We start from the raw sequence: 56,042 nt of genomic DNA, 5'->3' as shown, positions 1-56,042 counted from the left end.
AACTGTGATGCCGTGCTTGAGTGGGGCATCCGCGGCTCGCTGCTGTCGTATATGGAGCGTGACCCTGCGTTTGAGATTGAAACGGCGGGCGCGGCGAGGTTCTCGCTGGGGGACGGCGTGCTCATGGACGGTCGCGTGGATGCTGACGGCGTGGTGTTCCTCGACGGGTCGGTTGTGCTGCGTGCCCACGCCGGCGCCCTGGGCGCGCGCCTGATCGGCGTTCAGGTGACCGGCGAGTCGCTCACGATCGGTGACCCGGGGGAGGACCGGGTCGAGCATGGGTTTCGCCGACGAGGAAGGGTTCGTGTACACCTCGGATCGGCTCAAAGACATGATTATCTCCGGCGGGGAGAACATCTACCCGGCCGGTGGAGCGGATCGTCGTCGAGCTCGAAAGCGTGGGAAGGGTGGCCATCATCGGCGTCCCGGACGAGAAGTGGGGCGAGGTACCAAAGGCTGTCATCACGGTGCGCTGCGGGTGCACCATCACCGAGGAGGACGTCAGGTCCCACATGGACGGCCGCCTGGCGCGCTACAAAGTCCCCAAGTCCGTGGTGACAGTGGGCGACCTGCCGCGGACTGCCAGCGGGAAAATCCGCAAAGCGGACCTGCGCCACAGGTATCCGGAAGTTAGGGCACCAACAGGGCGGGGCCAAAAAGATCTGACACAGTCAGGCCGCTGCGGTCAGGCACCCTTCTCAAGTGAATCGATAAGCTCCAGGCCACGGCGGGCCCATGCTATTTCTGTTTTCGCGCGGGCAATGAGGCCCTCGTAGGTGAAGATCTTGTACTCCGTGGTCCGCCGTCTGTCCGCCTCCGGTGTCACGGCCAGGCGTTTGCCCAGCATGACGTTGGTGCCGGTCCGCAGCTCATCGATCATGCCTTCCCACTGTTCCCGTCGGAGGGTGTGGTACTCGATGTGGGCGTGCATTTGCGCTCGTGCAGACTCCGGGTCGGCCCATTCCAGGTAAGCCGCCTTCAGGTGCACGGGATCGCGCTCCCGGGAGTACTCCAGCGGGGTATTCATCCACTCCCGGAACGCAGCTGTGCCCTCTGAGGTGATCCGGTACTGCGTCTTTTTCCCGCGCGGGCCCCAAGGGACCTCTTCCCCGGCCAGGAGTCCGTCCTTCTCCATCCGCCGCAGCTCCGGATAGATCTGGGAGTCCGGCGCGTGCCAGACGTAGGCCACAGAGGACTCAAATCGCTTGGAGAGGTCATAACCCGTCATTGGTTCAACGGACAGCAGTGCCAGCAGTGCATAGCGAAGACTCACAGAAAGACATCCTTATCTCGGCTCTTGCCAATAACTATATCCATAGATAGTCTGTGATTCAGCGCACTATCTATGGACATAGCTATTCGTCCGAGGATCATTCCGCATCAGATTTTCATAAGCATTAATCGGGCGGCGTCACAGTTGATGCCGGCTGGCGTAAGGAAGGAAGAACCGTGACTGATGTCCGGCCGCAAAGCTCCACCACCAATAAGGTCCTGGGTTACCCGCTGAACGTCTGGTACGTCGCTGCCTGGGACAAGGAAGTGACCCGCAAGCCAATATCGCGCAAGGTTGCCGGGCGCCCGCTGGCCCTGTACCGCACCGAGGAGGGCAAGGCCGTGGCCCTGGCCGACGCGTGCTGGCACCGGCTGGCCCCGCTGTCCATGGGCAAGACCCTCGGCAAAGACCAGCTCCAGTGCCCGTACCACGGAATCGTTTACAACGCTGCGGGCCGTTGCGTCTCCATGCCGGCACAGGAGACCATCAACCCCTCCGCCACGGTGCCGTCTTTCCCCATTGTGGAACGCCACCGCTACCTATGGGTCTGGCTCGGGGACCCTACCAAGGCTGATCCGGCGCTGGTGCCGGACATGCATCAGCTGGATTCACCGGAATGGGCGGGCGACGGCGAAACCATCTACGCCCCCTGTAACTTCCAGCTGGTCCTGGACAACCTGATGGACCTCACCCATGAGGAATTCATCCACTCTTCCTCGATCGGCCAGGACGAGCTGAGCGAGTCCGACTTTGTGGTCACGCACGACGACGGCACTGTCACGGTGACGCGGTGGATGTTCAACATTGATGCTCCGCCGTTCTGGCTCAAAAACATGCGGGACAAATTTCCGGGCTTTGAGGGCAAGGTGGACCGCTGGCAGATCATCACCTTCCGCTCTCCGTCGGTCATCAACATCGACGTCGGAGTTGCCAAGGTGGGTACCGGCGCTTTTGAGGGCGACCGCAGCCAGGGCGTCAACGGTTTTGTGATGAACGCGATCACTCCCGAAAGCGACAAGTCCTGCCACTACTTCTGGGCCTTCATGCGCAATTACCGGCTGGACAGCCAGCTCATCACCACCCAGTTGCGCGACGGCGTGCACGGGGTCTTCGGGGAGGACGAGGCCATGCTCACGGCTCAGCAGGCCGCCATCGATGCCAACCCGGACTACGAGTTCTACAACCTGAACATCGATGCAGGCGGCATGTGGGTCCGCCGCCTGATCGAACGCCAACTCGAATCCGAAGGCCGCCTGGTCCCGGTCGTCTAGCGCGGGAACAGACAGCAACGAGAACAGGGTCTTAAACAGCTATGGCAGCAACAAACACTGAGGTCTGGCAGCTGGGAACAGTTGTCGAAGTCCGGAACATCGCCACGGACATCCAGCGCATCGTGCTCAAACCATCCCTGCCAACAAAGGCGGAACCGGGTTCACACATCGACGTGATGGTCCACATCGACGGCCACGAGGACCGCCGCTCCTACTCGGTCGTCGAGTCCAGCGAAGACGGCACCCGACTGGTAATCAGCGTGCTCAAGGCTCCGCTGTCCCGCGGCGGGTCTCTCTTCATCCATGCCCTGCAGCCCGGGGATGAAATGGAGATCACGCAGCCGCTGCAGAACTTCCCCCTCCGGGTGGGAGCGGAACGCTACATCCTGCTGGCGGGAGGCATCGGCATCACGGCCATGATCAACATGGCCCGTGTCCTGAAAAACCTGCGGCTGGAATACACCTTCGTTTATGCAGGCCGCAGCCGCGCAGCCATGGCGTACCTGACGGAATTGCAAGAGCTGCACGGCGAGAATCTCGTGGTCCATGTCGATGATGAGGGAACATCCCTGGATGTGAAACAGCTGGTCGCCGGCGCAGCGGAGGACACCGAACTGTACATGTGCGGGCCCATCCGGCTCATGGACGCCGTGCGCCGCACCTGGACCGAGCGCGAGCTCAGCTACCCCAACCTGCGGTTCGAAACGTTCGGCAACAGCGGCTGGTATGACCCCGAAAAATTTGTCGTAAAAGTGCCCAGCCTGAACATGGAAGTGGAAGTGCCTCAGCACCGGTCCATGCTCGAAGCCCTTGAGGATGCCGGAGCTGAGATGATGTTCGACTGCCGCAAGGGTGAATGCGGGCTCTGCGAGGTCAAGATCCTCAAACTCGAGGGCGACATCGACCACCGCGATGTCTTCTACAGTGCCAGGCAGAAAAATGCCACCGAGAAGATGGCATGCTGCGTCTCCCGGGCGGTCACCTCAAAAACAGACCTGACGGCCGGGGCGTCCGCCGCCGGAACGGCAGTCGTGACCATCGAAGTCTCATGAGCGCAAACAGTGGTGCGCCAGGGCAATCAACGCGAGGGCTAATTCGCCCGCGGACGCTCCCGGCGGCAGTTCTGACTTCCGGATTCTAGGGAAAAACGCCAAGGAAAGACGGCAGGAAACAACCCCTTCGATAGCGACTTCCCCGCCCATTTTCAACGCCGATAATGAAGATTTCGTCATGTAGTTGTTTGGCGTTTGTCCCAGGAGCAGAAGCCAGGCCTTCGAGCTGACGTCAGAGTTGTGCGAAATTCCGTTTCATTGACACTGGCTCATGATGTTCTCAGATCCCACCCTGACATTCGGAGGGACGAAATCGGGTTGAGGAAGCTGGGAATAGAGGAAATTGTCGAGTGAAAATCGACTTGCTAGGGTCCGAGCGGGGGACTGACTTGCCATGTCACATGTGTAACCGGATTGAGACGTCCGGAACGAGTGGGAGCTCGACCCTCAGGCCCAGTCCTCCCTGTCAGGTGGTTTTGGACGTCAGGTTGGGGGTGTGTCCTAGCCGGACGTGGTTGTGAGTAGCGGCGTTGATTTTGTCGCCGAAGGACCGGGACTGTCCGATAAACGGTGTGTGGGGTCCGGCCGGTTTTCATTATTGAGTGGCTCTTTCGAACCGGCCCGCGAAGGTAATCGCAAACGCGTTCAGCGCCGGCTTCCACCTCATCACCCAGCGTGCCCGACCACCGCCGGTTGGATCAAGGGACCTGGTGACGAGGTACAGGCATTTCAGGGCGGCGGTTTCGTTCGGAAAGTGCCCGCGGGCCCTCACCGCCCTTCGGTAGCGTGCGTTGATCGACTCGATTGCGTTCGTTGTGCAGATCACCCGCCGGATCTCCACGCCGTACTCCAGAAAGGGCACGAATTCAGCCCATGAGGCTTCCCAGAGCCGTACGATGGCCGGATATCGCTGCCCCCACTCGGCGGTGAACTCGGCGAACCGGTCCTTTGCCGCTTGCTCGGACGGGGCCGTGTAAACCGGCTTGAGCGACTTGACGATACCGTCGCGGTGCTGGCGTCCGGCGTAGCGGAAGCTGTTGCGGATCAGGTGAACGATGCACTGCTGCACGACCGTTCGCTCCCACGTGGTCGTGATCGCCTCCGGCAGGCCCTTGAGCCCGTCGCAGACCGCGATCAACACATCTTCCACGCCCCGGTTCTTCAGCTCGGAGAATACCTGCAGCCAGAAGCGGGCGCCCTCGCCACCGTCGCCGGCCCAGATGCCCAGAATCTCCCGCTCCCCGTTCACGGTGACGCCCATGACGACGTAGAACGGGGTGTTGCGCACCTGCCCGTCACGGACCTTGACCACGATCGCGTCAACGAAGAGCACCGGATAGATCGGATCCAAAGGCCGGGCCGACCATTCGGCCAGTTCCCCGGCGACCTTCTCCGTGATGCGGCTGATGGTGTCTTTGGAGACTCTGGCCCCATAGACCTCCTCGAAGTGCGCGGCGATTTCCCCCGTGGTCAACCCCCGGGCGGACAGCGAGAGGACGATCTGGTCGATCCCGTCCAGACGCCGTTTCCGCTTGGGCACGATCACCGGCTCGAATGATCCCTCACGATCCCGGGGCACCTCAATCTCGACCGGGCCGATCTCGGTCAGCACGGTCTTGCACCTGGTGCCGTTGCGCATGTTGGCGCCGATCGGCGTCTAGCCATGCTCGTGGCCCAGGTGCTCGGTCAGCTCCGCTTCCAGCGCGGCCTCAAGCACGTTCTTCGTCAGCTGGTTCAGTAACCCGCCCGGGCCTACCAGACTCACACCCTGTTCCCTGGCCTGCGCGAGCAACCGCTCCGCAAGCTCCTTCTGATCGATAATCTCTCCCGTCACAGGATCGATCATCACCCCTGCCATCTCGGTCGTGGACTCTGACACGGTCGTCTCCTTTCGGATCAGGCCGGACCCCACACACCGTTATTCAGACAGTCCCGCAGCATTACATAACGGTCATCGGTGTCCGAGTCGGACCTGTTCATTGTTTTGAGGCTGAGTCCTTCGGACGCGCGTCGATCGCTGCGTATTCAATAGTTTTCCCTGCTTGCTGGGCTGTGGTCTTTACGATGGCGGGAAGTTCCATCATCCGCGTTTCGGACGCTTTGTTGTTCCGATATCGGATCGCCAGATACCAGCCATAATCACAATCGTCAGACGTTAGGTAGCTAGGCAACTGTGTTTGAAGACCGTGCCAGAACTTGCCATTGTGTGCCTTCTTGATCTCGATCAGTAGTCGCAGCTTCGATCCACTGGCAATCTTGAAGTCCACTGGTCCTCGTCCAAGTTCAACTTCGCGGTCCACCTCCACGTTGAAGAGACGAAGATAGTGTTGGGCCATTCCCAAAAATAGTAGCTGTGCTGCCTCTTCCGGCTTCTCCCCGCCATCCGAATTCCACAGCAGCGACCATCCGCGCTGATCTTCTATGAAGTGTCGGAATTGTTCGAGCATTTGCCCCACCAAAGCTCGCAGTTCTGCCTTATTTGTTGGCTCGGAGAGCACATTTAGGGGATGAGTCTCTGCGTAAGCAAGCGGCAATTTATCCCATTGCACGACACCGCGGGGGTCATCCGAGAAGTCGTATCCGTGAAGATCTTTACGGCTGGTTTGCTGTCGAGCCCAAGTGCGCACGCGATCCGGGTGCTCGCGCGCGATCCGAACAATGTCAGCTTTTGGAACGCGTTCTCCGACCTTCAGATTGAACTGGTTGCGGATGTCTTCATTGAGATTTGATTCGAACCATTCATCCGCGTTCAAGGTGGGCAGATCATTGAGGAGGATTTCTGGAAACAGAATGATTGGCTTGCCGTTATACGAGTTTGTGGGCAAAAGGACTGACTCGGTAAGCCAGCGTCCCTCGGCTGGGAAGACCCTGGCGTTCCGGACCCGGTGGCCGACTGTTTCGATCCCATGGCGGGCACAGACTCCCTGCGTATAGGAGATGAAATCCGCCTTAAGCACATTGCCAACCGCATCAGAGATGCGGTCGGCTCCGATACCTTCGTTCAAGATGCCGATCTCTTCGATATGCTCGGGTCGGGCCAGGCCACGCGCAATCGCGACAGCGATGCCGTCGGACATCCGCTGGGCAAAGGCAGACCCAGACCCGGAGCCACTACTGCCGACAGCTGTATATCCAAGGCACAGCTCTGCTGGCTCGGGAAAGGTTAGCAGTCTCCGGGCCATCATTGCGGACGTGGACGTGCTCCCGGTTGCTTTTGCTACGAGCTCATAGCAGCGAACGAAGTGGGCTATCAGACGATCGTGGCGAGACGCCCATGGATTACCGGCCAGCAGCAGCAGTAGGGGATCGATGAATAGCTTTGTATCAACCGTCAAGTGCGGATCGAACCAGTCGTCTGCGTCTGACCTCTTAATGCCAAACTGCTCGGAAAATCTCAAACGCCGGCTCCCCATTCCTATTGGCAGCGGTCCAGCGGCCGCATAGTTCAAAGCATAGGCCGCCCGGGCTACGTTCCGGGGTGACGCATCCAAGGCGCCTCCGGCTGGCTGGAGCCGTATGCAAGGGGAAATCGCAGCACTTCACACGCGCCAGTTCAGCAAGATCAGAGCGAGCATCCTCTGCAATCAAGATTGGTCGTATTCATTCATGAGTGAGATGCGTGACTCGGCAACGCTCGCTGTCACGGCAGATCCAGCTCCCGGGTGAAGCCGAACGGGATATCAGGGCTAAGGGCGATCGTGAACGTCGTGAATCCGCCCTGGTCACCAGAATGCCCCAGCCTGTAGCGCTGTCGCGGAGTACTGAGTGGCATGTTCCAGCTCCAGGTCTCTTAACGTGTGTCTTTGACTTTGACTTTGACGGTGATCGCGCATATCAAAAGGCTAGAAAAGTTGCCTCAGGCAACTAACCTTACATAATCTTCATTATCGGCGTTTGAACCACGGGAGTGGAAGTAGCTGCGAGAACTCCCTGGCTTTGGCGAATTGCACGTTTCCCAAGTCAGAATCCGGTTTATCTGCCCCGTCGAATCGCGGCGATGCCGTCCAAATTTTGCTACGTTTCAGCGCTCAAGCACCTTCCTGGTGGTTACGGAGACTTCTAAACCCCTAGAACTGGGCCGGTCTCAGTGCCATGCTTTTATGGGTTGCCTGAGCGAACATGTCTCCGGCTGCCGGTGCGACCGTAACAGCGGTGACGGCGAATGTGACGGGAACATTCTCCGCGGCGATGAACGCGTCGAACGGTCACCCGGCCACGTTCACGCTGACGGCGGGGACCACGACGTTGCCGGCCGCTGTGGCGTGCAACAGCACGAACAGGGTTGCGACGCTGAACCCCACTGCCGACCTCACGGCGGGTACGACCTACACGGCGACGATCAAGGGCGGCACCAACGGGGTGAAGGATGCTGCCGGTAACGCGTTGGCGTCGGACAAGACGTGGGCCTTTACCGCTGCAAGTCCAGCCGTCACCCAGCCGTCCACTCGCCAAGCCGTCCATTCACAGTGCGGCGGACGTCGTCGCTTTCGCGCATGATGGTGTGCTGTGGAACTACCCGGCAATCGGCCGGGGCGGGTTCCAGCGGCCGGCAAAAGATCGGCATCGGCTGGTCCGGGCTGAACAAAGGGTTCGTGACGGACTGGAACAGCATCAACGGCATCTCTGCCGTGGCCGGATTCACCACGGGAAGCTCCGGTCTCATGGCCCGGCTCAGCGACAGCAGACTCGCCCACTGTCTCTTCAGCAAAGGCACATGGGGCGCCCGGACCTTCGTAGACAGAGGATGGAGCACCTACAACATCTTCTGCTAGAACCAGCCCGGTCGGGACACCACCGCCCGGGGCGCAAAACCAGTTGGTCGTTTAAGCCGCCGCATGTATTCAGGTGATAACCCTCGGGGCTACTATGACGACATCACGTCTGTCCATGCATCTTGGGGAGAAATGTATACTTCTCGGGTCGTCGTCGGAATCGCGCTCTTGGCGCTAATGCTCACTGGATGCTCTGGCCCGCAACCCCCGGCAGCACCGACAGTCTCAGTTGCACCCGGATCGGCGCCGAGCGCAAGACTTACCCCCAATGAGGGCGCTGCCGGCAATGAAAACGAACGCGGCCAGGTGGTCCAGGAGATCGGTGAAACGGCCGTACTCGTTACCGACGGATATGACGCCCCTCCTACGATGACCTTCAAGGTGACGTCCGTTGAGCCGGTCAAATGCGACGCACCTAACGCACCCCGGCCACATGGAATTGCCATCGCGGTAGCCCTTGAGATCGTCACCTTCCCAATGTTTTCGGGACCCCTGGTAGTTAATGGCCAGCCAGGGATGATCAGTTTCCGCCCGCACTACTGGAAGGGCTATGCCTCCAACGGCACGCAGATGAACACCGTTGAGTCCTCCATCGAGCACGGCTGCCTTGCCGACAGAACAAAGGTTCTGCCCGATTATTTTGGTAAAGACCGAAAGCTGAACGGGTTGGTCATCCTTGATGTGACGACGCCGACCGGCGAGGTTGCCTTCGTTCCGAACGGCATTGGGGGCTGGGTCTGGGAGTACCCCGGGGATGATTCGGGAACCAGAATCGGACCAGCTTGACGAAATCTTTATTCCGTCAACCTGAACTAGGGGGGAGAGGCTCCCAGTAGGCACATCTTTCCTTGAAGTTCGGCTAACGCGGCTTGTAGACGTCGGATCGGTGTTCGATGCGGTGGACATATAGGATGCGCTCTTCGACGTCGAGGGTGAACAGCACCCTGTAGTCACCGCGGCGGGCGGTGCGCAAGCCGAGGAGTTCGTTCGTCAACGGTTTACTCAGTCGGTAAAGGTTATCGGCCAGGACGCCGGTGACGAATTCGACGATCGCTGCCGCTGCCTTCTCAGGGAGCTGCCGAAAATTCTTCAACGCCGGGCTGGTAACTTCGACCTTCCATGGCTTACGACCGGCAGTTTGTGCATCGGTCACCGCGGCGGCAGCCCGAATTCACGGCGGAGATCGTCACCGCTGGTCGTGTAGCCGCCGGCAATGTCGCGCCGGGACTGGTCCATATCTTCGCGAATGCCAGGCTGAGAAAGCCAATGAATTGTTTCCTGCAGCGACTCAAGGTCCGCGGCAGACATCAGCACGGCCGACGGGTGCCCGTGGCGGGTGATCTGGATGATTTCGTGGGTCTTGTCAGCTTCCTCCACCAAGGCGGAAAGCTTGTCCTTTGCTTCGCTGAGCGGTACCGTTCTCATGGCATCAATCTAGCCGAAACTCTGGCTAGTCACTAGCCCGACTTTTAGCCGAGTCAACATTCCGTCAAGCAGTACCACTGGCGTTAGATTGAGGCAGGACGAAGTGCGTTCTCGGCCTTGAGGTTCAAGGCCCGGGAGGTTTGTGAGGCCTTGACGGGGATGAAACTGATGGCGGATGCCACAGCATTTAGGACGTGCGCGGCGCCTTGTTCCTGGATCATTGTTGCTCCTACGCTGAAGCCATGCCCATTTTGACGGTGAACGGGGCCGGCCTATATTAGGAGGTCCACGGCGAGGGGGTGCCTGTCCTGAGCATCCACGGCACGCCCAGTTCGGCGCTGATGTGGGAAGATGCCGCCGGGCGACTAGCCCGTAACCGCAGGTGCATTATCTACGACCGCAGGGGCTTCTATCGCAGCGGACGGCCCGATCTGTTGGACGCCGCCACCCTGAGATGGTAACGACACTCGTGCTGCTGGAGCCAGCTGTGTTGACACTACATCCGGGCGCTGCGGCGTGGGCGCAGCAGCTGCGCCGGGCGGTGCTGGACGCAGCAGAGGAAGATCCCTCTTCAGTCTCCCAAGTCGTGTTCCGGGAGGTGCTAGGTGGTGAGGCGTGGGAATCGTTCCCCGCCCCGCTACGCGAGCACTTCGCTGCAGCAAGCCCTGCCGTGCTGGCCGAGATCAGGGGCCTGGGCCTGGACCTGAGCCAGACGCCGCTGGAGTTGAGCGAAGCGGAAGCCGGTCACTTACGGCAACCGACCCTGGTCGTTTCCGCTGGGGACTCCCCGGAAGCCCTTCACGCCGTCAACCGGCGCCTGGCCGATCTGCTGCCCAACGCGGAGACGGCACTCGTGGCGGGCGGACACATCATCGACCCGGCCGGGCCCGCCGTGTTGGACTTTCTCGGCAGGCATCTGCCGGCCGGGTCACCCGGGCAGGCCTGAACTGACTTGCCGGCTGACCGGCCCGGTTGCCTTCACTGTGCACGGAGTTCGCTGCAAAATAATCGCGCTGAAAACTGCTGCCGCGAGCAACTCTTCCCGCCCAGGATCGTAAAGGTCCGCCTGCCTCCGCGCGCCCTTTAGGGCGCTGAGTTCGTTGACAATCGCCGTCACCCCCGTGGTGCTGCGCGACGCCGCCGGCCCGGAAGAGGACAGCTTTCTCGTTATCGACCTCCGGTTCGGTGCTGCTGATCAAGCGAGCCCGTTGTGACTGCTGGCATCGACAGGAGTGTCGGTGCCCGATGATGTCGAGCTCATTGGGCGCGGCAGGCTGTCATCGCCGCCTCCCGGCATCGGGGCGATGCCGGATGGAGGTGCCAAAGTATGCCGCGGTTTCCCTCGGTTCTACCAGTGCATCTAGGTCAGGCCGAGTTGCTCTTGCTGGCTCGCCAAATCGTAGTAGCGGCGTTCCTCGATGATCTTGCCGGACTCGTCCAGGCGGCTGAAGAATGCCATGGGGAATTCCAGCCGCCGGCCAGTTGCCGGAATCTCTTCTGCGCCAGGCAGCTGGATGGGCCCGATGTGGGTTCCGCTGATCTTTCCCTCGACAGCGACCATGCGTTTGTCGACAAGCATGCTGGTTAGAGTGAATTCAAGGTCAGGAAAGGCCCTGAGGAACGTCCCCACATCCTGTTCTATCGCGGCGCGGCCACGCAGTGGCTCGGGATACTGGGGATCGACGACGACAGCGTCATCTGCATAGTAGCTGGCAAAGGTAGGGCCGTCATGGGCGTTGATCGCCCGTGCCTGCGCCTCGAGTGTCTGCCGCCCATCCACCGCCATCGCCTGGTTTCGGCCCTCTTCGGCATGGCTCTGGGTTATTAGGAGAGTCGTGATGAATCTACGGATAAACATGTGCTTGCTTCTTTGGTTGATAAGACGGTTAGGGTGCCAGCCCCAGCCCATGGCGTTGAATGCGGGGCGGCCTTGAAAGCCCCTAGCAGCGTTTCCCGGCAATCCGTGAGCAGAGCCGCACATCAGGCGGCCAACCCCATTTTAAGACCAGGAGCAGATCCCCGTGAAGGGTGTGGGCTCTACTACGAGGTCAACGCTTCGAGGGATGCGGGCTTCCGGGGCATCTGCTGCACAGCCAGCCGGAAGCCGATGTGGGCGCAAGTTCGCACAGACGAGAAAAATCCGCGTGGACAACGTCAGCGGATCGGGGTGGTGTCTTCCGAACTTGGTGCAGGCATGTCCCAAACCGGCGGCGGAGGTTCACTCCGGCTCGTCGTGGCGCAGGTACTGGTAGACCGTCTCCCTGCTGATCCCGTAGTCACGGCTAAGAACCGCCTTTGGAACACCGCCGCCTGCGCGCTGGACCAGCTCGGCCGCCCGCTCCGGTGTGAGGGTCTTTTTCCGCCCTTTATAAGCTCCGCTCTTTGGCCAAGGCGATGCCTTCCCGCTGACGTTCCCTGATGAGGGAACGTTCGAATTCGGCGAAGGCACCCATGACGGAGAGCCTGAGGTTTGCCATGGGGGAGTCCTCGCCAGTAAACACCAGACGTTTCTTGACGAACTCCACCCGTACGCCTCTACGGGCGAGGCTCTGGACAAGCGCGCGCAGGTCGTCGAGGTAGCGGGCGAGCCGGTCCATGCTGTGAACAATCGGTGTCTCCGTCGCGGGCGAACCGCAGCAGTTCCGTGAGCTCTGGCCTGGCCGTTTCCCTACCGGAGGCCTTGTCCGTGAAGACCCGGTACAGAACCTGGCCTTCGAGCTGGCGTTTCTTGTTCTGGTCCACCGTGCTCACCCGCACGTACCTGATCCGCTACCCAGTCACCCGTGCCTCCCACTCTCGCTAAGATAGTGCGAATCTGGGGTTACCCGCAAATCGTGGACAGTTGTTCAGGCGGCTTGTGCCGGCTGAGGTTTATTCGTACTGAGGAGTCGTTCGTGTTCCACGGGTGTGGCGTAGCCCAGGGCTGAGTGGAGCCGGGCGCGGTTGTAGAACTCCTCGATCCAGCGTCCCGTTGCCCGGATCGCGTCGTGCCTGGTTGCCCAGCGGCGCCGGTCGTAGAACTCGCTTTTCAAGGTCGACCAGAAAGACTCCTGCATCGCGTTGATGCTCCTATTGTTGTCAACCCGCGATTACGCCGGTCGCCAGGGTGGGCTTGAGCAGGTGGTAGACCTCGCGGATGATGTAGCGCTTGAGGCAGCGGATGATGTCGCGCTTGGATTTCCCTTCGGCGGTTCTGCGGGCGACGTAGGCAATGGTGGGTTCGTGGAATTTCATCCTCACGATCGCTGTGCGGTAAATGGCGGCGTTGAGTTGCCGGTGTCCGCCGCGGTTAAGACGGTGGCGGCCAGAGGTCATGCCGGAGCCGGTGGGGATGGGGCTGATGCCGGCGAGTTTGGCGAAGGCTGCCTCGGAGTGGATGCGCTCGGGGTTGTCTCCTGCGACGATCAGGATCTCGGCAGCGGTGTCGGGCCCGATTCCGTAGGCGTCCAGCAGTTGGGGCGCGGTTCGGGTGACTAGGTTCTCGATCATGCCGGCCAGTTCCTTGGCCTCGGCATCCAGGTTCTGCCAACGCCGGGCGATCGAGCGCAGGGCGTGACGGATGGAGTCCTCGGGGGTGTCCAGGGCCCGGGGACGCAGGGCGCCCAGATAGCGGGCGAGCATGATCTGTGTTTTCTCTGCCGTGTCCTTTCGCATCGGTTCCGGGGCATGGATGAGCATAGCTTTGAGTGTGACCATGGCCGCGGAGCGGTCCTTCACGGCGGTGTCGTGGGCGATCTTGAGTTCACGGATCATTTCCACGGTCCCGTCAGCGGTTTTCGGGACAGCGGTCGCGAATCCGGCGAGCACTGCGCGGGCGGCGTTCTCCGCGTCGAGGGTGTCGGATTTCCCGGCGAGCCTGCGCATGCGCCGGTCGGGGCGGTTCACTTCGACCACCTTGTGTCCTTGCCTGCGGATGAACGAAGTCAGGCCGGCCCCGTAGGAGCCGGTTCCTTCGACGCCGAACGCGATGATCTTGCCGAACGAAACAGCCCAGCCGAGCAGCTGGCCGAAGCCGGCCGAATCGGTGGTCACTGTCAGGGTGTCGAGGATGCCGCCGATCGGATCCATGACGGCGGCGACGTGCACGTGTTTGTGCGTGTCGACGCCAATGACTATGTGTCCTGAGCGGGCGGGTACGAGGATGTGTGGTGCCATGGTGCGTGTTGCCTCCTGCCGGATAACGTGGATATCACGCTGTCGCCGGCGGGTGGACAGGACTGTCATGGGGACGCTGTCGAATGCTGGCTCCAGGCTCCTATCAGGTCACGCCCTGCCCGGCGACAGTGTTTGTTGCTGCCCGGTCGCCGGGCTGACAGATCAACGCAAAGACACCCGAGGGTCTATCCCAACAAGGGTCAAGCCGTGACGACCAGGACTTCCGAATCTACGGCTGATGATTCGACAAAAACAGTCTGACAATCCCAGCACACGCCTGTCCGCCCAACTGACTGCCTGATGCCTAATCCAGCGCAGACGTCGTTGAGCTGGGTAGAGGTGTGCTGGGTGCCGCGGTCGGCGTGGAACACGACCCCGGCCGGGCCGCCGCCGCGCAGGATATGAGCCATACGCAGTGCGCGCTCGACCAGAGCAGCTGTCTGGACCGAGTCCATCGCCCACCCGATCACCCGCCGGGAGCAGGCGTCCCGGACAGCACACAAATACACCCAGCCTTCATCGGTGCGCAGATACGTGATGTCCGAGATCCAGACCGCATCCAGCTTGCCGGTGTCCCACTTTGTGGCCACCAGATCCGGGATTGAATGGACCCGCGCCTCCCCGATCGGCGCTACCGGCCGGAAACGCCGTGGGGAGATCCCTTCCAGCCCCTGCCGGCGCATCGAGGATGCGACGGTCTTCCGGTCAACACCGGTCCCGTTCCGGGCCAGCGCAGCCTGGACCCGCGGCGCCCCGTAAATCCCATTGGAGTCTGCATGGGCCAGCCTGACCTTCGCATCCAGCTCCGCACGCACGACGGCCCGCTCCGACGCCTCGGAGCTTCGTCGGCGCCAAGCGTAGAACCCGGACCGGGACACCCCCAAAAGCCGGGCCATCCGCTGGACCGGGTAGTTAGCCTTCTCCGCCTCCATCAGCTCGAAGCACTCCGATTCTGCTGCTTGGAAGCGAAGAAGGCTGCGGCTTTTCCCAGGAACTCGTTATCCATCCGCAACTGAGCGTTTTCCCGCCGCAAACGCTCCAGCTCAGAGTTCCCCGCCTCAACTGTCGCTGACTCCTCAGGAGCCGCCAGCCGCGCCCGTTCCTGGGCCACCCACCGGCCCAGCAACTGCTCGCCCAAGCCCAGTTCACGGGCCACCGGCGCGACCGCCCTGCCCGTATCAATCACAAGGCGCGCAGCCTCCCGCCGATACTCCGGAGTGAATTTACGTCGTATCGTGCTCACAAGAACACCTTCCCGCAGAATCCAAGGATCCCGCTACTTCAGGTGTCCACCAACAGAGGTTAACCCCAAATCGAGTATGTTCCGGAGTTATTCAAGCGGGGTCAACCGGATTTAGGCGGGGTCCGTTGGGCGGCATCACCATCGTTCGCCCCGGCTGAATCCGACAAGTGCCGCTTCGCCCAGGTTCTGCCACATGCTGCGTGCGACAGGATCAGTCCGGTCCGCAAGCCAATCGCCATGGTGGGTGATGTCTTCTCCGCGTGCCGCCGCAACCGCGTCGCAGGCGAAACCCACGGCGGTGGAACCGTCTGCCAGTTCAATGGACCCAAGCAGCATTGGTTCAGGAAGGGACGCCAGGAACGAGCCGAGTCCTGCCGGCGACAGCAGCCATCGCTCGCCAACGAGTTCCGCGCCGTCGTCGGACCGGTACACGCCGGGCTTCGGCGGCACGGTGTTGAGGGACACCATCCGGTAGCGGGCGGCTGTGCGGACAGGGCCGTCCCACGCGGCCCCGAGCTCTTCCAGCTGTGGGGCCAACGGCTGGCCCTTGCGGTGTGCGCCCACCACCACCAGCGGCAGGGCCACCGCGCCCGCAGTCACCGGCCAGGGAACGGATGTCCACGGCTGGCTGGTCGCCGCCACTGCCGGTACTGCGCCAGCTGCGAAGAGTTCCGGCGTCGCCGGGGTTGCTTCGAGCCTGCGGGCGATGTCGGCCGCTACTGCGTCGTCGAAGGTCCGGGCCACTACTGTCAGCCCGAATTGTGAATTTTCCACCTGCCCTGCCGGGACGGCCACAGCACACATGTCAAACAGGTTGCAGAAGTTCGTGTAGGTGCCCATCAGGGAGTTCACTCCCACCGGATCTGCCGCCAATTCCGCAAGCGTCGGGTGGAAGGGCGCGGTGGGCACCAGCAGGGCATCGAACCCCACCAGCCGCACCATGGCCTTGTGCTTCAGCTCTTTCAGCCTGGCTGTGTCGGCAACATACCGGTGGGCGGGAAGCTTGCCGGCAGCCCGGATGATTCCACCCACCGTCGGATCGATGCCCTCTTGGCCGGGCGTTCCGCCGTCACACGTTTCAATGTAGTTGCCGACAGCGGCGTAGCGCTCCGCCACCAGTGCGCCGTCATACAGCAGCCGTGCCGCGTGGAGGAAGTCATCGAATTCGATGGTCTGGACGTCCACCCCTGAGTTCCGGAGCCGTTCCACCTGGCGGGCAAATTCTGCTGCCCAAGCGTCCGGAAGGGCGGGCAGGCCGGCAGGGTAGGCCACCCGGGGTTTCGACGGTGCTGCCAGCCGGATGTCCGTGGGCCAGGTGCGTGCGTTGCCGGCCATGATGCCCATCGCGAGTTCCGCCGTGGACAGCTGGCGGGCAAAAATGGTGACGGCATCCCATGACCGGCAGGCAGGCACGACGCCGGCGGTGGACACGACGTCCAGCGTTGGTTTGATGCCCACTATTCCCTGCAGCCCGGCGGGGACCCGGCCTGATCCAGCGGTGTCCGTTCCGATCGCGATGTCCACCAGGCCCAGTGCCACTGCCACCGCCGAGCCGGAACTGGAGCCGCCGGAGATGAATTCCGGGCGGCGGGAGTCTCGGACAGCACCGTAAGGGCTGCGCGTACCTACGAGTCCGGTGGCGAACTGGTCCAGGTTGGTGGCGCCCAGGACAAGAGCCCCGGCGGCGCGGAGCCGGGCCACCGCTTCGGCGTCTTTGTCCGGGAGGTAGGCGAAGCCGGGGCACGCCGCGGTCGTGGGGATGCCTGCCACGTCCACGTTGTTCTTGACAGCCAGCAGGAGTCCTGCGAGGGGCAGGTGGGCGCCGCCGGCCACTGAGGTGTCAATGGTGGCGGCTTCGGCCAGCAGTTCGTCCTCGCCGCGGAGCGTGATCCAGATTTCGGGCCGGTCTACTGCGTCGATGGCTGCGAGGGCGGCCCGGACCCGCAGGGTTGCAGGGCCGTTGGTTGCGTCGTTCATACTACTGCCTCTTCCCGCTCCGGAGTTCCCGCTCCGGCAGGTTCCAGGTCATCGTTGCCTAGGACTACCACTGCCTCGCCCGCCACCACTTGGGAACCTGCGGCCGGCAGGACGCGGAACACCACGCCGTCGCAGGGTGCTTGCAGCACAGTTTCCATTTTCATGGCCTCAAGGGAAACCAGGGGCTGTCCCTTGACCACCCTGTCCCCGGCCGCCACGTCAACCTTCCAGACGCTCGCCGCAAAAGGTGCTGCCACGAGTGATCCGCCGTCCGGCACCACTACTTCGTCTGCAGCGGGGGCTATGACGGCGGCCAGCGCATCGGCGCGGTCAAACTCGCCGGCGTCGGCCCATGCCTGCCGTTCCACGGCGAAAGCCGCGCCCTGCTTCTCCCGGAAAGTTGTGATGGACTCGCGGTTTTCCTCGAGGAACAGTTCATGCTCGGCCAGGGAAAATTCGCCGTCCTCGATCTCGACTCCGCGGCCTCTTCCGGCGGCCATGTCGGCGCGCAGGTCCAGGAGTTCCTCGGGGCTGACCGGGTACCAGGAGATCCGGTCGAAAAAGCGCAGCAGCCAGGGTGAGCCGGACTCGAACGGAGCGGAATCCGCGTAGCGCGACCACACCTGGGTGGTGCGGCCCACGAACTGGTACCCGCCGGGTCCTTCCATGCCGTAAATGCACATGTAGGCCCCGCCGATGCCAACCGCGTTCTCCGGTGTCCAGGTGCGGGCGGGGTTGTATTTGGTGGTGACGAGCCGGTGCCGAGGATCCAGCGGCGTTGCCACCGGTGCGCCGAGGTACACATCCCCGAGTCCCAGGACCAAATATTCGGCGTTGAAGACGGTGTCGAAGACGTCGTTGACCGAGTCCAATCCGTTGATCCGGCGGATGAATTCGATGTTCCAGGGGCACCACGGGGCGTCGTCGCGGACACCTGCCATGTAGCGTTCGATCGCTTCCCGGGTGGCGGGGTCGTCCCAGGACAGCGGTAGCCGGACGGTGCGGCTGGGGACCACCAGTTCGGAGCTTGCCGGCAGAGCGGCTTCGATGTCCTGAACGAGTCCCAGCAGCCGCTTGGTGGACAGGACAGACGGGTCCACCTTGATCTGGAGGGAGCGGATTCCCGGCGTGAGGTCCACGATCCCTGGAACGCGGAGCTTTTCGATGTGCTGGTGCAGGGCGTGGACCCTGGCACGGAGGCCGAGGTCCAGCACCATCTCGCCGTACTCCACCAGCAGGTTGTCATCGCCGGAGCGGCGGTAGGTGACTGCGGGCCGGCCCGGGGTTTCTGGCACCCGGCCCAGCACGCCGTCGTCGCCGTCCCCGCGTGCTGTGCGCTCACCGGTGAGCGCCCCTGCTGTGCCTTCTGGTGTCCTTCCGGACTGCTTGGCTGTCAGTTCCGTAGGCCAGCTTGCATCGCCCGGCAGCAGCAGCTGGCGGCCAGGGCCGAGATCCTTGGCCGACGGCGCCTGACCGACCTGGATGGGCACGAACCGGACCTTGTCGCCGGGCCGCAGCTGGCCGAGCTTCCAGCGGTCGGCGGTCACCACGGTGACCGGGCAGACGAACCCGCCCAGGCTGGGTCCGTCCGGGCCGAGCAAGATGGGCGTGTCGCCGGTGAAGTCGAGTGCGCCCACGGAGTAGGCGGTGTCGTGAATGTTGGACGGGTGGAGGCCGGCTTCGCCGCCGTCGGTACGGGCCCAGCGAGGTTTGGGGCCGGTCAGCCGGATTCCAGTGCGTGCGGAGTTGAAGTGCACTTCGTACTCTGCGGCGTACAGTTCCTCGATGTCTTCGCGCTGAAAGAATTCCGGGGCCCCATGCGGGCCTTCCGCCACCGCCAGTTCCCAGGTGGAGGTCAGGGCGGGCCGGCTGTCGAGCGGCACTGCGGACGCGGCTGCTCCTGCAGTGCCGGCCGCCGGAGTCGCGGTGCGGAGCACGTCACCGGCGCGCAGGACGCGTCCGGCGTGTCCGCCGAACTGGCCAAGCGTGAAGGTCGAGGCGCTGCCGAGATAGTGCGGGATGTCCAGGCCACCCTGGAACAGGATGTACCCGCGGAGCCCGTGGCCCGCGGCAGTGCCGATGTCCAGCGTTCCGCCTGCGGGGACTGTTACCGGCGCCCATGCCGGTACCGGAGTTCCGTCGATGGTGACAGTTACGTCTGCGCCGGTGACACATAAGGTGGTCGCGTGCGTGAAGGTCAGGCTGGGGCCGGTCATGGTGAATTCCAGGCCGGGGGAGCCCTCGGGGTTGCCCAGGGCCGTGTTGCCCAGCCGGAAGGACAGGTCATCCATGGGGCCGCTCGGCGGGACACCAACCTGCCACAGCCCGGTCCGACCGGGCCAGTCCTGGACGCTGGTCTGCAGGCCGGGGCGGCCCACGGTGATGCGCGGCTCGGGGTCGCCCACGGAATCCAGGGTGCTGGTGGAGTGCCCAACGCTGCGGACCACGTCCAGGCCGGCCACGGCACGGAGCATTCCGAGGTTGGTCTCAATGCCGTCGATCCTGGTTGCCGCGAGTGCTGCGGCCAGCCGGTCAAACGCCTCGGACCGCGTTGCTGCAGACGTGATGATTTTGCCCAGGAGGGGATCGTAGTTGGTGGACACCTCGGTGCCGGTTTCCACCCAGGCGTCCACCCGGGCATCTGCTGTGCTGGGGTAGACGGCGTTGGTTACGGTTCCGGCGCTGGGCTGGAATCCCCGGGCGGGGTCCTCGGCGTAGAGCCGTGCCTCTACTGCGCTGCCTGACACGGGTACGCTCTCCGGGACGCCGGCAAGCACGTCTTTGGCTTCGACGCCGCCCTGTGCCAGCCGGAGCATCCATTCCACCAGGTCCACGCCGGTGACGGCCTCGGTGACGGGGTGTTCCACCTGGAGCCGGGCGTTGACCTCGAGGAAGGAGGCTTCGCGGCGGGAGGAATCGTAGACGAATTCGACTGTTCCGGCGGAACGGTAATTGAGCGAGGCGCACAGGGCGCGGGAGCTGCGGTGAAGTTCTTCGCGCAGCGCCTCGGGCAGGTCCGGTGCCGGTGCTTCCTCGAGGACCTTCTGGTGGCGGCGCTGCAGGGAGCAGTCGCGGTCGCCGAGGCTGACCACGCGGCCCTCGCCGTCACCGAAGACCTGGACCTCGATGTGTCGGGCGTTTTCGACGTAGCGTTCGGCGAAGACGCCTGCGGTACCGAAGCTGGCTCCGGCCAGGCGGGCGACGCGGGGAAAGCTCTCCACCAGCTCCGCCTCGTTGCGGCAGACCGTCATGCCGATGCCGCCACCGCCGCCGGTGGCCTTGAGCATCAGCGGGAAACCTATTGCGGCGCTTGCCGCTACGGCGTCATCCACGTCTGCCAGCAACCCGGACCCGGCGATCATGGGCACCCCGGCGGCACGGGCGGCATCGCGCGCTGTGTGCTTGGTGCCGAAGATGCGCAGCTGGTCAGCGGTGGGACCGACAAATACCAGTCCTGCCGCCTCCACTGCTTCGGCAAAGGCGGCGTCCTCGGACAGGAAACCGTACCCGGGATGAATAGCCCCCGCGCCCGTCGATTTGGCGGCCGCCAGCAGGGCGTCCACCCGAAGGTAGGACTCCTTGGCCGCTGCGGGTCCCAGCAGCACTGCCTCGTCTGCGAGGCGGACGTGGCGGGCGCCGCGGTCCGCTTCGGAGAACACGGCAACGGTCCGGAGGCCGAGCTTACGGGCTGACTCGATAACGCGGCAGGCAATTTCGCCGCGGTTGGCAATCAGCAGGGTGTCAAAGCTGTTCACTTGGCAGCCTCCGGCCGGGTGATGATCATGCGGACGGGTGTGGGGTTGAAGCCGTTGCATGGGTTGTTGATTTGCGGGCAGTTTGAGACGAGCACCAGCGTGTCCACCTCGGCGCGCAGCGCTACCCGCTTGCCGGGCGCGGAAAGTCCGTCAACAATGCCCAGGGCACCGTCGGGATCCACCGGAACGTTCATGAACCAGTTGATGTTGGACACCAGGTCCCGCTTCCCCAAGCCCCAGCGGGAGCCTTCAATGAGGAAGTTTTCAACGCAGGCGTGCTGTTCACGGGTGTGCTGGCCGTAGCGGAGGGTGTTGGATTCCTGCGAGCAGGCCCCGCCGATGGTGTCATGTACACCCACCTCGTCCGCCACGACAGTCATCAGCGGAACTCCGGTGTCCGCGCGAAGCACCGAACCCGTGGTCAGGACGATCGACTGCTGCTGCGCGATGGTGACCGCCGCCGAGTAGCGCACGGTGGTGTCGCCTGCGGCGTACAGCAGGCAGTCCACCGCCTGGTTGCCCTCCAGGTCTACGATGGTCAGCACCTCACCGGCTGCCACCACCGCTGACCACGGTCCTTTGGCTTCGACGAATTCGTCGAGGACCACTGTGCCGGGCATCAGGGCGGTTTCACCCGCTGCGGGGACGGGCTTGGTATCAAGGGCGGTGTTCATCGGGCGTTCCTTGCAGTCAGGTCGTGTTCGGTGTTGCGGAGCGCTTGCAGGTGTTCGGGAGCCAGGGTGCCGGCGAGGCTGCCCGCTTCCAGCGCAGGAAGGTCCTGCGGCGCATGCCAGGCGACAATGTCGACGGCCGTTCCGGTGAAGTCCTCACGCGGGTCCAGGGGGTGGGCGGTGTTGGCCAGCACCAGCACCGCGTCCATCTGGAGCAGGAGTTCGACCGCGGCGCCCGGGCCACCGCTTCCGGCGAAGGCGATGCTGCCGGAAGGGTCAACGCGGACGCCCTTGAAGAAGGACAGCGTCGGCGCTACGTCGCGGGGGCCCAGCCCGTTCTTTAGGGCCGCGAGGGTGAGGAGTTCGCGGGCGGCCGGGGAGGCGCTGTGGGCGGTGCCGTCACCGTACCGGGCAGTGTTTCCGCTGAGGGTGGTGGCCCCGGTGAGGGCATCGTGGCGGGAGGAGGAGTCAGACACAACCGTGGCCATCAGGCGGCCGGCGTCGGAAAGCAGCGGGTGGCCCGCCCCCGGGTATGCCTGCCACGGGACCTTGACGGTATCCGCGATGTTGAGGCGTTCGTGGAGGGCACCTGCCCGGTAAAGAAGGGTGTGCACGCAGGCATCACCGTCGGTGTCCGTGAGCCGGACCCGGGTGCCTCGGGCCAACTGCATGGTGGTGTAGCGGCCAAAGGCCAGCTCTTCGGCCCAGCTGACGGAAGCTGCGGCACCGTCCGGAAGCCCTGCCATAAGGCGCGCGGGGGCGGAAGAAGCTGGCACGTGGCGCATGGTGTCCGCCCTCCGGCCGTGCTGTTCCCTAGCGTGAGCGCGGGCGCCGACGGTGGTAGCCGTACCGGTCTCTGGTGTTTCGATGGTCTGTGTCATGTCGGTCCTGTGTTCTTTACGGCTGGGGGTTCTTGAAGGCTGATTTTGGAGCGAGGGCTGGCAGGCGCGGGCTTTTAGGCTTTGGCTGCCAGGTTCCGGCTGCGGACCCAGAGGCCAAGGAGCAGGACCGCGGTCACCATCAGTGGCGCCGAATAGAGGAGGATCCCGTTCTCTCCCGAGGGGTCGTAAACCTCGGGCCGGGGCCAGGCAAGGTTTACCACCATCACGGCCCCGTAAAGAACGGCAAGGATATTGACGGGCAACCCCCAGCGTCCGAGCGAAAAGAGTCCCGCGGGCAGGGTCTGTCCCACCCTGTTCCAGTCGCCCCGGAGCCTGTTAAGCAGCTGCGGCACTGTGACCAGGAGGTAGGCGAAGTAGACCATGACGATGCAGACGCTGCAGAGGGTGGTGAACAGCGCCGCGTTGCCCACGTTGATGGCAAGCACGCCAACGGCCAGGGCGCCGATGACGATCGAGGGCCACATGGGTGTCCCTCGAGTGGGGTGGACCGAGGACAGCAGCGCCGAGGCGGGGAGTTTGCCATCGCGTGCCATGGAGAACACCAACCGTGAACCGGCTGTCTGGATGGCTAGGGTGCAGACAAAGATAGCGATGGCCACGTCCACCAGAAGGACCTTGCCCCAGAACGTGCCCAGTACTGCGGTGAGGACGTAGGGCAGGCCTTCAGTGGCGAGCCGGCCGTCGTCAAGGCTTGGTGCAGCCATCAGGGCAGTGATGATCATCAGTGCCCCGCCGATTCCGGAGATGAGCAGGGCTGACAGGATGGTGCGCGGAGCGGTACGGCGGGGGTCTTTGGTCTCTTCGGAAAGCTCACCGGCGGAGTTGAAACCCACCATGACGTAGGCGGCCATCAGCCCTGAAACCAGGAAGGCTCCGACAGACCCGAGGTCCGAGCCCTGGAGTACGGTGGTGTCCGCGACAACTTCGGGCCCGCGCCGAGCGGCGCTGATGAGTGCGAGGATGACGGCCACGACGCCGATAATCTCGCACGTCACACCGACAGAGTTCACGTGTGCCATGAGCTTGACGCCGAGGGAGTTGATGATGGTGGTGGCTACCAGGAGCACAGCCCCGAGGACTACTGCATTGGCGGCACCGGTGACCGTGTTGAGGGCAGAATCGCCGCCCACCAGCTGGAAGCCATCCCAAAGCTGGGGCAGCACGACCTGCAGGGCAATGGCGGCGGCGGCGGCGGTGACCACCTGGGCGATTGCCATGAACCAGCCGGCGAACCAGCCAACGCCCTCACCGCCTACTCGCCGGGCCCACTGGTATACGGCCCCGGAGAGCGGGTAGCGGGCGGCGAGTTCGGCGAAGTTCAGTGCAACGAGGAGCTGACCAACCAGCACAACCGGCCATGTCCAGAAGAACGCAGGCCCGGCGAACGAGTAGCCGAAAGCGAAGAGCTGGAAGATGGTGGTCAGGATGGAGACAAAGGAGAAGCCGGCGGCGAAGGAAGCGTAACGGCCGAGCTTTCGGTGGAGGGTGGGCTGATAGCCAAGGGACGTCAGATCCGCATCGTCCTGGTGGACGGTGGGGAGAACGGTTGATGTCATCGGAATCTCCGGGGCTGGAATGGCAGGGGGGATGAAGCCTCCCGGCAACGCAGCGCTCGGCCGACGGCTGCGGATTACCGGTCAATTGATAGTTTTTCAGTGCCATGTCCCCAAACAGTTTCACTCCTGTAAAAGGCAAATAGACATCTTGTTTCCGGTTCATTTCCATCCCCTCACACCCATGGTCGGCGGTATTTGCAGCCGACAGGAGTGCAAGAATGATGCGGTGACTTCAGCCGGACCGGGACGCCCTCGCCACCAACAGCCCTCCCGACCAGGGGCCACCGCCCGTGACGAAATCCTCGATGCGGCCGCCGAACTGTTCACCACCCAAGGCTTTGCCAGCACCTCCACGCGGTCCATCGCGGACGCGGTCGGAATCAGGCAGTCCTCGCTTTACCACCACTTCAAAACGAAGGACGACATCCTCGAGAACCTCCTGGAGGGCACCGTGTCCAGTGGGCTGAAGTTCGCCCGGGCCGTTGCTGCCGAAACGGGCGACGAAGCTGCCCCCGGGAGCCGACTCCACGCTGTCGCCCTATACGACGGCATGCAACTCCTCAGCGCCCGCTGGAACCTCGGAATCCTCTACCACCTGCCCGAGGTCCGAAGCACCCGCTTCGCGCAGTTCCTGGCCGACCGGCAGGAGCTGCGCAGCCTTTACAGACAACTGGGCGCTGGCCTGTCCTTCGCCAACGGAACCGACAGCCCCACCGCCGGCGGTGATCTTACCTTCCGCTTGGTCGAATCCCTGATCAGTCTTCGATCGGATGGAATGGCCGGACCCGACTCGAACATGCAGGTTGCGGACGCCGGGCTTATCCTCTGCGGGTTGGCCGGAGAGCTCCACGCAATAAGGGAAGAGAGCAGCACGATCATCCGCCGCTTCGCCGAGAACTAGGCTAAGCGGCTCACGCTCGTAGTGAGGCTGAGGTCCGCCGCAAGTGCGCCTATAAGGGGCGACGTTGTCAGCAACGTGCCCTGACCTACAAGTGACGTTTAGGGCTCGTTGGCTGCGGCGCTCTTTTGACTGGCTGAAAAACAAATTCCGGACCCGCATTGGTTTTTTGTGTGGTGGTGCCCGGGCCGGTGGTCCGGTGCACCTCCTTTCCCTTCCTCGTTGCCCTGTTGGGCCGGTATGGCTGTCCTCTTGCTGGCAGGTAACTCCCCTTCTAATCGGGGAGCCGGCTTTGCCGGTGAACCTTCATTGCCCGTTCTCTTGCCCTGTAGGAGGTGAGTGCCGCACGGGGACGTTCGGCAGCTTTGAACAGGTCAGCGGCCCATTCGAACTCGGCCGCGGCAGCGAGGTAAAGACCCTCGCCAAAAAGCCGCCGCCCGATCTGATGGCCGACCTGGGCTTCCCTGAACTTCGTGCGTGCAGCGCGCAGGGCCCGTTCCTGCATTTGGGCCGCGTCCAGCCAGCGATACTGCCGTTGATAGGCGTAAGCAAGAACGAGCAGGACACGGAACGGGTCCGTGGAGGCGGCAAGCAGTTCTTGGGCGTCAGTGACTGCTTCGTCACCACGTCCCAGAAGGGACAGAACCCATACACGTTCCAGGCCGGTGCAACTGTCCAGCCGGGCTTCCATCGCATCCCTGTCCGCGACCACGTCCCGCAGCGTCACCGGGTCCACGAACCAGATTCTCTCCTGATGCTCCATCGGGGAAGCCCCTTACACCGCCGCGATTATCAGCGCACAGGTAAGACCCATGAAGGCAATGGAACCGGTGGTGCTCATCGGACAGCGGCAGGGGCATGAAACACCACACCGCCATCAGGGGATACGACGAGCCCACCAGTGGTGGCGGCCCAGATCCATGGTTTGCCGTCTGCCTTCTTTACGGCGGAGATCGCCTGGACCTGACCCTCGATCCGGCCGGTGGGGGCCCACGTTGTTCCCGCGTCTGCTGAAAATTGGACTGAACCCTCCGGCTCGACGCCGAAGACTTCAGTGCCGCTGGCAAATGCAACGAATTGGATGATGGGCGCTGCTGTATTCAGTTCCCAGGTTTTCCCGCCGTCACGGGAACGTTGGAGCCCTTCGCGGGTGGTGGCAAGAACGGTGTCGGTTTCGGGGTTGCCGGCCAGAACGGCCGGGACGAAGTCGGCTGCGGCCGGGGTCCAGGTCTTTCCGTCCGGGCTGGTTTGAAGTGTTCCGTCGTAGGCGACGATTCCGGACCTGGCTGTAGCGAGGGCGTGGAAGTCGGATTCGCCTTGGCGGGAGAGCTGCTCCCACGTCTCTCCGCCGTTTGTGGATCGGATCAGGCCCATGGGGTTGGGCAGGTCCGAACCGGGGCCCGGGTGCCCGGAAGCATAGAACACACCTTGGTCAGCGGCTGCGGTGAAGCCCATCAGGTCATTGGTGGCGCCGATTCGGGTGGCGGGGGATTTGGTGACGTCGAACAGGCCTTCGTGGGCGGCCAGCAGGACTTGGTCGGTTTCGCGGTTCACGCTCAGGCCGTGGACGTGGGAGCTGGGCAGGCCGGTGGCCGCAGTGGTTGGGGCGGTGCCGGTTGGCGAGCCGACGGAACAGGCGGACAGCAGGAGGGCGGCGGCCGCGGTGAGTCCAGCGGCGGGACGTCCTCGGTGGATGAAGTGCAGGGGCACGGGAACTCCAGGGGTGGTCCAGAAAATGGGGGGGTGGGGGAAGGCGCCGGCCCCACGGGGGGACGGGGCCGGAGCCGGTGGTGTGCTGGCTACAGGGTTGCCAGCAGGTCTTTCATTTCCTGGATTTCGGCTTCCTGGGAGCTGACGATGTCCTTGCTGAGCTGGACCGCCTCAGGGTTCTTTCCGTCGGAGGTTTCGATCTTGGCCATCTCGACGGCGCCTTCGTGGTGGGCGACCATCTGGGTCAGGAACAGTTTGGCGGCCTCGGTGCCCTGGGCGGCCTCGAGCTTCGCCATGTCCTCCGCACCCATCATCCCGGACATGCTGTGTCCCGGGGCCATGCCGGTGGGCAATTCGGTGGGCTGTCCCCAGCTTTCAAGCCAACCGGTCATCTTCTCGATTTCCGGTCCCTGGGCCGCCTTGATCTTGGCGGCCAGGTCCGTGACCGGAGCGGGAATTCCTTCTTTTTTGAGCATGATGTCGCTCATCTCCACAGCCTGGGCGTGATGCGGGATCATCATCTGCGCGAACATCGTGTCCGCGTCGTTGAACTCAGCCGAAGCTGCTGCCGAGGTTGCCGGGGCTGAGCTTGATGGCGCCGCGGAGCTGCCGTGGTCCATGCCGGGCATGCTGGTCGCGGAACTTCCGGCACCGGTGCCGGTGGAGCAGCCGGCGAGGGCGATCGCAGCAGCGATGGCGGCAGCGGGAATGGTCAGGGTCTTTTTCATGGAAATCAGGGTCCTCAAAAGTATCGGCGGCGCGCAGCGCCCTTGGATTGCATGCAGTGATGGCCCCTTGCGGGGGACCTGTTTTATGCGTGCCGAAATAGCTGGACGGTGCGCCGGGCAGGACACGGCGCCGTCAATGCTGGTTTACGTCCGGCTGATACAGAGGTCACCGGGGGAGGGGCTGGCCGGTGAGTAGGAATAGTTCGTGCTGGCTGCAGCCGCCGCACCGAAGTCGGGTAAGGCATAGGGCGCTATGCCCGGAGCAGGTGCGGTAAGCGAGGTGTTTCCCGGGGACAGCACGCAGGCATTGCCCCCGGTGGATATCTCCGGGCAGGAACCTGCAGGGGCGCAAGAAGAAGAAGGCGAGCCAGTTGCCGCTTGGGTCACTGCAGCCCCGGAGGTCCCCGGTGGATGGGAGTGGTCCTCAGGGAGGCTTTGCAGGTGCACGGTTGATTGGGCGGCTGTTGCCGGCATGGTGTGCGCCGCGCTCAAGTGGTGGGCCCCGGTCATGATGTGCATGCCAAAGACGCCGGCGATGATGGCCAGGGCCGCCGTCAGGAAGCCGGTCCGAAGGAGGAGCGCGGTGAAGGGTCCACGCGATGGTGCGCTCACAACGGTTCCTCCCTTCCGTGCAGGTTTTCAGATTCTTAAGCCTACCGGCAGGGGTGTCCCTGCCGGTCACCGTCTCTTGTCTAACGTGCCTGGGAGGCATTGAGTTTCACCTGCCGCAGCAGCTGGGCTTTCAGTGCCACCACAATCGTGGACAAGGGCATCAGCACCGCCCCCTGCTGGACGGGACAGTAGGACCCCGGCGAAGGCCAGGACACCGGCCGCTACAGGAACAGCGAGGATGTTGTAGCCGGTGGCCCAGATGATGTTCTGCCGCTATTGCCGTTATGCAAATGTGACAAATGTTGCTGCTGTGACGTAGGGTCTGAAGCCGTGCCGGTTCTCCGAATGCGGCACTCCTGAGCAGACTTGCCTAACTCTGCCGCTGCCCGGGATCCGTTCGCAAAATTCGTCCGGCAGAGACGGGGAACCCAATAACGGTCTGCTACCGACAGGCCTCGGGGTGAAGCCGTGCCTGATGCACCTGTGTATCACCACGGCCGGGTGTCTCCCATCCGAATCCGACAGCTAACCTCGCAGGCAGTGGGAGAGGCCCTTTCATGCCCAATCGCAAAGCTCACGGCCGCCGCCGCGCGCACCCCGTCCGCACCAGCCCCCTGGCTGTCCTGTCCAAATCCGTCGCCGACAACGCCGGCGGTGTCGGCCGCCAGGCCGCCGTCATCGCAGCAGCATCCGGACTCGTCCTGACCAGCGGCATCGCCGCCCAGGCAGCAGACGCCCCAACCCAGCGCGAGGCCGAGCCGGCATCAAACCTGGAAATTACCAGCCAGGTACACACCCCGCTCAGCGCAGACGCCACAGTCCAGATCACTTTCGAGCGTCCCGCCGTGAAGACGACACCGGCGCCTGTAGTGGAAGCACCCAAGCCTGTCGCCGTCGAGACCCCCAAGGCGGCCGTGGCCGCGGCTCCGGTCGTGGCGAAGGCCGCTGCACCCGCCAAAGCTCAGATCACAGTCACCCCTGCTGCTGCAGTTCCCGTTGCGGCACCGGCAGCCGGCGGGATCAACGCCACTATGGTGTCCTCCGCCTACGCCCAAATCGGCATGATCCAGGACTGCACACGACTGGTCGAAAACGCCCTGAATGCTGCAGGCATCCCCGTCGGCGACCTCGGCCCCATGCAGTTCATGAACTACGGCACCATCGTCACCGACCCCCAGCCCGGCGACATGGTCATGCAGCCCGGCCACGTAGGCATCTACGTTGGCAACGGCCAAGTCCTCAGCTCCGGCCTTAATGGCAAGAACGAAACCGCCGTCCACCCCCTGACCTGGATGACCTCAAAGGGCGCCGTCACGTTCGTCCGCGCAGGCATATAGAAACACTGAAGGCCGGTGATTCAATGCCTTGGGGGCAATGCATCACCGGCCTTCAGCATGCCTTGGCGGCTTGGCCAGATGCGAACCGGGGGTGTTTAGGGGAGCTGTACCAAGAGTGCGGATACGTCGCTGTCTGCCTGGAAGTGGGCGTGCGCGTCAGGGGAGATCATCTGGACCATGTTCGTAGTTCTGCGCCGCTCGATCTCGCCGCCCTTGAGGATGTTTTCGTGGTGGGTCACCCTGTTGCGGGAACTCTCTAATTGCGGTTAGTGCTTGGCTAACCCGATCCCTGTCGGTCCCGGGGGGAGAGGCCCTGTGCAGGTCGGGAAACCACCCATATGGTTTTTTCATGGCTGTCACCAACTAGGCAAGTCCAAATCCGAACATTTATTCCGCCACGATTTTCCCCGGGACGGGTGCAACGACCGGTGTCGCGCAGCGTTCACGGGCGTCGTGCACCTTTCCGCGGCGATTCTTGTTTGCGTCCCAGCTCTTACCGGTCCTCTCGTTCTTTCGGAGGGACACGGGGAACAAACTGGAGCAGGGTCCGTGATCCGTCCCATGGGACTCGTTGGGAGGACAGTCGACGAGAGCTGACGGTCACAGGCATTGCGGAGCTCCACCTCCAAGTTGCTGGCCGGCGGCGTCCGACGCGATGATCTCTACGTGGATCACGGTGCCTCCGGGACGCGAGCCTCACGACCCCAGTTCGACCGGGCACTCGATGCCTTGATCGACGGAGACACCCTCGTCATCACGACGCTTGATCGGCTCGGCCGGTCCACCCAGAACATGCTTGCCTTCGCCGACGAACTCCGCGGTTGAGGCGCGGGCCTACGTGGCTAACCTCTGCGGTGGCGACGTCGATACCGCCATATCCCTGGGGTCGATGTTGTTCACCATCATGGCAGCTCTCGTGCAAATGGAATTCGGGATCAACGCGAACGCGTCAGCGAATCCATCAGCAAACGCAGAGAAGCCGGAAGAACCTGGGCGGCCGACGCCGCCGGGTTACCGACAGCCAGATTCGAAGTGCATTGCGCCCGGTAGAAGGCGGCGAACCCGCTGCGAAGGGTACAAGGGATCTCGGAAATGTCCCGAGCAACGTTTGTTAGACGGTCGCCACAGCTGAAGGATTAGCCCAGTGGCTCCCTCCTGAGGGCGACACCGCGCGAGAATACCGCCAAGAGCGATCAAATCCACAGGCTGGAAAGTCAGGGCGACGGGGCCGGTCCGGATACAACGTCATTTGCCTGCTAGCTGACATCCGTACTGACCGGTCTGTCTGGGTTCGGTGTAGTGTCTGCTGTGATGGAACACTCACAGAGCTCAATAGTTGACCCGCTTGGCACTCCCGACCCTTCCTGGCCGTCTCCCCGTGGGGCGCGGGAGCGCATAATGGCGGCCGCTTACGAATTGTTCGCCCAGCGTGGCATCCGCGACGTCGGTATTACTGAACTGATTTTGCGCGCCGGGGTTGCCAAGGCCACGTTCTATGGGCACTTCACCTCCAAGGATGAGTTGGTGCTCGCTTTCCTGGAACGCTGTCATCAGAACCTCACTGTCGAGCAGATCATCGCTGAATGCAGAAAGAGATCCGAGGACCCGACAGTCCAGCTACTGGCAATTTTCGATGTTCTGGACGGGTGGTTCCGCCGGGATGACTTCCAGGCTTGTGCGTTTGTGAGCACCATGCTGGAAATGGGTCCCACCCATCCCTTGGGAGAGGCATCCATCAGCTATCTGGCGCAAGTCAGGGCCTTCATGCGGACTCTCGCTGAGGAGGCGGGTCTGGACCGGCCGGACGTATTTGCCCGGTCCTGCCACATCCTGACGAAGGGCTCCATTATCTCGGCGGTCGAAGGAGACAGGGAGGCAGCAATCTTGGCCAAACGTATGGCCGCTTCACTCATCTCCGACCACGGGGGCGCCGCCACTCTCGCCGGTAACGGTCCGGCGATGGCCGGAACACGAGGAACCACGCCTGACACAGGCTCGTCCGGGCCCCCGGCGCCGGGAAGTTGAGGCAGCTGTACCCAAAAGGCGGGCCACCGCACCTTGTTGAAGGAGCCATCATGGCGTATTCGCAGTTCGACCAGTTCCTCCAGGAAGCCACCTATCGTGAACAGGAGTCAGACTCGACTCTTGACCCGGACTCCCTTTATGGCCTCTACACCAGCTGGTGCAGCGTGTCCCGCAACACGCCACGGACCGAGAAGACCTTCTGGGCCGCAATGAAAGATCGTGTCGGTCCAGGAGAGGGCCTGCGTATGAAGGGGCCTGCGGCCGCCGACTACATCCTGACCAGCTACCCGGCCATGGTGTGAACACCACCATGACCGCAGCGTCCAGCAGCTACGTTCCCCGGGACACGGATCAGCCACGGGGAAAACGCCCCTGGTGCCCAACGTGTGACACCGACCTGCACCTCGAGGTTGAATCGCCGACCGTTCCTGGCCGGCAGGCAGGCACTCTCGCGGTGGCCGTCCTCTGTTCCAATTGCCGCAGATCCCGCGTGCTGGACACTACAGCAGCGCATCTCGCCACCCTGTCCGGACAGCCGACCCGTGGTCGGCAGTTCCCACGTTTGAAGGCCCTATGAACCATTTAGCCGAGCAGAATGTTCCACCTGCGAACGACCAGGCCCAGGACTTTCTTGCCGGTCTGCTGCTACGCACGGCACAGGGTGATCATCAGGCATTCAGTGAGTTCTACCGCCACACATCCCGTCAGGTCACGGGACTGGTCCAGCGCGTCGTCATTGACCGGGAGCTCAGCGAAGAAGTGGTCCAGGAAATATTTGTCATCGTCTGGCAGGATGGGGCGAAATACCAGCCGGCCACCGGCACTCCGAGGGCTTGGCTGATGACCATCGCGCACCGAAGGGCAGTCGACAAAGTCCGGGCGACGCAAAGCAGCCGCAACCGTGACCATCGGTGGGCAGCGACTGCCCCGGACGCCTACGATGGTCTGCTCGATGACCTGGCAGAGAAGATGGACGCCCAAATCCTGATCGCTTCGTTGGCATGCCTTTCAGCCCTGCAGCGCGAATCAATCGTCCTTGCCTATTTCGGCTCGTTGACCTACCAGGAAATCTCGGTAAAGCTCTCTGTACCGCTGCCGACGATCAAATCCAGAATCAGGGGTGGACTCCAAAGGCTCAGGACGCATATCGACCTTGTATAGCCCTTGGGACACACGGAGCAGCTGAGCCCATGTACGTTCCCTGACGGTGCCGTGCGCATGCACAGGTCAGCCCAATCTGACCCACCGCCTTTCGGCCCACACGAGGACTGCCGAAAGAATCAGGGCTGGTAATGGTGACTAGGATCCACTGTGCAGTCATACGTCCGTCGGGCTTGACCAGACGGACTTTCAGGTGGGGGATACGGCCAATGCCACTGGCAATTCAGGATCCTGGCTACCCATAAAGTCGGAAAACGCCAACCGGCGATCGGCGGGTCTGGCCGCCCCAGCAGCGGCCAGTCCCTTGAGGGTGTTAGCGCAGTACGCCGCAGAGGGCCGGGTCTGTTGCTTCAGCGGGCAGGGCCGGGTTCAGTTCGCTGCCGCCTTCGGGGTCGCTGAAGTTGTAGGTTCCGTTGCCGTCGTAGTCCAGGCCGTGGATGACAAGGACGCCTTCGCCGTCCCGGATGGAATCGGCGATTTCCTTGGCGGTGCCGAGTCCGCCCGGACCGGGGTAGCCGGTTCCGGCGATGTCGGTGAATTCGATGTTGTCCCGACTGTAGTTGAAGATCCCGTCATGGGAGACGGGGAACCGGGTCACGTCCAGGAAGCTGGCAGGGGTGGTGTCACCGGTCGTGTTCAGCGACACGACGACAGGCCCGTAGGCGGGTATCCCTTCGACGGTGTTGATGCGCCCGTCCCGGTTTTCGTCCAGAGCCAGGGTCGGGCATTCGTTCAGAGCCTGGTTGCCGTAGTGGATGTGCTGGGCGTGGGGAGCGTCCGGGGCAAGGCCCTCAGCATGGACCTCGATGTGTTCGATTTTCTGGTTTTTCACCACGGCGGTTGCGGTCCCGGAGGCACCGGAACCGTTGAGCTCATGAAGCTTGGCTGTGAGCGTCACCGACTTCTCTGATGCTTTGCCGTTGTTGGCCAGGACGGGGCCTGCACCTATCGACACCGCGGTGATGACCACTGCTGCCGCTCCGCCAAGAGCCAGCTTGGATTTTCTTTTCATGTTTTCGCTCCCTATCAAGGGGCCACCGAGGAATTCGGCGGTCTTGTGTGATTCGCGCCACAACACTCTGGGGATGGGTGGGGGCGTCTGCCTTTTTCGTTGGCCGCGCGGCCCGTCGGGGAGGCTTCTGGCACAGGCGGCAGTCCGTGAGGGCGCGGAGAACGAATAAAGGTGCGTGGGGTGGTTTCCTGATGGGCGCGCCGTCCGGTGTGTGGAGGACACACCCCCGTGAAGGGGATTGTCATGAAAACCATTACCCGTATGTGGGCCGTCGCCGCGGCCGTGTCCCTGGCAGGCATCACGGGGTGTGCAGCCCAGACCGGGGACTCGACCGCCCCGCCTGCGGCCAGTTCCGCTGCACCGCCAGGGAAAGGCGCAGATCAGATGACCGAAGCGGTCATCATGATTAAGAATTTCAAGTATGAGGTGCCGGCGTCGGTGAAACCGGGAGCGATGGTGACGGTGACGAACGCGGACAGCGCCCCGCACACCCTCACCGTCAAGGACGAGGGCGGGCTCGATATCGAGGTCCCGGGTGGCGGAACAGTGACTTTCCAGGCACCGGATGCCCAGGGTGAATACGGCATTATCTGCACCTTCCATCCGCAGATGTCCGGGACGCTGATCGTAAAATGAACCGCCCGGAACTGAAACCGCAAATGAGGTCCGTTTGGGTGTTGCGTGTCGGTGTCGCCGCGTCCCTGGCGGTCAGCGCCGTCATCCATGTTCAGCTCGCCCCGGGCTATCAGCAGGCTGCCCCGGACGGCGTCGGCCAGGGCACCCTGTTTCTGATCCAGGCCGGCGCCGCCGCTCTGGCAGCAGTATTCGTGCTGCTCAAAGGTTCCCGCATGGCATTCGCTGCCGCGGCCGTGGTGGGGTTCTCATCCTTGGCCGCGGTTCTCCTTTACAGGTATGTCCAGGTCCCTGCTATCGGGCCGCTGCCGGCCATGTATGAGCCCGTCTGGTACGCGGCCAAGGTCATCTCTGCCCTCGCCGAAGCAGCCGCAGGCGCCCTGGCCGCGGCCGGGTGCGCCCTGCTATACAAGGGCCGGGCCGGATCAGGGCGGGTAGCGCGGGGCCGGCGCCGCGGCGCTCCGGCTGCCTGACCCTTCCCCCGGTGACCGCCGGAAGGCACCTCCGGTCGGCCCGCACGCTACTGACCTGCAGAAATATGTGAACCCGGCCACATCCGCACCAATCCTTTCCCGGTGCCGGTGCGAAGTACTGTTGTCCCCTCCCGGGGGCACCAACATCACACGCGCGTGTATGAGGAGATTTTCCCTATGAATAAGACACTCCGCTTTATGGCAGTCCCCACTCTCGCTTTGGGCGCTCTTGCCCTGTCCGGTTCCCCCGCAATGGCAGCGGACCAGTCCTACCAGTCCACGCTGGGCCAGCTCAACGGCAGCGCAGGCTCCGGCACCATCACTGTTGATGTCACGGGCAACCAGGCCCACGTGGTCCTGAAGGTTTCGGGTATGCCCGCGACCTTCATGGACGCCCCGTACCCGCACGTTCAGCACATCCACGGCGGAGCCCAGGGTGTCTGCCCGGCCCCGTCTGCCGATAAGGACGGTGACCAGGTCATTTCCACCACCGAAGGCGCCCCGTCTTACGGTGGCATCGTCACCACCTTGTCCACCAGCGGTGACACCAGCCCCGCAGCAGGCCTTGACCTGAAGGTCGGCGGCCAGGGAGCCGCTTACACCGTTGACCGCACGTTCGAGCTGAACGCCGAAACCAAGGCCGCCCTGGAAGCAGGCACCGCAGTCGTCGTCGTCCATGGTCTTGACCCGGCCACCCTCAGCGCAGCAGGCCAGGCGGCCAAGAGCGACCTCGCACCGACCCTTCCGCTGGCCGCGACCTCCCCCGCCCTGTGCGGAACCTTGACGGCCGGGCAGATGAAAATGCCTGCGGGCGGCGCAGCAACAGGTGTCACCAGCGAAACCGGCACCGACACCGGCTCCCTCGCCATCGGTTCGGGCCTGGCACTTGTCGCCCTCGCCGGCGGCGCCTACGTCGTCCGCCGCCGCAACGCAGCAGCCTAAGCACTAAGCGGATCATTACAGTGACAACCAAGAACCCCGGCCACCGCAGAGGCCCCCTGGCCTCCACGGCGGCCGGGGTTCTGCTCCTGCTCACCCTCGCCGGCTGCGCCGGCGGACCTACCACCACACCGGATGCCGGACCGGCCCCTTCCGGGACCGCCTCATCGTCAGTAGCTCCGACCGAAGCTGCGGTTCCGTCCCCGGCAGCGACCACCCCTGCACTTTCCGACCCAGCGGCCGCCCCGCCCGCGGGACAGCGTCCGCCGGTGCTGGCCGCTTCGGCGCCGGTCACTGTGAGCATTGCCTCGATCGGGGTCCGGACCGACCTTATCCACCTGGGGCTGGAGGAGAACGGCTCCCTGAAAGTCCCACAGGACACCGGGAACGGTGCACCTGCCAGCTGGTACGACGGTTCCCCCACCCCCGGGGAACGCGGACCATCGGTGCTACTGGGCCACGTCAACGCCCTGGGCGGCAACAAGGGCGTCTTTGCAGACCTGAGAAGACTCACCCCCGGCGCTGAGATCACCGTTTCCCGAACTGACGGCAGCATCGCCGTGTTCACAGTGGACCGCGGTGCCCTCTACCCCAAAAACGAGTTCCCCACCCTCGAGGTTTACGGCAACACAGATGCAGCCGAACTCCGGCTGATCACCTGCGACGGCTACGACCCCGCCACCGGGGAATTTGATGACAACTACGTCATCTACGCCACCCTTAAAGCCTGACAATCGACCGCCCACCCCAAAAGTGGGCGGCCAGGATGGAAGCGCCATGAAACAGCACCCACCTTTGCTGGCCGCCCTGGCCCTGTCCGCTCTGCTGCTCTCCGGATGCGCCACAGCGGCCGGCTCCGTCACCGCCCCGGCCAACATTCCAACCCAACCCCCGGAAACAGCAACACCTAACGCCGGGCACACCGGAAGCCACGGAGGCGGGCACCATGGCGGATCAGGATCGCCTGGAACCACCAGCATTGACGGTCCCAGCGAAGCCGCCAAGATGGTGTGCGGGGACCAACCCAAGGAACGGCTCACCACAATCCTGGACCTTGAACAGGACCCGCACACCATCAACGACTGGGCCAACAGCACCTTCACCTGCACCTACCACCTGGACGAAGGTGACCTGGTCATTTCCGTCCAGGAAGCCAAAGACCAACCCACCGCACTGACCTACTTCGATGCCATGCAGGCCCTCGCAGAAGACGCCGAACCCATCGACGGCCTGGCGAACCTGGGCTTCCCGGCCTACGAAACCGCAAACGGGACAGCGGTCTTTCAAAAAGACAGCTTCGTTCTGCAGGTAGACGCTTCAGGCCTTCGGGCGACCATCGGCCCGGACGCTGTGACTCGGAATGCGCTGGCCTACCAGCTCTCCACCACCATCCTTGCCTGCTGGATCGAACACCCCTGACACACAGGACCCTTCATCCCAGCCCGCCCATCGAAAGGTTTTCATCATGAAGGCAAGCACCAAAACCGGCAGCGCACTCGGACTCGCGGCAGCAGCAGCCGTGCTTGTTCTGTCCGGCTGCGGGGGCATGTCCGGGTCCGGCACCACAGCAGCCCCCGCCATGACGGACCAATTCCCCTCAGCTCCTGCCGCCACCACAGGACCCGCTCCCTCAGCCTCCGGTCCGGGCTCAACATCGGCGGCCGCCCAGGCGGCAATCCTGATCAAGGGCTTCAAATACCAGGGCACGGACACCGTGGGCCCCGGAGCGACTATTAGTGTCACCAACGAAGACATCGAAGCGCACACCATCACCGCTGACACCGGCAACGCGTTCGATACCACCGCCAAGGTCGGTACCACCACGTTCACCGCCCCCGGCGAACCGGGAACCTACCCCTACCATTGCATCTTCCACGGCAACATGAAAGGCACCCTCATCGTTAGATAGGGCGCCCTGTAAGTCAGTGCCGGCGGGACCGCGCAATCGACGGAATTACTCGAACGTCCCCGATATTTCACTGCTGGCACTGCAGGCTCAATGACCCGGCCACTTCGGCACGAGTCTGCCCGCCGAAGGCCGCTAGGGAGACCGCCTCAGACTGGGCGTTGCTCACTTCTTCCCCGGAGTTCCGGCCGAGACGAATGTGTGAGGGTACCGCCGGACGGTCTACCTTGTCGACTCGGTGCTGATGCCCAGGTAATTCTTTGCTGATCCGACACAATCAGCCTTATCAGTTTCGGAGAAGTCATCCCTCGGAAACATGAGCGCAAACTACAGCCCCTACCTTGAGTTTGTGGGGTCAGCCCTGTCGGCAGCAACGGAGGAGGGGCGATGGCGGAAGAACAAGCGAACGGGATCGTAGGGGACCTGAAGGATCTCGTCGTGGGGGACATGATTGAAGCGTGGCACGAAGGACGCCGCCACAACTGTGGGAAGGTGTTGCAGACAGTGCCGTCCATGGGGATGTTTTGGATTCTGGACACCGGCAGCGGTACGCGAAAGCTCGTTGACTTTGAATCCCTGCTCGTCCGCCGCCTCCCTCAAACAACATGCCCAGGCAACCCCTCCGTGGCGTAAGTGCTTTAACCCGCCGGATGTCATAAGCCCAACCGCATATCGGCAACGCACAAACTACACTGCCTTGCGGCTACCCTCCAAGCCAAACTTTTTACTTTGCCGTAGCCCGCGGATTCGATCAGGCCCGCGGCGATGAGCCTGTTCCGATACTTGGATACGACGTTGGGCTTGGCTTTGAGGATGGCGCCGATCTGACCTGCCGCGGAGGGGCCATCCTGGGCGGCCATCGCGTCAAGGAACTCCCGGTCTCCGTCCGAGATGTCCGACAGTGCTGACTCGACGACGACCAAGGTGTTCCGTCGTTGGGCGGCAGCGATTCCACGCTGAACGCGGCTTTGGTCCAGTGTCCATCCCGCCTTGCCGGCTTCGAGCCGGAGGTAGTAGCCCACCAGCTGGATCAGGAAGGGATACCCCTCCGTGGCCTCGGCTGCCTTGTTGATGAGGTCGGGGGAGATGCTGATGCCTCCCTGGCTGAAGAGCTCGCGGTAGGAGGCGGTGACTTCGGTGATGGCTGCTTCGTGGAGATTGATTCTGTCGGTCCGCCGCAGGAAGGTGGCCACGCCTTCGTTGAGGAGATCGGACACGGCTGATGGCAGGCCGGCGAAGATCAGGCCGATGGGCAGCCCGTCGCGGATGAAGTGCTGGACGTCGGCGGCCGGCTGGGAGATCTCCGTCCTATCGACGGCATGAATCTCATCGACGGTGATAACGAGTCCTGTACCGCTCGCGTCCAGCAGGCGTAGCAGTTCGTTTCCGGTCCGGCGCCAGCCAACAGAACGTTCATGAGGGAGTTGGGTTGTCAGTCCGAACCCTGCCGCGGAAAAAGCGGTGATCCTCCTGGATGGAGGCCCGTCCCCATGTTTCGTCAATGATGCGGAGCATGTCATCGCCGACCCCGGCGAGGAAGCCTGGCGTGGCCGCCCGGGATATCACCGCCCATCCGTGATTCCGGGCGATGCCTTCGGCTTCGCTCAGCATGACTGTCTTGCCGATGCCCCTGGAGCCGGTGATGATGGTCAAGAGCCCTGGCGCGCCGGAACCCTGCTGCAGGCCGTACTCGAACTCGTCCAGCAGTCCGGCCCGCCCTTCAGTGGGGCAAACAATCACGTACCCTTACTGTCGTGCCTGTCCGCCGTCGTTATAATGCATGACGGCGGGGTGTAGAAACGGCCAAAATTGCATTTCAATAGCCCGCAGCAGGGCGGCAGAATTACGCCTCCGTGACCGGAGAACCGGCTGTCTAACGGTTCCGCGCCGAAGCGGCAACAAGCCTGTTTGGCGGGGTATGAAACTCCTACGCTGGAGCTACCAAATCACCCGAAAGGTGGCCCATAATGAAGAAGTTTCATACGTGGCTGGCGGTCATTCTGATGGCTGTCGGATTGGGTTTCGTGGCACCGGGGCCCGCCTCGGCGACCACATCCTATTGCGGGCTTGTGTGGGGATCGCTGGCTAAATCTGATTCCGATATGAGGGCCGAGCCTGTCACCAACGTCAGGACGGGGCGGCACAACTGCTTCGACCGGATGGTGGTTGACCTCAGCGGTCGAGATGCCGGCTACAACGTCAGGTACGTGACGCGGGTGACGCAGGACGGTTCAGGTTTTCCCGTCCCGCTCCGGGGCAGCGCGTTCCTCCAGGTGACCCTGAACGCTCCCTCCTATGACAGGGACGGAAACGCTGTGTACAGCCCGGCAAACAAAGCCGACGTGACGAACGTTTCGGGGTACCAGACGTTCCGTCAGGTGGCCTGGGCAGGCAGCTTTGAAGGCAGGACGGACATCGGACTAGGCATTCGCGCCAGGCTTCCGTTCCGGGTGTTCACCCTGGACGGACAGGGCTCGGGATCGCGCCTGGTGGTGGATGTTGCGCACTTCTGGTGACCCGCGGCATGACGGCGGACAACTGGTGGGAACAGGATAGGAACCCAATATGAAGAGGTGCCTTGCTCCGGGAAGACTCCGGGCAAGGCACCTCTTCACGCTTTCGCACTGGGCATCCCGTCGGCGTGCTCCAAGCTTTGCGGAACTATGGTAGGGCGCCGCACGCAGTTCCATCCACACTGAGTGCGCCTTCGCAGGGGCTTAACTGCCTTATGTTCGGCAGGCGGCGGGCTGCTCACCGAGCGGCAAAGGCCAAGTTTGCCCGCCGTGTCGTTCGCGCATCGTGCCGTCAGTCAGCACGCCGGCAGCACCGCCGCGTTCAGTCATCCCGCCGGGTCAAACCAACTGGGCTAACAAGGAGCAGCCAGGAGCAGCCGAGGCTCCTTCTTGGACCCAGGGCTGTGCTTTGCCCTGCGCCTACTTCTCCGTGAACTGGGCAGCTCGATGCTTGCAACTTCGCAGGAAATCCGGACCTGGCGCCGCACGGTGATGATCGATGCTCGCCGCAGTGGGGGACACATCTGGCCCGATTGCATTTCCCAGCTTACGGCCCGGAGTTACCGGCAGTGTGCAGCGCAGCTCGGAGGTCTGCATAAGACGGGACGCCTGCCAAGCCGACAACACGCTGGTACACCCTGCATGCGGGGGCTGGAGGTGAGCCGGACGGGAAAAGATCACGGCCGCCGGCGATGAAAGACGGCGAGCCGTGAAATTCCAGCGCCTGGGCTTGTTCCATACTGGTCACTTCCACAATCCGCGGATGCACATCAATCCCCTCGGCCGCCAGCGCCCGCTGGAACAGGACCAGCGCAGGGACCTTGTTCGCACAGCCCGGGATGACCCACAGTTCGTACTCCATGACCCAGTCTTACAGTGTCTTCACATCAGTAGGTGCTGGTAGCCAGTCTGCCTGCTGATCCCGTGGTCAGGGGCGAGGACCGCCTTCGGGACACCACTGCCAGCGCACCGGACCAGCTCGGCGGCCCATTCCGGCGTAAGGGTCTTGTTCCGGCCGTTGTAGGCGCACCGGCTTCGCCAGGCGATACCTTCGCACTGGCGATCCCTGACGATTGAGCGTTCGAACTCCGCAAAAACCGCCATACCGGAGAGCATGAAGTCGGGCATGGGAGAGTCCTGGCCCGTGAAGACCAGGCTCTCTTTGCCGAACTCCACCCGCACGCCTGGTTTGCGAGCCTGCGTCAAGCGTCGTCCCTCAAGCGGACAGGCAACATCCTTGAAACAACAACTGTTAGATCTGCCCGGAGCGCCTCGTGGATGTACGCTATGTGCGCCCAAAACTAGGATGACGCTTCAGCGTTTTCCCAACCGCGACCTCGCGTGTAGTGCGCGATAGCGGCGCCTTCGCCGCGCGTTCCTCTGCGTTCGCTGGCGTACCGTAGAACGGCTGTTTCGCAATCCATTCCTATAAGAGCCTGGGCTGCTCTGCGGAGCGCTTCGTCGGCGGTGGTGGCCTCGACCGCGGAATGGCCGAGGATGTTGTTGAGTGCCACGTATTCGAGGAAGAACGCCATTGAGGAATCATGGCATACCGTCTCGGTCGCAGCATCGCGTTCGACATTCACGCCCGGACTTTGACTGCTTGGCAGGTACAGGTATTTGCTCCGGGGGAGGGGAGGTGCCGGTGAGCATGCTTTGACGGCTTCCCAGTGAATTCCAAGGTTCCTTGATGCATAATGAATCGAAGCTTCGGTCACCCGCTATGTGACCGGAGCTTCGCCAATTCGATGGTGCATCGGTCGTCACTGTTGGAATGACCGGTCCTGGTGCCTGGCAGCCGCCATGGCCTGCTGCTCGTGGCTAGCCATATTGAAAGGCCCAGCCGGGATTTTCGAAGCCGGGGACGTTTTCAGTCACCTCGCTGGCTACGTTCTAAGAGATTGCTGACCGCTGTTCATTGACGGTTCAGGCCGTCCAATAGTGACTGTTGTGTGTATTTCGGTCTCTATCTGAGTGTCCGGCCTCGCAGCTTTGCGCCTTCTGAGCCATTTTTCTGTCAGGCCGATGGCCCGGGTTGCTGCGGCCCAGTAGAGGGTGCCTGCTGCGAGGGATGCGATGACGGCCAGGCCCTTGTGCGCCGGGTCCACGAGCGGGTAGACCAGCCAGTGGGTGACGTAGATGTACAGGGACGCGCTTGCGAGCAGGGCGGTGAGCCGGTGGAGGCCGCGGGGGACGGGCAGGGTGGGAAGCCAGAGCAGAATGAGGAAGCCGGCCAGGATGGTTGCGCTGCGGTACTGGTCCTCGAAGGATGCGGGGATGGTGAGCAGGGCAATGGCTGTCACGGCTGCCCGCTGCCAGAGTGTCCGGGACGCGGCTGCGGCCCAGCCGAGCCCGAACAGCCATAGGACAGGGCCCTGGCCCGGATAGCGGCTGTCGACGAGATCGAAGAGCAACGGCAGGTCGATGGCTATCAGTGCCAGGGAGAAGGCCCACGGCCAGCGGCGTTGGGCGCGGTCGGCTGCAGGAATCGCGAGCAGGGCGGTGAGGCCCAGCAGGATGTGGACCAGGATCTCGATGAACCAGAACCGGGAATAGTCGGTCCATCCCTCCGGGCCCAGCAGGGGGTTGAGGAGGAAAACGTTGGCCCAGGTGTAGGTGTCCGTTAGGGCGAAGGCCACGCCGATGACCGCAACGCTGGGCACGACGATCCGGGCAACGCTGCGCAGTTGCCGCCGGAGCCGGGCACGGCGGGTCCCGCTCAGTTGGAACCGAGCGAAGTTGTAGCCGGCGACGGCGATGAGTACGTGGGCGGTTCCTTCCCAGTGGAAGAACCCGATGTGGGTGGAGACGATGAAGATGATGGCGACGGCGCGGAGCGCTATCCCTGTTTCCATGGGGGCCAGCATCGCCCGGTGCCAGCCCCGCAACGTTCTCGCGGCCCGGCCGGCCCGGTGGCCGGAAGTGTCATCTGGGGCCGCGGCGGCCCGGGTCTGCCGGTGGCGCCGGACTGGGGCAAGTTCGCGGACGGGCATCAGGTGCCAGCCCTGCGGGATGTATCCGAGCGCGCGCTCCAGCCTGACCGATGCTGCCACGTAGGACAGTGAGTCACCGCCCAGGGAAACGAACGTGTCTGTATCGGCGATGTCTTCCTGTTCAAGGACTTCCGCGAAGATCCTCCGCACGTCCGCCGGGGATGCCACCGCTGCTGGTTCCGGGATGGCGGTGCTGCCGGGCCGACCCGGGGCGGCCAGGGCCAGGATGGCGGGGTAGTCCGGCTTTCCGTTGGGGAACCGTGGGACCGACCCGACGGAATGGAGTTGGATGGCCGTCCGTGGCAGGCCCAGGTCCTGGGCGAGGGTTTTGGCGACGAGGGCGAGGTCGTGGCTGCCTTCGACTGCGGCGACCACGGCGTCGTCCGAGCCTGCAGCCGCGGCGGTCAGGCCAAGGTCGGCCAACAGCCGTTCGACCTGGCCGAGGTCTATCCGCAGGCCAACGATTTTGACGAATCGGCTGCGTCTGCCAACGATTTCGTAGAGGCCCTGGGGACAGCGGCGGGCCAGGTCCCCGGTGTGGAGCTCCGTGATGACCCGTCCAAGGGCGAGGTCTTCGGGCCGTTCGGCGTACCCCAGCATGACGTTGGGTCCTGAGTAGACGAGCTCGTCGGCGTCCAGTCCGGGGACCGGGACCAGCCGGAAGGCCCCGCCGGGCACGGCCACTCCAATGGCGTGCGGGTGCTCTGCTGCCAGGTCAGGGGGCAGATAGGCCATGCGGGCGGTGGCCTCGGTCTGCCCGTACATGACGAACAGGTCCCAGCCCTGCCGCTGGCCCAGTTCCGCGAGGGAACGCACGCGATCCGGGTCCAGAAGGCCGCCGGCCTGGGTGATGTAGCGCAGGTTGGGCAGGTCCAGGTGCTCAAAACCCACCCGGTCAAGGAGGTCGAAGGTGTAGGGCACGGCGGCGAACGACGTCACTTTTGCGGTGCGGGCCAGTATATCCGCTATCGGCCATCAAAGCAGGGAGACCTGTCAGCAAACTGCCCGCAATACGTCACAGGATCCGGATCCGGGCCCCTTTGATCTCCACTTCAGTGAGTTTGACGCGTTCGTGAGGGGTGTTGTTTGGCCAGTGGAAGACCAGGTAGTCGTGGCCGCTGGAGGTGTGGAGGATCATGCCGTGGCCACCGTTGCTGGACCAGAGGGGCTGGTCGTGCTGCGTCCAGGGCCCGGTGATGGTTCCACTGTGTGATTCGGCAATGCCCATCGCGTATCCTGCCTCGCCGTGGCTCGACCACAGCATCAGCAGCGAGCCCGCGGGTGATCGGATGATAAAGGGACCATCGGTGAACATCGGGTCCTTGGCAAGGTTCAGGCCCTCCGGCGGTTCAACCCCGTCCGGGAACCGCAGTGGCCTGCTCCAGGCTGCCGATGACGCTGCGAACAACAGGACCGGCTCACCCACGCCAACTTTCAGATCCTGTGACAGGCGGAGCGCGTACATCTCGCCGTCGGAAATTCCGGCTTTGTCCGGTGTCCCCTCCGCGCCGCGGCTATAGACCAGCCAGGGGACAGCGCCGTCATCAAGGAAGAGCGTTCCGTCCAGGCTTGGCTCCGAAGCCGGTGTCACGGGTCCATCGCTCCACGGCTCGTAAGGGCCTGTGGGGTGGTCCGCTACCAGGATCGCGACCCCGCGGGGCCGTGCGCCGGTGGACGTGGCCAATGTGGCCAGCATGAAGAACCGTCCGTCAAGGGAGTGGACTTCCGGCGCCCAGTACTGGCTGTCCGCCCAGAAGCCTTGCGGGGGGCGGAACGCGGCAATGGGTCCATCCCAGTGCTCTAGATCATCGCTGACGTAGCAGTCGAAACCGGTCGCGGGCCCTCCCCAGACGTTCTCGTCGGTGGTCCCGAAAAGGACGAACTCACCTGGAAGCGGCTCCAGGATGAACGGATCACGCATCCGGATGTCCTCAAGGCGGAGCTGTTCAACGGGCATCTGAGTTCCTTCGTCGGCTTGGCGGCTCAGCGCGTCCCGGACCTTTGCCCAGTGGTGCGCCGAGACCAGTCTTGCCTTCCTTGGCAGCCGTCCGGGGAATCACTTTCGCCCATTGGAAATATATAAAACTGCAGCCACGGGCACGAAGCCTGGGTTAAGCGGCGCAGGCATCCTTCAGTGCATCGACTGAGTCAGCCGGCACCTGGTCGCCGGACTTGGCGATCTGGCCCAGCGGCGTCGTGATTTCCGAGGGCACCCCAGCGGTGCTGGCAGCGTCGACCAGTCCGGTGAGCGCTGCCTTGTCCGAGGCGCTGACCAGGCCGTCTTCAACGACGGCGCAGACCTGCTTTTTGACCTCGGATGCGGCGGCGGTGGCCACCTTCGAGGCGGCTTCGCCGGCAGCGCTTTCCGCGGCCTGCTGTACTTCTCCGCAGGCGGTCAGCAGGAGGAACAGGGGGACGGCGGACAGGGCGGCAAGGCGACGTTTCATCAGTCCAGCCTACCGGCTCAGGCTGTCCCGCCCTCCCCGTGCACGTCTGCCATCCTGTCCTCGGAGCGGTCCAGGTAGGCCAGCAGTAGGTCTGCGGCGCGGTCCGGTTCCCCGGCTTCCAGTGCTTCGCATATCTCCTCGTTGTCCCGGAGATAGTGCTGGTAGAAGTGCGCATCCACGGTGGCCTTGTGGAAAAACAGGCGCATCTCGGCCAGCACCTGGGCCATCATGCTGTTCAGGCGCCGGCTTCCGGCCAGGGCAACAATGGCGCCGTGGAAATGCTGGTTGGCGGTGCCGACCGCATCCTCATCACCTGCCGCCGCGGCACGCTTGCCTTCCTCCACCGCGGCTCGGACGGCGGCCACGCCCTCAGGCGTGCCGCCGGCCCGCAATGAACTGACCTCGATGGCGCGGCGGACCGTATAGACATCGTGGACGTCCCCCGCCTCCAGGCTTGCGACGAAGACGCCGCGGTTCGGATGGCGGACCACCAGCCGTTCGCTGGCGAGTTCGGCGAAAGCCTCCCGCACGGTGTTCCGGGAGACGCCCAGGTCCTCGGCGATGGTGGATTCGGTCAGGCGGGCACCCGGAAGCAGCGCTCCCTCAGCCAGTTGGCGGCGAAGTTCATCCGCCACCCGCTCTGCCACTGGCGGAACGGCCACCCGAAGGCGGCCTGCGGTACTGCGGACGTTCGCGTCGGTGGTGGCCATACCCGAGAATTTACACGATCGTCACATCGTTGAATCGAAGGATTGTTGAACAATCGCTACATTTAGTGCATCCTAGTTAGACCACTCAATGAGACGGGGATCACAAATGACAGCGATCGACCTCAACAGCGACGTCGGCGAATCCTTCGGCCGCTGGACCCTGGGCGATGACAACGCGATGTTCGCCTCGGTGTCCAGCGCGAACGTGGCCTGCGGATTCCATGCCGGTGATCCCAGCGTGATCCGGCGGACGTGCCGCGAGGCGGCAGCTGCCGGCGTCGTCATTGGCGCCCACGTCGGGTACCGCGATCTCGCCGGCTTCGGCCGCCGCTTCCTGGACATCAGCCCCAGTGAACTGGCCGACGACGTGGTGTACCAGATCGGAGCACTGCAGGCCCTCGCCTCGGTTGAGGGAGCCCGCGTGCGGTATGTGAAGCCGCACGGCGGACTGTACAACGCGATCGTGACGCACACCGCCCAGGCGCGTGCCGTCGTCGACGCCGTGAAATCCGTGGATCCCAGCCTGCCGATCATGGGCCTGCCCGGCTCGGAAGTCCTGCGGCTCGCGGAACATGCCGGCCTGCGTGCCGTGTCCGAAGCCTTTGCGGACCGCGCCTACAACCCGGACGGCACCCTGGTGTCGCGCTCGCTCCCGGGAGCAGTCCTTGAGGATCCGCAGCAAGTGGCGGAACATGTCCTACGGATGGCCACCGAATCCGCCGTCCGCGCCATTGATGGTTCCGTTCTGAAGATCCGCGCAGAGAGCATCTGCGTGCATGGTGACTCACCGGGGGCCGTAGCCATGGCCACCGCAGTGAAGTCCGCACTCGGCGACGCCGGCGTCAGCATCGGCTCTTTCGTCTAGCCTGAGTCGCCCCGCCACATTCCCCGGCCGCATCCAGGCCCCCCGCACCATCCCTCACCCTTCGGAGGAAACCATGACCAGCACCAACAAGGCAGCCAAGACGGCGGCAAGGAAGCCGCCCGCCGGCGCCATCAAGGCGTACATCGCCAGCCTCACCGGCACCTCGCTCGAGTACTACGATTTCGCCATCTACTCGGTGGCCTCCGCCCTTGTCTTCCCCAAGATCTTCTTCCCCTCCGACGACGAGTTCGTCGGACTCCTCCTCTCTTTCTCGGCCTTCGCGGTGGGCTACCTGGCCCGTCCGATCGGCGGCGTGATCTTCGGCCGCCTGGGCGACAAGGTCGGCCGCAAGTACGTCCTGGTCTTCACCCTGGTGCTGATCGGCGTCGCCACCGTCCTCATCGGCGCGCTGCCTGACTACTCCGTGATCGGCGTCGCGGCCCCCATCATCCTGGTGCTGCTGCGCCTGGCCCAGGGCATCGGCGTCGGCGGCGAATGGGGCGGCGCGGTGCTGCTCTCCAGCGAGTTCGGCGATCCCAACAAGCGCGGTTTCTGGTCCTCCGCTGCCCAGATCGGCCCGCCCGCCGGCAACCTCATGGCCAACGGCGTCCTGGCTGTCCTGGCCGCATCCCTCAGCACCGAGGCGTTCCTTTCCTGGGGCTGGCGCGTAGCGTTCCTGGCCTCCGCCCTCCTGGTGGTCTTCGGCCTGATCATCCGCCTCAAGCTCGAGGAAACCCCTGTCTTCAAGGCCATCCAGGCCCACGGCGACCGTCCCAAGGCTCCCATCAAGGAAGTCTTCACCACCGAGCCCAGGGCCTTGATCTCGGCAGCCCTGTCCCGCCTCTGCCCCGACGTTCTCTACGCGCTGTTCACCGTGTTCGTGGCCGTGTACGCCACCAAGGAACTGGGCATGACCACCGGCAACGTGCTGGCCGCCATCCTCATCGGCTCCGCGTTCCAGCTTTTCCTGATCCCGCTCGCCGGCGCCCTGACGGACCGCTTCAACCGCCGCTGGGTCTATGGCATTGCCGCCGCCGCAACCGCCCTCTACATTCCGCTGTTCTTCCTGATGATCCAGGGCAAGTCCGTAGTGATGCTGTCCGTCGGTGTGGTGATCGGCCTGGCGCTCCACGCCTTTATGTACGGCCCGCAGGCCGCGTTCATCACCGAGCAGTTCCCGGCCCGCCTCCGCTACGCCGGCAGCTCACTGGCCTACACGCTGGCCGGCGTGATCGGCGGCGCCGTGGCTCCGCTGATCTTCACCGCCCTCTACGGCGCGGCGTCCGGCGGCTGGTACCTGATCGCCGGGTACATCGCCCTCACCGCCGTCATCACCATCGTGGGCATGCGCCTGGGCCGCGACCCGCAGCCGGAAGAGGACCTCCGCCTGCTCCACAGCGACGACGCCCAGGCGAGCCACGCCTGAGCGGCGCGGCCTGATCCCCATGGAAACAGTCAGCAATCCCACCACTGCCGCCCGGGTGCTCGCCGTCCGGCCGGTAGGCACGACGGCGGTGCTCGCCGAACTCTCCGGGCTCCACGATGTGCTGGCCCTGCAGGCCCTCCTGCTGGAGCAGCCGCTGCCCGGCCAGGTGGACGTCCTGGCCGCCGCCGAGACCGTGATGGTCAAGGCGGACTCGCCCGCCGCCGCGCGCCGGATGGCAGCACGGCTGCTGGAGCTGGACCTGACGGTCCGGTCCCACGCCGAGGGCAAGCTGGTCACCATCGAGACCGTGTACGACGGCGAGGACCTCGCTGAGGTGGGGCGGCTCACCGGCCTCGGGGCAGAGGGAGTGGTGGCCGCCCACACGGGGCAGATCTGGACGGTGGCTTTCGGCGGTTTCGCCCCCGGCTTCGGCTACATGGTGGGGGAGAACGAGGTACTGGAGGTTCCGCGCCGCAGTTCGCCGCGGACCGCTGTGCCCGCCGGATCCGTGGCTTTGGCCGGTAACTATTCCGCCGTGTATCCGCGGAAATCCCCGGGCGGCTGGCAGCTGATTGGCCGCACCGCCGCCCATATGTGGGACCTCGGCCGGGAGCAGCCCGCCCTGGCCGCACCCGGCGACCGGGTGCAGTTCAAGGCGGTGCGGGAGCTCGTGGAGGTCTCGGACCCCGGTTCCCCGGCTGAAAGTGTGACAGGCGCTGACGTCCGGTCCGGCCTCCGGATCCTGTCTCCGGGTCTCCAGAGCCTGATCCAGGACCTGGGCCGGCCAGGCCACGCAGGCCTGGGCGTGTCCTCCGCGGGCGCCCTGGACCGCGCCTCCGTCCGACGCGCGAACCGGATCGTGGGCAACCAGCCCTCGGCCGCCGTCGTCGAAACCGTTGCGGGCGGGCTGCGGATCCAGGCCGTGGGCGACCAGGTGCTGGCAGTGGCCGGCGCGCCGTCGGCACTCACTGTTGTGACGCCGTCGGACGTTCCGGACTCAGGGGACAATGACGCCGGCGGTCCGGAAGATGAGCAGCCGGAAAGGGTGCGCGAGGTGCCCATGGCCACCGCGTTCGCCTTGCTCGACGGCGAGATCCTGACGATCGGTGCGCCGGAGCGCGGCTTCCGCAGTTACCTGGCTATCCGCGGCGGCGTTGAAGCCGAGGCCGTGCTGGGCAGCCGCTCCACGGACACCATGTCCGGAATCGGGCCCGCGCCGCTGGCCGCCGGGCAACTGCTGGGCGCGGGCGTGGCCACCTCCTCCAACGTGGTGGGCAATCCCGAGCTGCAGCCCGACTTCCCGGATACCGGCGTGACGGTCCTGGACATTGTGCCCGGGCCCCGCGATGACTGGTTCGACGCCGCTGCGCTGGAATCGCTGTGCAGCCAGGACTGGGCGGTGACGCCCCGCTCCAACCGGGTGGGCATGCGCCTGGCCGGCGAACCGCTGCGCCGGAGCCGGGACGGGGAACTGGCCAGCGAAGGAACCATGGCGGGCGCACTGCAGATTCCGCCGGAGGGCCAGGCCGTGCTGTTCCTGGCCGACCACCCCATTACCGGCGGCTATCCCGTGATCGGCGTGGTGGTGGACCACCAGCTGGATCTCGCCGCGCAGATTCCGATCGGCGGGTCCATCCGGTTCCGCTGGGCTCCCGGCTACGGGCTGCCCGCCAACGTAATCCCCGACGTTTCCCGGGACGTTTCCCCAGACAAAAGATTCCAAGACAAAGTGAGCAACTGATGCGCAAGGTCCTGATCGCCAACCGCGGAGAAATCGCCGTCCGCATTGCCCGAGCCTGCGAGGACGCCGGGCTCGAATCCGTAGCTGTCTATGCGGACGTGGACGCCGACGCCATGCACGTTGGCGCCGCCAGTGAGGCCTACAGCCTCGCCGGGAACGCGCCATCGGAGACGTACCTCAACATCACCCAGCTCCTGCGCGTCGCCGCGGAGTCCGGGGCGGACGCGGTGCACCCGGGCTACGGCTTCCTGTCCGAGAACGCCGACTTCGCCCAGGCAGTTATCGACGCCGGACTGACGTGGATCGGCCCCAGCCCTGAGGCAATCCGGCAGCTTGGTAACAAAATCACCGCGCGGGAGATCGCAGTCCGCGCCGGCGCACCGCTGGTTGCCGGCAGCGACGGCCCGGTGGCCTCAGCCGCCGAGGCGCGCACCTTCGCGGAAGAGCACGGCCTGCCGATCGCCGTCAAGGCGGCCTTCGGCGGCGGCGGCCGCGGGCTCAAGGTGGTCCGCGAGATGGACCAGATCGAGGAGTCCTTCGACTCTGCGGTCCGCGAAGCAGTGGTGGCCTTCGGCCGCGGCGAGTGCTTTGTGGAGCGGTACCTGGACCGGCCCCGGCACGTGGAGGCGCAGGTCCTGGCGGACCAGCACGGCAACGTGGTGGTGGTGGGAACGCGCGACTGCTCGCTGCAGCGCCGGCACCAGAAGCTGGTGGAGGAGGCGCCCGCGCCGTTCCTCACGGACGAGCAGACCCGGCAGATTTACGACGCCGCCAAGGCAGTGTGCCGCGAGGCCTCCTATTCCGGGGCCGGGACGGTGGAGTTCCTGGTGGCCGCCGACGGCACCGTCGCGTTCCTCGAGGTGAACACGCGCCTCCAGGTGGAGCACCCCATCACCGAGGAAACCACCGGCGTGGACCTGGTCCAGGAACAGTTCCGGATCGCCGCGGGTGAGCCGCTTCGGCTGACATCCGATCCCGCACCGCGCGGCCACTCGTTCGAGTTCCGGCTCAACGCCGAGGACGTGGGCCGGGGGTTCCTGCCCTCGCCCGGAACCGTCGCCACGTTCAGCGGCCCCACCGGCCCGGGCATCCGGCTGGACTCCGGCGTCCGCTCCGGGTCCATCGTGGCGCCGCAGTTCGATTCCCTGCTGGCCAAGCTGATCGTCACCGGCGCCGACCGGCAGCAGGCCCTCCGACGGGCCCGCCGCGCCCTCGCCGAAATGGAGATCACTGGCGTGGCCACGGTCCTGCCGTTCCACCGTGCCGTGGTGGCGGCTCCGGACTTCACGTCCGAAACCGCGCTGGGGATCCACGCGCGCTGGATCGAGACTGACTTCGCGGATTCCATTGCGGCGGATCCGGAGTTCGGCACGTCCGTTCCGGACGGTGCGCGGCGCACCATCACCGTTGACGTCGACGGCCGGCGCCTCGCCGTCGGGCTTCCCGCGGAGCTGCTGGACGGTTGGGCCCGCTCGGGTGGAGGCGTTCCTGCGGGCGTCTCCCTGGCAGGGGACTCCTCGAAGGGCGGGCACGACGGCGGTGTCGCGGCCAGTGCCGCCGATCCCGGTGAGTTGCGGGCGGACATGGCCGGGACGGTGGTGAAGTGGCTCGTGCAGCCCGGCGCCGAAGTGGCGGCGGGGGACCCCGTCGTCGTGCTTGAGGCGATGAAGATGGAGACCCAGGTTGCTGCGCACCGTGGCGGGACCGTCACTGATGTGCGCGCGAAAGCGGGCGGCGTGGTGATGGCCGGCGCGGTGCTGGCGCTGATCGGCTAGCTGCTCCGTCCAACCCCACGGGCCCCTGACTTCAAGAAGAAGTTGCCCAAGCCTCCCTGAGCTGCAAGTCGATCCACCACAAGGTCGAGAAACTGCAACGCGGGGTCACATTACGCTCAATCCGGGGCCAAAATCGGGCGTGATGTGACCCCGCGTTGCTTCACCCCAACGTGAACGACGGCGGCCCCCCATGGCTGGCCGCCGTCGTTCAGTCCGTTCTAAGCGGGCAAAGCGCCCGCCCCGTTGCCTAGGACGCTGAGGATGCGGTGGTGTAGGCCTGCTGGATTACTGAACCCCAGTACGGGCCGTACATCTTGGTGGATTTGCTGCCGTAGCCGTAGCTGTTGACCGAGTTCTGGTACCCGCTGGAGCTGGTGCCGATGAACCACGGGCCGCCTGAGGAACCACCGGTCATGTTGCACGGGATGCCCTGGGAGTTGAACTGCGGGTTGTAGGGATCGTTCGTGGCCGTGCCGGTGCAGCTCTTCAGGGATTCCCCGTTGAACGGCGAGGCTGCGGGATAACCAAATGCCTTGTAGGCGAGACCGCGTGCGGCATTGAACTGCACGCCGGAGGCCCCGACGACGTCTGCGAGGTTGCGGCCGTTCAGCTGGGACATCACGGCGAACCCGGTGTCATACTGCATGCTGCCTGAGGAGCTCCACTGGGTGGGGGCGTAGAGGGCTTTGGCCGTCCACTGGCCGTACGGCGCAGCACCGTTGAGGTAGGCAGGGACAAAAGTGAACCGGGTAGCGAAGGCGCCGGGGCCTTCATTAAGGCAATGCCCGGCGGTGGAGACGGTGTTTTTGTTGGTGGAGACCACAGAGTTTGCCGAGCAGACGTAGTTTGCTCCGCCCAAGGTGAAGAAGACCTTGCCAATGTGGGGAACGGGGTTTTCGCTGGCGTTGGCCTTCTGCTGGACCTGAGGGGCCGAACCCTGGACCTTGCTCTCCGGTGCAGCTGCCTCACGTTCTGCCACATCAGCCTTGTTGGCTTTTGCCCGGTCCAGTGCCTTCTTAGCCAGTACATCGCCGGGGATTGCTGCGCGCATTCGTTCCGGCGTCCAGTAGCCTGCGTCCGCGGAGGCGGCGACATGTGAGCTGCTGACGCCGCGCGATTCCTCGTTCTCCGGCGCCGGGGGTGCGGCGCTTGCCCCTCCTGCCGAGCAAAGGGCGAGCAACGCTGCTGTTGAGAGGCTCATGAGGCTTGTGGCCAGAGTCCTGGTAAATGTCATAGTCATCCTCTTCGAACGCATAAAGCGGATCCAGATGTGATCCGCTGGGGATGGTAAGAATTTAGTCGCGTATGACAAATTTGTAAATAAGATAACAATACTTGTTGTGTTTGTTTAAACCAAAGATCCGGCCGGTGCAGTCACCGGCCGGACCTTCGTGATTCTGGAATTAGTAGTCCACGTGGTTGGACAGCGCCACCAGGACGCCAGCCAGCGCAAAGTATTTGTTGCTGCCAAGATCCCGGGCCTCTGTTGGCAAGGCTAGCCCAGGGTTCGTGGTTTGCGACAGGATTCATTGGATTTCAGCGGGTCCCGGGGTGAAATGAGGGTGCGCCCAGGGTCCGCATCAGGGGAGTCCCGGATCCGGCCGGACCGGCCGAAAACCTACTCTGAATTTCGTGAACCCAGCAACCACGACCCAGCGCCTCCGTCCCTCTATCCCCGGCCCCTCACATCTTCGCCGCGGGTGGCGGGAACTGTCCCCACCGGCGAAAGTCCTGGCCGCCGTCGGCCTCCTGATGGCAGCCTCCGCCGCTTTCCATTCCGTGGTGTTCCTTATTTCCGGCACGGCATGGGAAGGCCCGGTGGGTTGGCGCAAGCCGATCACTTTCGGTCTGTCCCTCGCGCTCACCGCCATCACACTTGCCCTGATCGACGCGCGTCTGAAGCGCAGGCCGGTCACCGCGTGGATCCTGCTCGGCGCCCTCAGCGCGGCGATTGTGGCCGAGGGTGCGTTGGTGACCTTGCAGGCCTGGCGCGGAGTCCCGTCGCATTTCAACAACGCCACACCGTTCGATGCCGCAGTCTTCTCCGCCATGGGCCTCGCCGTGACGGTCATCGTCGTGGTGATGGTCAGCCTGGCCATCCTGAGCTTCAAATCGGCCAGGCCCGGGCAGCCTGCACTCACTCTGTCCATCCGGGCAGGCATGGTGCTGCTCGTCGCGGGACAGGTCCTCGGCGTCGCCATCATCGCAATCGGTGAGCCTGCGGTCCTGGCTGGCAATGATGCTGCCGTTTTCGGCCCCGAAGGCGTGGTGGTGGGCGCGGCCGGGGTCCTGAAATCTCCGCACGGGATCGCCCTGCACGCGATCCAGGTCCTGCCGTTGCTCGGCTGGCTCGTTCAGCACGTTACCTGGTCCGACGCGCGGCGGCGGCGGACAGTGTGGACTGCCGCCATCGGTTACGCGCTGGTCCTGGCGGTCAGCGTCTTCCAGGCATACGCGGGCCAGGCGCAGTTCGCGTTGAGCTTCGCTGCCCTGGCCGTAGCCGCGGGCGGTCTGGTCCTGGTGGGGCTGCCGTTCGTGCGGGCCGGTGCCGCTTTCCTGCGGCGATTCCGATAGCGCAAGTGACGTCGCTCATTCGAGCTTTCCCCCACCCGGCGGATCCGCGGTCGCACTTCGAATGACGATGTTGCCTGCACGCCGGGCTGCGAACCCGGTGAGCACTGCCACGGTGGCAGCCATCAGGAGCCCGGCAAGCAGGTAGACGGCGAACAGGACCGGCACCGGGGTGGTTTCGTCAATGAACGGGGACGGCGCGAAGGTCCACAGGAGTCCAACCGCCCAGGCGCCTGCGTTGACGGGAATCCAGAAGGCTGTCCGCCGGTGCGGGATCAATCGGCGCAGGACCAGCCATTGGAGTGTGGGGATGGACAGCAGAAGGGCGCAGCCGAGCACGGCGGCAAGGACGATCACTCCGGTGGAGCTGAAGTCGATGCCGCCCAGGGTGCTGGGGAGCATTCCGATGGACCATGCCAGTGCCGCGCCCGCCGCCGTCGTGAGCATCCATGGTGCCCGAGGAACCGCGGCGCCAAAACCGACTGATTGGCCGAAGCCCAGGAGGAAACCTTCACACACACCGGCCAGGACCATGGCGGGATACACGACTCCGGCGGGCGCGGCCAAGAGGGAAAGGGTGCCGCCGATGATCGCGGGAATGGCAAACCCTGCGGCTTCCGCAAGGGTTACGGACACAAACCAGCGGCGGAGGAACGCATCTCCGGCCACGGTCAGGTGGTGCGGTCCACTGCAGCCAGGATGGCCTGGGCAAGCTCGGCCGGTTTGGTGAACTGCGGCCAGTGGCCGGTAGGGAGGTCCACGAATTCGACGTCGCGGATGCGGGCCAGTTCGGCGGTGAAGGGGTGGCCGGCGTCGATCCATTCCTGCAGCAGCGAGGACGGGAACTGGCAGGCGATCACCGTGGCGGGAACCTCGTAACGGCGGACGTCGTGCAGGCGCTGTCTGCCGTGCGCCACGCCTTTGGGCTCCGGGATGGCGCGGGCACGGAATGCCTTGCGCAGATCCTCCGTGAGGTCCGTCAGGTCGGCGTCCTCGAAGCCGTCCCACGGCGGGAACGGGACGTCGTCGCCGTCGGCCGGCAGCTCGTCATTAATGACGCCCCCTTCACCCAGGGGCCCGCTGTCCACGTAAATGTTCCGCGCTACGCGGGCAGGCCGCACGTCCGCCACCCCGTGGATGACAGCACCGCCACCGGAGTGACCCACCAGCACCACCTTGCCCTCCAGGGCGTCCATCATTTTCACAACGGCGTCGATGTGGTCCTTGAGGGTGATGCCGGCCCGTTTTGCGTTTTTCGATTCAAGGCCGGGGAGGGTGAGCGGGTGGCAGGTATGCCCTGCCGCGGCCAAGGCAGGGGTGACCTCCTCCCACGACGAGGCGTCCAACCAGAAACCGGGTACCAGGATGATGTCCATGACGGCACCCTACTCCGCGGCACTGACAGCGGGTAGGGCACAATGTGTGTACTTTCGAGGTCGGGCGCCTAACGGCTTGCGGTTTCGCGCCACAGCCTGCGAGCCAGCAGACTGTCCTCATGGAGTGGACGCGTGCGAA

55 protein-coding genes, 7 pseudogenes and 1 riboswitch (1 of these 63 running past the window's edge) are annotated in these 56,042 nt (G+C 64.1%); of the genes and pseudogenes, 27 read left to right on the top strand and 35 right to left on the bottom strand.

Going from position 1 to position 56,042, the window contains the following annotated elements; genetic code table 11:
• Positions 1-277: 277 nt before the first annotated feature.
• Positions 278-623 (top strand): annotated as a pseudogene (locus AC1MCA_RS09800) (AMP-binding enzyme); the annotation flags it as partial.
• Positions 624-685: 62 nt separating this feature from the next.
• On the opposite strand, the gene AC1MCA_RS09795 reads toward AC1MCA_RS09800, so the two are convergent.
• Complete coding sequence (locus tag AC1MCA_RS09795; protein ID WP_479803076.1) at positions 686-1,273, bottom strand: PadR family transcriptional regulator; 588 nt, start codon at positions 1,271-1,273, stop codon at positions 686-688.
• A 176-nt stretch (positions 1,274-1,449) separates the two neighbouring features.
• Between AC1MCA_RS09795 and AC1MCA_RS09790 the strand changes: the two genes are divergently transcribed.
• On the top strand, positions 1,450-2,544 hold the full coding sequence (locus tag AC1MCA_RS09790) for an aromatic ring-hydroxylating oxygenase subunit alpha (protein ID WP_479803074.1): 1,095 nt from the start codon (positions 1,450-1,452) through the stop codon (positions 2,542-2,544).
• Positions 2,545-2,585: 41 nt separating this feature from the next.
• Positions 2,586-3,596 (top strand): PDR/VanB family oxidoreductase, encoded by a 1,011-nt coding sequence (locus AC1MCA_RS09785; protein ID WP_479803072.1) that lies wholly within the window; start codon positions 2,586-2,588, stop codon positions 3,594-3,596.
• Between the two features lie 595 nt (positions 3,597-4,191).
• Here the strand turns inward: AC1MCA_RS09785 and AC1MCA_RS09780 are convergent.
• The 3 genes and pseudogenes from AC1MCA_RS09780 to AC1MCA_RS09770 all read right to left on the bottom strand — a co-directional run bounded on the left by AC1MCA_RS09780 (position 4,192) and on the right by AC1MCA_RS09770 (position 7,368).
• Positions 4,192-5,442 (bottom strand): annotated as a pseudogene (locus AC1MCA_RS09780) (IS256 family transposase).
• A 130-nt stretch (positions 5,443-5,572) separates the two neighbouring features.
• Positions 5,573-6,994 carry a hypothetical protein gene (locus AC1MCA_RS09775; protein ID WP_479803070.1) on the bottom strand — a complete coding sequence of 474 codons (1,422 nt, stop codon included), beginning with the start codon at positions 6,992-6,994 and terminating at the stop codon, positions 5,573-5,575.
• A gap of 242 nt (positions 6,995-7,236) precedes the next feature.
• Positions 7,237-7,368 (bottom strand): hypothetical protein, encoded by a 132-nt coding sequence (locus AC1MCA_RS09770; RefSeq protein WP_479803068.1) that lies wholly within the window; start codon positions 7,366-7,368, stop codon positions 7,237-7,239.
• A 347-nt stretch (positions 7,369-7,715) separates the two neighbouring features.
• On the opposite strand from AC1MCA_RS09770, the gene AC1MCA_RS09765 reads away from it, so the two are divergent.
• The 3 genes from AC1MCA_RS09765 (at position 7,716) to AC1MCA_RS09755 (ending at position 9,154) form a co-directional block, all read left to right on the top strand.
• On the top strand, positions 7,716-8,093 hold the full coding sequence (locus tag AC1MCA_RS09765; RefSeq protein WP_479803066.1) for an Ig-like domain-containing domain: 378 nt from the start codon (positions 7,716-7,718) through the stop codon (positions 8,091-8,093).
• Between the two features lie 95 nt (positions 8,094-8,188).
• Complete coding sequence (locus tag AC1MCA_RS09760; protein WP_479803064.1) at positions 8,189-8,368, top strand: hypothetical protein; 180 nt, start codon at positions 8,189-8,191, stop codon at positions 8,366-8,368.
• Between the two features lie 306 nt (positions 8,369-8,674).
• Positions 8,675-9,154, top strand: a complete 480-nt coding sequence (locus AC1MCA_RS09755; protein ID WP_479803062.1) for a hypothetical protein — start codon at positions 8,675-8,677, stop codon at positions 9,152-9,154.
• A 73-nt stretch (positions 9,155-9,227) separates the two neighbouring features.
• Here AC1MCA_RS09755 and AC1MCA_RS09750 read toward each other — a convergent pair whose 3' ends face one another.
• Positions 9,228-9,521, bottom strand: a complete 294-nt coding sequence (locus tag AC1MCA_RS09750; RefSeq protein WP_479803060.1) for a type II toxin-antitoxin system RelE family toxin — start codon at positions 9,519-9,521, stop codon at positions 9,228-9,230.
• A complete protein-coding gene (locus tag AC1MCA_RS09745; protein WP_479803058.1) occupies positions 9,518-9,793 on the bottom strand; it encodes a type II toxin-antitoxin system Phd/YefM family antitoxin in 276 nt (91 codons plus the stop codon). The genes AC1MCA_RS09750 and AC1MCA_RS09745 overlap by 4 nt, the downstream gene beginning before the upstream one ends.
• A gap of 487 nt (positions 9,794-10,280) precedes the next feature.
• Here AC1MCA_RS09745 and AC1MCA_RS09740 point away from each other — a divergent pair, with 487 nt between their 5' ends.
• Positions 10,281-10,739, top strand: coding sequence for an alpha/beta fold hydrolase (locus tag AC1MCA_RS09740; RefSeq protein WP_479803056.1), 459 nt, complete (start codon positions 10,281-10,283; stop codon positions 10,737-10,739).
• Between the two features lie 414 nt (positions 10,740-11,153).
• Here the strand turns inward: AC1MCA_RS09740 and AC1MCA_RS09735 are convergent, their stop codons facing one another.
• From AC1MCA_RS09735 to AC1MCA_RS09690, 10 genes and pseudogenes are all read right to left on the bottom strand, one after another.
• A complete protein-coding gene (locus AC1MCA_RS09735) occupies positions 11,154-11,651 on the bottom strand; it encodes an ester cyclase (RefSeq protein ID WP_479803054.1) in 498 nt (165 codons plus the stop codon).
• Positions 11,652-12,011: 360 nt separating this feature from the next.
• Positions 12,012-12,559: pseudogene (locus AC1MCA_RS09730) on the bottom strand (recombinase family protein).
• An 80-nt stretch (positions 12,560-12,639) separates the two neighbouring features.
• Positions 12,640-12,855 (bottom strand): annotated as a pseudogene (locus tag AC1MCA_RS09725) (integrase core domain-containing protein); the annotation flags it as partial.
• 16 nt (positions 12,856-12,871) lie between these two features.
• Positions 12,872-13,948, bottom strand: coding sequence for an IS110 family RNA-guided transposase (locus AC1MCA_RS09720; protein ID WP_479803052.1), 1,077 nt, complete (start codon positions 13,946-13,948; stop codon positions 12,872-12,874).
• Positions 13,949-14,211: 263 nt separating this feature from the next.
• A pseudogene (locus AC1MCA_RS09715) lies at positions 14,212-15,191 on the bottom strand (IS3 family transposase); the annotation flags it as partial.
• A gap of 135 nt (positions 15,192-15,326) precedes the next feature.
• On the bottom strand, positions 15,327-17,168 hold the full coding sequence (atzF, locus tag AC1MCA_RS09710; protein ID WP_479803050.1) for an allophanate hydrolase: 1,842 nt from the start codon (positions 17,166-17,168) through the stop codon (positions 15,327-15,329).
• Positions 17,165-20,923 carry an urea carboxylase gene (gene uca, locus AC1MCA_RS09705; protein WP_479803048.1) on the bottom strand — a complete coding sequence of 1,253 codons (3,759 nt, stop codon included), beginning with the start codon at positions 20,921-20,923 and terminating at the stop codon, positions 17,165-17,167. Before uca ends, atzF begins: the two co-directional genes overlap by 4 nt.
• Complete coding sequence (locus AC1MCA_RS09700; RefSeq protein WP_479803046.1) at positions 20,920-21,597, bottom strand: urea amidolyase associated protein UAAP2; 678 nt, start codon at positions 21,595-21,597, stop codon at positions 20,920-20,922. The genes uca and AC1MCA_RS09700 overlap by 4 nt, the downstream gene beginning before the upstream one ends.
• Complete coding sequence (locus AC1MCA_RS09695; RefSeq protein WP_479803044.1) at positions 21,594-22,475, bottom strand: urea amidolyase associated protein UAAP1; 882 nt, start codon at positions 22,473-22,475, stop codon at positions 21,594-21,596. Before AC1MCA_RS09695 ends, AC1MCA_RS09700 begins: the two co-directional genes overlap by 4 nt.
• A 74-nt stretch (positions 22,476-22,549) precedes the next feature.
• Positions 22,550-24,052 (bottom strand): amino acid permease, encoded by a 1,503-nt coding sequence (locus tag AC1MCA_RS09690; RefSeq protein ID WP_479803042.1) that lies wholly within the window; start codon positions 24,050-24,052, stop codon positions 22,550-22,552.
• Between the two features lie 226 nt (positions 24,053-24,278).
• Here AC1MCA_RS09690 and AC1MCA_RS09685 point away from each other — a divergent pair, with 226 nt between their 5' ends.
• Positions 24,279-24,953, top strand: a complete 675-nt coding sequence (locus tag AC1MCA_RS09685; RefSeq protein WP_479803040.1) for a TetR/AcrR family transcriptional regulator — start codon at positions 24,279-24,281, stop codon at positions 24,951-24,953.
• Positions 24,954-25,224: 271 nt separating this feature from the next.
• On the opposite strand, the gene AC1MCA_RS09680 is transcribed toward AC1MCA_RS09685, so the two are convergent.
• The 5 genes and pseudogenes from AC1MCA_RS09680 to AC1MCA_RS09660 all read right to left on the bottom strand — a co-directional run.
• On the bottom strand, positions 25,225-25,713 hold the full coding sequence (locus tag AC1MCA_RS09680) for a hypothetical protein (protein ID WP_479803039.1): 489 nt from the start codon (positions 25,711-25,713) through the stop codon (positions 25,225-25,227).
• Between the two features lie 74 nt (positions 25,714-25,787).
• Positions 25,788-26,660, bottom strand: a complete 873-nt coding sequence (locus AC1MCA_RS09675; protein ID WP_479803037.1) for a F510_1955 family glycosylhydrolase — start codon at positions 26,658-26,660, stop codon at positions 25,788-25,790.
• Between the two features lie 89 nt (positions 26,661-26,749).
• Entirely contained in the window at positions 26,750-27,388 is a 639-nt protein-coding gene (locus AC1MCA_RS09670) for a DUF305 domain-containing protein (RefSeq protein ID WP_479803035.1), read from the bottom strand.
• Positions 27,389-27,532: 144 nt separating this feature from the next.
• Entirely contained in the window at positions 27,533-28,000 is a 468-nt protein-coding gene (locus AC1MCA_RS09665) for a hypothetical protein (protein ID WP_479803033.1), read from the bottom strand.
• 80 nt (positions 28,001-28,080) lie between these two features.
• Positions 28,081-28,270 (bottom strand): annotated as a pseudogene (locus tag AC1MCA_RS09660) (hypothetical protein); the annotation flags it as partial.
• A 118-nt stretch (positions 28,271-28,388) separates the two neighbouring features.
• Positions 28,389-28,554: riboswitch (cyclic di-AMP (ydaO/yuaA leader) on the top strand.
• A 3-nt stretch (positions 28,555-28,557) separates the two neighbouring features.
• Between AC1MCA_RS09660 and AC1MCA_RS09655 the strand changes: the two are divergent.
• Positions 28,558-29,337, top strand: coding sequence for an NlpC/P60 family protein (locus tag AC1MCA_RS09655; protein ID WP_479803031.1), 780 nt, complete (start codon positions 28,558-28,560; stop codon positions 29,335-29,337).
• A gap of 95 nt (positions 29,338-29,432) precedes the next feature.
• On the opposite strand, the gene AC1MCA_RS09650 is transcribed toward AC1MCA_RS09655, so the two are convergent.
• Positions 29,433-29,576 (bottom strand): hypothetical protein, encoded by a 144-nt coding sequence (locus AC1MCA_RS09650; protein ID WP_479803029.1) that lies wholly within the window; start codon positions 29,574-29,576, stop codon positions 29,433-29,435.
• A gap of 370 nt (positions 29,577-29,946) precedes the next feature.
• On the opposite strand from AC1MCA_RS09650, the pseudogene AC1MCA_RS09645 reads away from it, so the two are divergent.
• The 4 genes and pseudogenes from AC1MCA_RS09645 (at position 29,947) to AC1MCA_RS09630 (ending at position 32,523) form a co-directional block, all read left to right on the top strand.
• Positions 29,947-30,477 (top strand): annotated as a pseudogene (locus tag AC1MCA_RS09645) (recombinase family protein).
• A gap of 258 nt (positions 30,478-30,735) precedes the next feature.
• Positions 30,736-31,362, top strand: coding sequence for a TetR/AcrR family transcriptional regulator (locus AC1MCA_RS09640; protein ID WP_479803027.1), 627 nt, complete (start codon positions 30,736-30,738; stop codon positions 31,360-31,362).
• Positions 31,363-31,412: 50 nt separating this feature from the next.
• Positions 31,413-31,664, top strand: coding sequence for a hypothetical protein (locus tag AC1MCA_RS09635; protein ID WP_479803025.1), 252 nt, complete (start codon positions 31,413-31,415; stop codon positions 31,662-31,664).
• A 271-nt stretch (positions 31,665-31,935) separates the two neighbouring features.
• The gene (locus AC1MCA_RS09630) at positions 31,936-32,523 is read left to right on the top strand and encodes a sigma-70 family RNA polymerase sigma factor (protein WP_479803023.1); all 588 of its coding nucleotides are present in this window, start codon (positions 31,936-31,938) and stop codon (positions 32,521-32,523) included.
• 313 nt (positions 32,524-32,836) lie between these two features.
• Here the strand turns inward: AC1MCA_RS09630 and AC1MCA_RS09625 are convergent, their stop codons facing one another.
• Positions 32,837-33,535 carry a hypothetical protein gene (locus AC1MCA_RS09625; protein WP_479803021.1) on the bottom strand — a complete coding sequence of 233 codons (699 nt, stop codon included), beginning with the start codon at positions 33,533-33,535 and terminating at the stop codon, positions 32,837-32,839.
• A 243-nt stretch (positions 33,536-33,778) separates the two neighbouring features.
• Here AC1MCA_RS09625 and AC1MCA_RS09620 point away from each other — a divergent pair, with 243 nt between their 5' ends.
• The 7 genes from AC1MCA_RS09620 to AC1MCA_RS09590 all read left to right on the top strand — a co-directional run bounded on the left by AC1MCA_RS09620 (position 33,779) and on the right by AC1MCA_RS09590 (position 38,119).
• Entirely contained in the window at positions 33,779-34,171 is a 393-nt protein-coding gene (locus tag AC1MCA_RS09620) for a cupredoxin domain-containing protein (RefSeq protein ID WP_479803020.1), read from the top strand.
• 38 nt (positions 34,172-34,209) lie between these two features.
• Positions 34,210-34,641: a hypothetical protein gene (locus tag AC1MCA_RS09615; RefSeq protein WP_479803018.1), complete on the top strand. Its 432-nt coding sequence runs from the start codon at positions 34,210-34,212 to the stop codon at positions 34,639-34,641.
• A 177-nt stretch (positions 34,642-34,818) separates the two neighbouring features.
• Positions 34,819-35,583: an LPXTG cell wall anchor domain-containing protein gene (locus AC1MCA_RS09610; RefSeq protein ID WP_479803016.1), complete on the top strand. Its 765-nt coding sequence runs from the start codon at positions 34,819-34,821 to the stop codon at positions 35,581-35,583.
• Between the two features lie 20 nt (positions 35,584-35,603).
• The gene (locus tag AC1MCA_RS09605; RefSeq protein WP_479803014.1) at positions 35,604-36,311 is read left to right on the top strand and encodes a sortase domain-containing protein; all 708 of its coding nucleotides are present in this window, start codon (positions 35,604-35,606) and stop codon (positions 36,309-36,311) included.
• A gap of 46 nt (positions 36,312-36,357) precedes the next feature.
• On the top strand, positions 36,358-36,999 hold the full coding sequence (locus AC1MCA_RS09600; RefSeq protein ID WP_479803012.1) for a hypothetical protein: 642 nt from the start codon (positions 36,358-36,360) through the stop codon (positions 36,997-36,999).
• Positions 37,000-37,045: 46 nt separating this feature from the next.
• On the top strand, positions 37,046-37,489 hold the full coding sequence (locus AC1MCA_RS09595; protein WP_479803011.1) for a cupredoxin domain-containing protein: 444 nt from the start codon (positions 37,046-37,048) through the stop codon (positions 37,487-37,489).
• Between the two features lie 384 nt (positions 37,490-37,873).
• Positions 37,874-38,119, top strand: a complete 246-nt coding sequence (locus AC1MCA_RS09590) for a hypothetical protein (RefSeq protein WP_479803009.1) — start codon at positions 37,874-37,876, stop codon at positions 38,117-38,119.
• Positions 38,120-38,139: 20 nt separating this feature from the next.
• Here the strand turns inward: AC1MCA_RS09590 and AC1MCA_RS09585 are convergent, their stop codons facing one another.
• Complete coding sequence (locus AC1MCA_RS09585; protein ID WP_479803007.1) at positions 38,140-38,988, bottom strand: ATP-binding protein; 849 nt, start codon at positions 38,986-38,988, stop codon at positions 38,140-38,142.
• A complete protein-coding gene (locus AC1MCA_RS09580) occupies positions 38,900-39,226 on the bottom strand; it encodes a hypothetical protein (protein ID WP_479803005.1) in 327 nt (108 codons plus the stop codon). The genes AC1MCA_RS09585 and AC1MCA_RS09580 overlap by 89 nt, the downstream gene beginning before the upstream one ends.
• Before the next feature lie 227 nt (positions 39,227-39,453).
• Between AC1MCA_RS09580 and AC1MCA_RS09575 the strand changes: the two genes are divergently transcribed.
• Positions 39,454-40,002, top strand: a complete 549-nt coding sequence (locus tag AC1MCA_RS09575) for an AMIN-like domain-containing (lipo)protein (RefSeq protein ID WP_479803003.1) — start codon at positions 39,454-39,456, stop codon at positions 40,000-40,002.
• A gap of 544 nt (positions 40,003-40,546) precedes the next feature.
• Here the strand turns inward: AC1MCA_RS09575 and AC1MCA_RS09570 are convergent.
• From AC1MCA_RS09570 to AC1MCA_RS09540, 7 genes are all read right to left on the bottom strand, one after another.
• Positions 40,547-40,861, bottom strand: a complete 315-nt coding sequence (locus AC1MCA_RS09570; RefSeq protein WP_479803001.1) for a hypothetical protein — start codon at positions 40,859-40,861, stop codon at positions 40,547-40,549.
• Between the two features lie 20 nt (positions 40,862-40,881).
• Positions 40,882-41,205 carry a hypothetical protein gene (locus tag AC1MCA_RS09565; RefSeq protein ID WP_479802999.1) on the bottom strand — a complete coding sequence of 108 codons (324 nt, stop codon included), beginning with the start codon at positions 41,203-41,205 and terminating at the stop codon, positions 40,882-40,884.
• A gap of 95 nt (positions 41,206-41,300) precedes the next feature.
• Positions 41,301-41,585, bottom strand: a complete 285-nt coding sequence (locus AC1MCA_RS09560) for a hypothetical protein (RefSeq protein ID WP_479802997.1) — start codon at positions 41,583-41,585, stop codon at positions 41,301-41,303.
• A gap of 300 nt (positions 41,586-41,885) precedes the next feature.
• Positions 41,886-43,931, bottom strand: a complete 2,046-nt coding sequence (locus AC1MCA_RS09555) for an AMP-binding protein (RefSeq protein ID WP_479802995.1) — start codon at positions 43,929-43,931, stop codon at positions 41,886-41,888.
• A gap of 76 nt (positions 43,932-44,007) precedes the next feature.
• A complete protein-coding gene (locus AC1MCA_RS09550; RefSeq protein ID WP_479802993.1) occupies positions 44,008-44,949 on the bottom strand; it encodes a glycoside hydrolase family 43 protein in 942 nt (313 codons plus the stop codon).
• 154 nt (positions 44,950-45,103) lie between these two features.
• Positions 45,104-45,439 (bottom strand): hypothetical protein, encoded by a 336-nt coding sequence (locus AC1MCA_RS09545; protein WP_479802991.1) that lies wholly within the window; start codon positions 45,437-45,439, stop codon positions 45,104-45,106.
• A gap of 17 nt (positions 45,440-45,456) precedes the next feature.
• Positions 45,457-46,149, bottom strand: coding sequence for a GntR family transcriptional regulator (locus AC1MCA_RS09540; protein ID WP_479802989.1), 693 nt, complete (start codon positions 46,147-46,149; stop codon positions 45,457-45,459).
• Between the two features lie 106 nt (positions 46,150-46,255).
• Between AC1MCA_RS09540 and AC1MCA_RS09535 the strand changes: the two genes are divergently transcribed.
• The 4 genes from AC1MCA_RS09535 to AC1MCA_RS09520 all read left to right on the top strand — a co-directional run bounded on the left by AC1MCA_RS09535 (position 46,256) and on the right by AC1MCA_RS09520 (position 51,956).
• Positions 46,256-47,014 (top strand): LamB/YcsF family protein, encoded by a 759-nt coding sequence (locus tag AC1MCA_RS09535; protein WP_479802987.1) that lies wholly within the window; start codon positions 46,256-46,258, stop codon positions 47,012-47,014.
• Between the two features lie 73 nt (positions 47,015-47,087).
• Positions 47,088-48,440, top strand: coding sequence for an MFS transporter (locus AC1MCA_RS09530; protein WP_479802985.1), 1,353 nt, complete (start codon positions 47,088-47,090; stop codon positions 48,438-48,440).
• 19 nt (positions 48,441-48,459) lie between these two features.
• Positions 48,460-50,181, top strand: a complete 1,722-nt coding sequence (locus tag AC1MCA_RS09525) for a 5-oxoprolinase subunit B/C family protein (RefSeq protein WP_479802983.1) — start codon at positions 48,460-48,462, stop codon at positions 50,179-50,181.
• A complete protein-coding gene (locus tag AC1MCA_RS09520) occupies positions 50,181-51,956 on the top strand; it encodes an acetyl/propionyl/methylcrotonyl-CoA carboxylase subunit alpha (protein WP_479802982.1) in 1,776 nt (591 codons plus the stop codon). Before AC1MCA_RS09525 ends, AC1MCA_RS09520 begins: the two co-directional genes overlap by 1 nt.
• Before the next feature lie 247 nt (positions 51,957-52,203).
• Here the strand turns inward: AC1MCA_RS09520 and AC1MCA_RS09515 are convergent, their stop codons facing one another.
• A complete protein-coding gene (locus AC1MCA_RS09515; RefSeq protein WP_479802980.1) occupies positions 52,204-53,190 on the bottom strand; it encodes a trypsin-like serine peptidase in 987 nt (328 codons plus the stop codon).
• A gap of 398 nt (positions 53,191-53,588) precedes the next feature.
• Between AC1MCA_RS09515 and AC1MCA_RS09510 the strand changes: the two genes are divergently transcribed.
• Complete coding sequence (locus tag AC1MCA_RS09510) at positions 53,589-54,530, top strand: hypothetical protein (protein ID WP_479802978.1); 942 nt, start codon at positions 53,589-53,591, stop codon at positions 54,528-54,530.
• A gap of 15 nt (positions 54,531-54,545) precedes the next feature.
• On the opposite strand, the gene AC1MCA_RS09505 is transcribed toward AC1MCA_RS09510, so the two are convergent.
• Positions 54,546-55,196, bottom strand: a complete 651-nt coding sequence (locus tag AC1MCA_RS09505; protein WP_479802977.1) for a hypothetical protein — start codon at positions 55,194-55,196, stop codon at positions 54,546-54,548.
• Positions 55,197-55,198: 2 nt separating this feature from the next.
• Complete coding sequence (locus AC1MCA_RS09500; RefSeq protein WP_479802975.1) at positions 55,199-55,903, bottom strand: alpha/beta fold hydrolase; 705 nt, start codon at positions 55,901-55,903, stop codon at positions 55,199-55,201.
• A 119-nt stretch (positions 55,904-56,022) separates the two neighbouring features.
• Between AC1MCA_RS09500 and AC1MCA_RS09495 the strand changes: the two genes are divergently transcribed.
• Positions 56,023-56,042 carry the start of an LmeA family phospholipid-binding protein gene (locus AC1MCA_RS09495; protein WP_479802973.1) on the top strand. 676 nt of this gene lie beyond the right edge of the window, so only the first 20 of its 696 coding nucleotides appear in the window; the start codon lies at positions 56,023-56,025; its stop codon lies beyond the right edge, outside the window.

This window comes from Arthrobacter sp. BK1 (genome assembly GCF_056680055.1).
Note: the sequence above shows the minus strand (reverse complement) of the source record. Positions and strands in the feature narration are given on the sequence as shown.

Bases quoted from the DNA above. Each gene is read 5' to 3' on its own strand.
- AC1MCA_RS09785 (WP_479803072.1), top strand. From the start codon at position 2,586: ATGGCAGCAACAAACACTGAGGTCTGGCAGCTGGGAACAGTTGTCGAA.
- AC1MCA_RS09770 (WP_479803068.1), bottom strand. From the start codon at position 7,368: ATGCCACTCAGTACTCCGCGACAGCGCTACAGGCTGGGGCATTCTGGT.
- AC1MCA_RS09765 (WP_479803066.1), top strand. From the start codon at position 7,716: ATGTCTCCGGCTGCCGGTGCGACCGTAACAGCGGTGACGGCGAATGTG.
- AC1MCA_RS09745 (WP_479803058.1), bottom strand. From the start codon at position 9,793: ATGAGAACGGTACCGCTCAGCGAAGCAAAGGACAAGCTTTCCGCCTTG.
- AC1MCA_RS09735 (WP_479803054.1), bottom strand. From the start codon at position 11,651: ATGTTTATCCGTAGATTCATCACGACTCTCCTAATAACCCAGAGCCAT.
- AC1MCA_RS09720 (WP_479803052.1), bottom strand. From the start codon at position 13,948: ATGGCACCACACATCCTCGTACCCGCCCGCTCAGGACACATAGTCATT.
- atzF (WP_479803050.1), bottom strand. From the start codon at position 17,168: ATGAACGACGCAACCAACGGCCCTGCAACCCTGCGGGTCCGGGCCGCC.
- AC1MCA_RS09700 (WP_479803046.1), bottom strand. From the start codon at position 21,597: ATGAACACCGCCCTTGATACCAAGCCCGTCCCCGCAGCGGGTGAAACC.
- AC1MCA_RS09695 (WP_479803044.1), bottom strand. From the start codon at position 22,475: ATGACACAGACCATCGAAACACCAGAGACCGGTACGGCTACCACCGTC.
- AC1MCA_RS09690 (WP_479803042.1), bottom strand. From the start codon at position 24,052: ATGACATCAACCGTTCTCCCCACCGTCCACCAGGACGATGCGGATCTG.
- AC1MCA_RS09680 (WP_479803039.1), bottom strand. From the start codon at position 25,713: ATGGAGCATCAGGAGAGAATCTGGTTCGTGGACCCGGTGACGCTGCGG.
- AC1MCA_RS09670 (WP_479803035.1), bottom strand. From the start codon at position 27,388: ATGAAAAAGACCCTGACCATTCCCGCTGCCGCCATCGCTGCTGCGATC.
- AC1MCA_RS09655 (WP_479803031.1), top strand. From the start codon at position 28,558: ATGCCCAATCGCAAAGCTCACGGCCGCCGCCGCGCGCACCCCGTCCGC.
- AC1MCA_RS09640 (WP_479803027.1), top strand. From the start codon at position 30,736: ATGGCGGCCGCTTACGAATTGTTCGCCCAGCGTGGCATCCGCGACGTC.
- AC1MCA_RS09635 (WP_479803025.1), top strand. From the start codon at position 31,413: ATGGCGTATTCGCAGTTCGACCAGTTCCTCCAGGAAGCCACCTATCGT.
- AC1MCA_RS09630 (WP_479803023.1), top strand. From the start codon at position 31,936: ATGAACCATTTAGCCGAGCAGAATGTTCCACCTGCGAACGACCAGGCC.
- AC1MCA_RS09625 (WP_479803021.1), bottom strand. From the start codon at position 33,535: ATGAAAAGAAAATCCAAGCTGGCTCTTGGCGGAGCGGCAGCAGTGGTC.
- AC1MCA_RS09620 (WP_479803020.1), top strand. From the start codon at position 33,779: ATGAAAACCATTACCCGTATGTGGGCCGTCGCCGCGGCCGTGTCCCTG.
- AC1MCA_RS09610 (WP_479803016.1), top strand. From the start codon at position 34,819: ATGAATAAGACACTCCGCTTTATGGCAGTCCCCACTCTCGCTTTGGGC.
- AC1MCA_RS09600 (WP_479803012.1), top strand. From the start codon at position 36,358: ATGAAACAGCACCCACCTTTGCTGGCCGCCCTGGCCCTGTCCGCTCTG.
- AC1MCA_RS09595 (WP_479803011.1), top strand. From the start codon at position 37,046: ATGAAGGCAAGCACCAAAACCGGCAGCGCACTCGGACTCGCGGCAGCA.
- AC1MCA_RS09590 (WP_479803009.1), top strand. From the start codon at position 37,874: ATGGCGGAAGAACAAGCGAACGGGATCGTAGGGGACCTGAAGGATCTC.
- AC1MCA_RS09575 (WP_479803003.1), top strand. From the start codon at position 39,454: ATGAAGAAGTTTCATACGTGGCTGGCGGTCATTCTGATGGCTGTCGGA.
- AC1MCA_RS09570 (WP_479803001.1), bottom strand. From the start codon at position 40,861: ATGGAGTACGAACTGTGGGTCATCCCGGGCTGTGCGAACAAGGTCCCT.
- AC1MCA_RS09550 (WP_479802993.1), bottom strand. From the start codon at position 44,949: ATGCCCGTTGAACAGCTCCGCCTTGAGGACATCCGGATGCGTGATCCG.
- AC1MCA_RS09545 (WP_479802991.1), bottom strand. From the start codon at position 45,439: ATGAAACGTCGCCTTGCCGCCCTGTCCGCCGTCCCCCTGTTCCTCCTG.
- AC1MCA_RS09540 (WP_479802989.1), bottom strand. From the start codon at position 46,149: ATGGCCACCACCGACGCGAACGTCCGCAGTACCGCAGGCCGCCTTCGG.
- AC1MCA_RS09535 (WP_479802987.1), top strand. From the start codon at position 46,256: ATGACAGCGATCGACCTCAACAGCGACGTCGGCGAATCCTTCGGCCGC.
- AC1MCA_RS09530 (WP_479802985.1), top strand. From the start codon at position 47,088: ATGACCAGCACCAACAAGGCAGCCAAGACGGCGGCAAGGAAGCCGCCC.
- AC1MCA_RS09525 (WP_479802983.1), top strand. From the start codon at position 48,460: ATGGAAACAGTCAGCAATCCCACCACTGCCGCCCGGGTGCTCGCCGTC.
- AC1MCA_RS09520 (WP_479802982.1), top strand. From the start codon at position 50,181: ATGCGCAAGGTCCTGATCGCCAACCGCGGAGAAATCGCCGTCCGCATT.
- AC1MCA_RS09515 (WP_479802980.1), bottom strand. From the start codon at position 53,190: ATGACATTTACCAGGACTCTGGCCACAAGCCTCATGAGCCTCTCAACA.
- AC1MCA_RS09500 (WP_479802975.1), bottom strand. From the start codon at position 55,903: ATGGACATCATCCTGGTACCCGGTTTCTGGTTGGACGCCTCGTCGTGG.